Origin of the sequence: Roseovarius sp. SK2, assembly GCF_028807495.1 — a bacterium.
GTDB lineage: Bacteria > Pseudomonadota > Alphaproteobacteria > Rhodobacterales > Rhodobacteraceae > Roseovarius > Roseovarius confluentis.
Genome location: NZ_JARAMK010000003.1, coordinates 394,108 through 434,692, shown reverse-complemented (window position 1 = coordinate 434,692; position 40,585 = coordinate 394,108). Strand labels below are relative to the sequence as shown.

The following is a 40,585-nucleotide window of genomic DNA, read 5'->3' as shown; positions in this document are numbered from 1 at the left end:
AGACCGACAACGCCACCGCCATCGGCAACGAGGCCACAGCGAGCGGCATCGACTCGATAGCATTCGGTGACACCTCGCAGGCCACCGGCCCCTCCACCACCGCTGTCGGTGGCGAGTCCGTCGCCACCGGCCCAGGCGCGACCGCGATTGGCTGGCAAAGCCAGGCAACAGCGGAACGCGCGCAGGCCTTCGGTCATCTCGCGACCGCGCAGGGCGTCCGCAGCCTCGCAATTGGCGAGGCCGCCGACGCGCAGACCGACAACGCCACCGCCATCGGCAACGAGGCCACAGCGAGCGGCATCGACTCGATAGCATTCGGTGACACCTCGCAGGCCACCGGCCCCTCCACCACCGCAGTCGGCGGTGAAACTGTCGCCACCGGCCCCGGCGCCACCGCGATGGGTTGGCAGGCCATGGCGACGGCGGAGCGGGCCCAGGCCTTCGGCCATCTTGCCAGCGCGAGCGGTGTGCGGTCCACTGCGGTCGGCGAAGGTGCCGTCGCGTCCGGGGAGCGGTCTCTGTCGTTCGGTAATCTCGCAACGGCGACGGCCACCAACTCGGTCGCGATCGGTGACGGTGCACAGGCCACCAACGAGAACCAGTTCGTTCTCGGCAATGCGCAAAATACCTATACGGCGCCCGGCATCAACTCGGCGGACAGCACCGCGGCGCAGGGCGCCGTTGTCGGCTACCTGACGACGGACGCGGCGGGCAATCTTGCGGTCGACAACTCGGCGCTGCCGACGGCGGCGCTGACCAGCGCGGTACAGGCCAACGCAGGATCGATTGCGGCCAACTCCCAGGGAATTGCGTCGAACGCGCGTGGCATCTCAAGCAACCAGGAAGGTATTGCGATGGCGATGGCCCTCGATACGCCTTACGTGCCCAGCGACCGGACCTTCGCATTGTCGACGGGCGTCGGCGCCTTCGAGGGCAAGACCGCTTTCGCGCTCAACATGGGCTTCCGCGCAAGCGACACCGTGCAGTTCGACGCCGGTCTCGCCCACGGTTTCGACCGGAGCCAGACCGGTGGCCGTGTCGGGGTGACATGGTCCTGGTAACGGCAACACGTCTCGCCATGAAAAGAGCGTCGCAACGGATCGTTGCGGCGCTTTTCGCCGTCGTGCTCATGACCGGGCATGCGGCAGCTCAGGAAACGGTGGAGCGCAGCTTCGCCGTTGCGCTGATCCGGGACATCATGACGGCCGTGAACCACGGCAACTGGACAGGCAACTACACGGTGCTGAGAGACTACGCCGCGCCCGAGTTTTCCGCCGCAAACGATCCAACCCGACTTGCCGGGCTTTTCACGCCGGTGCGCGAGGCTGGTCTCGACATGCTGCCGGTCCTTGTGACCGAGCCCGAAATCCTAAAGGCCCAAGTCTCCGCCGGGGGTCAGCAGATGCGGCTCACCGGGTACTTCCCGACCCGACCACAGCATTTCAGCTTCGACATGGTGATGGTCAGCGAAGGTCGGCGTTGGGTCCTGCTCGATATCTCGGTGGGGGCTTTCGATCCTATCTCGGTCCCCGACTCTGCCCCGCAAGCGGATGAGGCAGAACCCGACCCGGCGCCGGATGCAGAGTAAGCCCTGCTTGCAGGGGTGACGCCGATTCGGCTAGAATCGTCGGACCCCCTGACAGGAACGCCCCGCACAATGACATCACAGGATAACCGCCCGCTCACGCTTCGTGACGTGTCCGAAGCTTCGGGCGTGTCCGAAATGACGGTCAGCCGCGTGTTGCGCAATCGCGGCGACGTCTCGGACACAACGCGCAAACGCGTGCTGGAAGCGGCGCGCGCCCTTGGCTACGTCCCCAACAAGATCGCCGGCGCACTGGCCAGCCAGCGGGTCAACCTCGTCGCGGTCGTCATCCCCTCGATGTCCAACATGGTTTTCCCCGATGTCATGACAGGCATCTCCGAGGCGCTCGACGAGACCGAGCTTCAGCCCGTCGTCGGCGTCACCGGCTACCGGCCGGAAAAAGAAGAAAAGGTCCTCTACGAAATGCTCTCCTGGCGCCCCTCGGGCGTGATCATCGCAGGGATGGAGCATTCCGACGCGGCGCTTGCCATGCTCCGCGCCTCTGGCATCCCGGTCGTCGAGATCATGGATGTAGACGGCACCGCGATCGACTCCGTGGTCGGAATATCGCACCGCCGCGCCGGGTCGCAGATGGCACAGGCGATCATCAAGGCCGGGTATCGGCGCATCGCCTTTCTAGGCACCAAGATGCCGCTGGATCACCGCGCCCGAAAACGCTTCGAAGGGTTCACCGAAACCCTCGCAAAGGCCGGGATCGAAATCGAGGACCGCGAGTTCTACTCCGGCGGCTCGGCGCTCAAGAAGGGCCGCGAGATGACCCGCGACGTGCTGGCCCGCAGCCCAGATCTCGACTTCATCTACTATTCCAACGACCTGATCGGTGCGGGCGGCCTGCTCTACCTGACCGAGCAGGGCATCGACATTCCCGGCCAGGTGGGCCTTGCCGGTTTCAACGGCGTCGACCTGATCAAGGGCCTGCCGCGCGAGCTGGCGACGATGGATTCCTGCCGCCAGGAGATCGGCCGCCGCGCCGCCGAACTGATCGTCGCCCGCGCCACCGGTGCCGACAGCGCGGCGGGCTCGTCCCGGATCGTGCTGGAGCCCACGCTCACCTACGGCGACACATTGCGCCGCCCTTAGGGCGCTTCCCGTCCCTGCCCTGTCGCGGACAGGCCAGACCCCGCCTTGTTCGCCCCGCACCATCCTGTCAAGCATCGGGGAGGCATTAACCATGCAGACCGGCTTCATCGGGCTCGGCAATGTCGGCGGCAAGCTCGCGGGCTCGCTCCTGCGCAACGGCATCGACCTTACGGTGCATGACCTCGACCCCGACCTCGTCGCCGGCTTCACCACGTGCGGCGCGCAGGCGGCCCAAAGCCCGGCGCAGATGATGCAGGACTGCGACGCCGTCATCACCTGCCTGCCCTCGCCCGCCGCCTCGGACGCGGTGCTGCGCCAGATGCTGCCCCATGTCGGCCCCGGCAAGATCTGGATGGAGATGTCCACCACCGACGAGGCCGAGGTCCAACGTCTGGGCAGTCAGGTCATCGCCGCGGGCGGCGCGGCCGTCGACTGCCCCGTCTCGGGCGGCTGCCACCGGGCCGACACGGGCAATATCTCGATCTTCGCGGGCTGTGACCGCGCCACGTTCGAGCGTATCCTGCCACTGCTGAAAACCATGGGTCGCCGCATTCTGCACACCGGCGAACTGGGCAGCGCGTCGGTGCTCAAGGTCATGACAAACTACCTGGCCACCGCCAACCTGCTCACCCTGTGCGAGGCGCTTGTGACCATGAAAGGCGCCGGCATGGATCTAGCCACCACCTATCAGGCAATTGCCATCAGCTCCGGCACCTCCTTCGTGCACGAAACCGAAAGCCAGGTCATCCTGAACGGGTCCCGCGACATCAACTTCACAATGGATCTGGTGAAAAAGGACATCGGCCTGTTCCAGTCGATTGCCGACCGTGCCGGTGTGCCGCTGGAAATCTCCCCCTTGATGATCTCTATCTTCGAGGACGGCATCCGGCGTTACGGGATGCGCGCGCAATCGGACGACATCATCCGCCGCCTGGAAGAGGCCACGGGCCTCGACATCACCGCGCCGGGCTTTCCCGGCGAAATGGTCGATGACGAACCCGAAGAACCCGGGTACGAAGTGCACGTCCCCAGCCGGATCAGCTAACGCAAAACACGTTTGGCAACCGGTAATTAGGCCGATCTTAACCTTTGTTTAACACCCCCGTGCCAAGGTATGTCACGGCGTCATGTTAACCAAGGCGCGCAGTTCGAATTGAAAAATCTCCTCCGCTGTGGCTCTGTCAAACGGGGTATTTCGTGGATATGGGTTATGCTTTTCCTGGCTGGTTTGATCGGTATGATGGCGGCAAGCACCGCGGCAATTTGGGGGTTCGAAGACGTCTCCACACAGAATGCCCGCGACGATGTCGATACGCCCGGCGACACCGATCAGCTTGATACGGGCGGTACCGCCACCTCGGTTCTCGATATCGCAACCGCGCCCGAAGCTGCGGCAGATGACGCCGAGGGCGACGACTATGGCGTCACGCGTGGAACCACGGTGGCCGACACTGTCTCGGGCACATCGATCAACGAATTTCTCGACGGACTCGACGGCGACGACACGGTCACGTCCGGCGACGGCAACGATATCGCGCGCGGCGGTGAAGGCGATGACGTCGTTGCGGACGACGGCGGCGACGACACCCTGCATGGCGAGGCCGGGAATGACGTGGTCTCGGGCGGCGCCGGAAATGACAGCGTCATGGGCCATGACGGCGATGACCTCCTTGACGGCGGGGATGGCGACGACAGTCTTCTGGGGGGCGAAGGCGACGACACCCTGTCAGGCGGCACCGGAAATGATGCGCTGCACGGCTATCTCGACGACGACACGCTCGACGGCGGCGCCGGCGCCGATACGCTCTTCGGCGGCGACGGCAACGATCAGCTCAGCGGCATCGCCCCCGACGGCACCGCGCCCGAAGACGATCAGGACTACCTGAACGGCGGAACGGGCGACGACCGGATCTCGCTTGGCGCGGGCGACATAGCCAACGGCGGCAACGGTGCCGACAGCTTTATCCTTCGTGACTGGCTCGATGCTCAACATCAGGGCCAGATCGTTGATTTCAATACCACAGAGGACAACCTCGTGCTGCTTTACGACGACACCGGCGATGCCGCGCCGGATGTCTCGATCGAAGGCGATACGGATGTGCCCGGCCTGCATCGCGTCCTCCTGGACGGAGAGGTGGCGGCCGAGGTGACCAGCGACGCCGCCCTGACGCTGGAGCATATCACCCTTATCCCAAAAACCTAGGGCTGATCCGCGCCCCCGGGGCCGCTTCCGCGAATCCCCCTTTCCAAACGCCCGAGAATCTCCTATATGCCCGCATCTGCCGCTGAAACGGCAGGTTTCTCCACAGGACCTTGCTGGACGACATCCCGGCTCGTGCCCTTCACCCTTCAACCAAAGGAGACCCCGATGTCGATCACTGTCGAAGAAAAAGCCAAGGTGCTGAAAGAATTCGCGACCAAGGAAGGCGACACCGGCTCGCCCGAAGTTCAGGTCGCGATCCTCACATCGCGCATCACAACCCTGACCGAGCACTTCAAGACCCACAAGAAGGACAACCACGGTCGCCGTGGCCTTCTGAAGATGGTCGCCCAGCGCCGCAAGCTGCTGGACTACCTCAAGGGCAAGGACGAAGGCCGCTACCAGGACCTGATCAAGCGTCTCGGCATCCGCCGCTAAAACGCACCGGTCACCCGGACTTCACGACGAATGCCCGCCCACCCGAGCGGGCATTTTTCGTCTGAGCCCTCCCGGCGCCTGTCAGGCCTCCATCCGGGGAGGCGCGGTCGGCAAGTCTGGCCTGTCACAAACCCGCAGCCGCGCCTTTTCGGCGTACATCCGCATATCCGCACAGGCCATCAACGCCTCAAAGCCGCCGCCATCCTCGGGGGCGATAGCCACCCCGACGGAAACGCCGACCGCCACCTGCTCCCCTTCGCCAAGGGGGAAACGCTCCGCGCAGGACCGCACCACCGCATCCGCGCAGACCGCCGCTTCGGCCCGTCCGCCCCCGGGCAGCCAGGCCGCAAACTCGTCCCCGCCGATGCGTCCACAGATCCCGTTCGCCTGAAACACGTCGCGCAACCGCAGCGCGGCCTGCTGCAACACGCAGTCCCCCGCGCGGTGGCCGAGCCGGTCGTTCACGGCCTTGAAATCATCCAGGTCGCAGAAAAGCAGTGCGCCGGATCCGCCGCGCAGACCGTTGCGCACCGCCTCTTCAAAGGCGCGCCGGTTCAGCAGCTCGGTCACCGGGTCGATCCGACCCAGCTCGCGCAGCCTTGCGCGCCTCGCGGCGCAGGTCCGCCTCCCGCCGCAAGCTGAGTTGCAGCGCACCATCCCGCGTCTTCACAAGCTCGCTCGCTTTCAGGATCTTGCCGACCATCACCGCGTTCTGATCCTCCAGCATAAGGATATGCCGAGGCTGTGCCGGATAAATGCCGTCCAGTCGTTTCAACTTGAACACGTTCGTCGCTTGTCCGTCGCGGCAGAGCCGCAGAAAAGACGTGCCCGTGGTTCGCACCACGCGCCTGAGTTCTGTCAGCACCTGTCCGCGCGACGCGGTGGCCAGATCGACAATCCCGCCGGGCCGCCCCGTCGCGTAACGCGCCCGAGCCGAACGGTTGTCGATCAGGATGGTCCCCTTCGCGTCGACGACCATCGCCGCCTGTGACAGCGCGTCCAGCGCGATGCCCACGCCTGCCAGCCTGGGGTCGGTCCTCATCTGAAGAACTCGACGCCATCACCTTCCCGGTCATCGACCAATCGGACCCGCACGCGACAGCGGTCATTCGCCATCGCCAGCGATTCCTCGATCTTCACGCTGGCATACCCATTGCGGTCCGCCACCACGCGGCCGAAAACCATGGTCGTCATCATGCAAAGCGAGCTGCGCCCGAAAACCTGCGTGCCGAACGGACACCGCCCGTTCACCAGAACGATCTCGCTGTCATCGTAGGACTCTATCTCGAATGTCCCACCCAGCCTTGCTTTCAAATCCACCAGGATCCGCGCCAGCGCCTCGGGGGCTTGCGACAGGTCACCGCCCTCCGCACGGGCGTATTGCCGGCTGATGTCCTCGCCCATCTGGTCCCCGACCACACCGACAAAGGCCGATGCATCCTCCAGCCCGATTGTATTTTCCAGCGTTCCGGCCAATGTCGCGCTGACCGTGTTGAAGAACCCGCAGGGTTCAAGGGCGACCTGGGGCGCAGGCCCGTCATCCACCACCACTCGCACCGGGCCATCCGCCGTTTCCACCTTCCTCAGGCCGTTTTCCAAACCATCTACTCCGTCCAAAACCTGCTCCTTAAGCCACGTTAATTCGCAGAAAAGAGGGTCTTTCTTAAGATCCGGTAAATCGAACTCAGGCCCATGAACAAAAATAAGACCCGGCACCTTTCGGCACCGGGTCCTTGTCATTTTCAGTTAATTGAAAGCGTCAGTGCAGCTTGGACTCAACCTCGCCAATCGACTGATCGATCAACTTGCTGTTGTCCTCCTCGGTCATGGTCTTGGCGACCACGTCCTTGGCGGCGGCCACGGCCACGGCAATCGCCTGGTCGCGCACGTCCTTCACGGCGCTGGCCTCGGCCGACGCGATCTGCTCTTCGGCGGCCTTGATCCGGCGCTTGATGGACACTTCGAGGTCTTTCTTCGCCTGCTCGGCGGCTTCGGCGGCTTCGGTCTTGGCATGGGCCACGATCCGGTCGGCCTGGTCCTGCACTTCCTTCTGCTTGCGCTCATAGCTTGCCAGCAGGGTCTGTGCCTCCTCGCGCAGCGCGCGCGCCTCGTCCAGCTCCGACTTGATGCCGTCGGCCCGCTTGTCCAGCATCTCGCCGATCTTGCCGGGCACCTTCAGGTAGACCAGCAGCGCGATAAACAGGATGAAGGCCAGCATCACCACGAAGTTGGTGTTGCCCAGCGACAAGAAAGGCCCGGTAGCGGCCAGCGCGGGGCTGGCAGCGACCATGGCAGTCAGGGTTGCGATCAACTGTTTCATGGCGCTCACCCTTTCAGCCGCGAATTGACGGCGGACGTGACTGTCCGCGCATCGGCCTTGACGCCCATGGCGGCCACCAATTCCTTGGCGGTGTCCTTGGCCACTTCCTTCACGCTCTCCATGGCGGAGGCGCGGATTTCCGCGATGGCCTTCTCGCCCTCGGCAGTCTTCGCCGCGATCTCGGCATCGGCCTTCTTGGTGGCCTCTTCCAGCTCCGCGTTCATTTCCGCCTTGGCCTCGGCAATGATCTCCTGCGCCTGTGCGCGGGCATCGGCCAAAGCCTTGTTATAGGCGTCTTCCGCGTCAGAGGCCTTTTCCTTCAGGTCTTCCGCCGCGGCCAGGTCGTTGGTGATCGTCCCCTGACGCTCGGCCAGCACCGCCGCGATCCGCGGCAGCGCGATGCGCGACAGGATGAAAAAGATCACGATCAGCGCGATGACCAGCCAGAAGATCTGGTTGCCCATCCAGTCCGGGCAAAGCTGGGGAAGGCCGATTGCTCCACCGCCTGCGTCGACGCAAGCGCTGGCAGCACCTTCTCCTAGGGTATCGGTCGCCATCTGCGTTCTCCTTGTTGCGCCTGCCCCTTGTATCAGGTTTGCCGGACAATGTCCGGCACCGGGACTGCGCAAGGCTCAATGTTCGTGTCGTGGTGCCAGGCCCGCAAGACGGACGCGGCATAAGGCCATTCGGATTTTCCTCACGGACGCCGGGGGACAGGCACAACGCCCCTCGCCCGGCCCGTAAGGATCACATCCGCCTGGCTTAGACGGCGAACATCAGCAGAAGCGCGACGAGGAACGAGAAGATCCCCAGTGCTTCCGCGAACGCGATACCGATGAACATGGTCGCGGTCTGGCCACCGGCGGCCGAGGGGTTGCGCAGGGCACCGGCCAGGTAGTTGCCGACCACGTTGCCCACACCGACGGCCGCGCCGCCCATGCCGACAGACGCCAGGCCCGCGCCGATGAATTGACCCATTTGTGCGATATCGCCTTCCATGTCTTTTCTCCTTACGATGGAATTCAGTGATCTGTTGTTGGTTGCTGGCGCCGGAAACCGCCGCCGTAGGGTGGGTGACAACCCACGCTATCTCCTAGTGATGCGGGTGCAGCGCGTCCTTCAGGTACACGCAGGTCAGGATGGTGAACACGTAGGCCTGGATGAACGACACCAGCACCTCCAGCCCGTAAACCGCCGTGATCGCCAGGATAGACAGCGGCGTGACCACAAGGCCCACACCGGTCGAGATCAGCACCAGCGGCGCGAAGGCAGCAAACACCTTCATCACGGCGTGGCCCGCCATCATGTTGCCGGCAAGACGGATAGAGTGGCTGACCGGACGCACGAAGTACGAGATCACCTCGATCAGCGCCAGGATCGGCCGCAGCACCAGCGGCGCCGAGCTGATCCAGAACAGGCTCAGAAAGCTCGCGCCGTTCTTGACGAAGCCCAGGACGGTCACGCCGATGAACACCATCATCGCCATCACCGCGGTCACGCCGATATGGCTGGTTGATGTGAACGATCCGGGGATCAGGCCAAGGAAGTTAGCGAAGACGATGAACATGAACAGCGTCATGATGTAGGGGAAGTACGGCAGCGCGTCCTTGCCCGCCACGTCCTCGACCATCTTGCGGATGAAGCCGTAGGCTAGTTCCGCAACCGACTGGATGCGGCCCGGAATGACCGACCGCGCCGAAGTGCCCAGAACCATCAGCGCGAACACGGCCAGGCACGTCAGCGCCATCCACAGCGTCACGTTGGTGATCGTGAACAGGCCCACCGGGCCGTCGCCGGCCAGCGGCTTGATGATGAACTGATCCATCGGGTGGAAAACCAGCCCTTCGCTTTCGCCATGCGCTTCAGTGGCCATCTGTCATCCTCTTCTCGTCACCCTCTCGGGCTCGCTCTGCGTCCAGCGTTTCCGCCGCATTCTTCAGCTGGATCTCGTTGGCGCTGCGCATCATCGTCTTGATGCCCGCCGCCAGGCCCAGCAATGTAAACAGCACGAGGAAGATCGGGATTGTCCCGAACAGGTAATCCAACCCGTACCCCATGCCAAAGCCGATCCCCAGACCGGCCACAAGCTCGATCACCATCCGCCAGGCCAGCTGCGCCTGGGAATAGTGGTTCTCCATGTGGGGCGTCGGCGCATCCACGCCTTTCAGCGCATTGATCCTGTCTTCAAGCCGCTTCAGCCGCTCCTGTCGGTCAGGATCGTCCACGTTTGCCCCTCCGGAACCGTTGCGCTGTTGCTATGCCGCACCCGCGCCCGAGTCAAGCACGGGACAACCCCTCTCAACCCCTTGATAAAACGAGCCTTTCATGGGCTGCGCCGCTCCGCCGCAGTCCGCTTCGGGCGTCATGAACCGGATTCCGCATATTCAACCAAGCGGTTGAGATTGCGCGCACCGCACCGTTTTCACTGTTCCTCAAATACTCAAATTCCGCCGCCGGCCCTAAAGCTCCAGCCAAGCCACCTCGGCGCCCCACCCTTCCAGTAGCGCAACCAGGTCGGCAGGCCGCATCGCCACCGTCCTGTCATTGACCAGCGGGTGCGCATGGACGAACTCCGCGTCCCGCACCGCCGCGTCCATCCACAGCTGCACGCCCGCCTCCGCCCCGTTGACCAAACCCAGCGGGCTGACCGCGCCGGGCCGCACGCCCAGGAACTCCATCAAACGCTCCGCCGAGCCGAACGACAGCCCCGCAACACCCATCTGCGCGCCCAGCGCCTTCAGGTCCACCTCCCGGTCCTGCTCCAGCACCACAAGGTGGTTCCGCTTCTTGCGGTCTCGCAGGTAGAAGTTCTTGATGTCGATCCGCCCTTCGCCTGCCGGAACGGCCCCGCCCTGCACCGTCTTGGCATCCTCGACCGTGCGCAGGGGAATATGCTCGTAAAGCTCGAAATCGACGCCCGCCGCGCGCATTTGCGCCAGCAGGTCATCCGAACTCACGGGCAAGCTGTCCTGAAAGGCGGAAGAGGCATCGACCATGTCCAAAGGCTCCTTGACCGGCTAAGGCGGCTATTCCGCCGGGTCGTCCTTCTCGAAGAACGACTTCAGCCTGTCAATGGCCCCGGGCTTTTCATACTCGGCTGTGTCGTCGGCCTCCGCCTCGACCGCCGTCTCGTCCTCACGCACGATCCCGCCTTTCATCACGCCAGCCAGCACCGTGTCCCAAAAGAGGTCGATGTCGCCTTCGCGTAGCCGGGCCATCTCCTCGGCATCCAGCTGCAACTGATAGCGAAACTCCGCGTTCCCGCCCTGCATCGCCACCAGCTTGCCCAGGCCTCCGGCCAGCATCCGCTCGGTCCGCGTCGCGCCTTCGGGCACGCTCACCGCCATGTCCCGTGCCGCCAGCCGCCAGTTCATGTCGACGAAGTCCTCCGACAGGCTCCAGCTGTCCTCGACCATCACAGTCGCCCGGCCCTCATCGATCCATGTCAGCGGCGCGCGCGGCACCAACCGCTTCAGCTGTGCCGCGTCCACGTCCTCGAAGGCCCAGCGCGTCTCGCGCCCCTGCTCGGTGATCTCGCGCGTCTCCACCAACAGCGGCTGCCCCGCCACCTCGGCGGTCAGGTTCGACCGGAACAGCAGGTCGAACAGCGCCAGCCCGCTGCGAAACGGCGCCACCTCGCCGGTCTCGATCGCCAGCGTGTAGGGGTCGGTCCCGCGCGGCCGGATCTCCACGTCGACACCCTCGACCGCCAGCCTGTCGGCCTCGAACGCCCGGCGCGGCTTGGGAAGGCCGCGTTGCTCGCCCGCCGTCTCTTCCTTGGGAAGCGGCGGAATGACATACCCTTCCACCCCCTCGACCTGCCCCAGCTCCAGCCGTGGCGTGTCGCCCAACAGGCTCCACAGGTCCACATCCGCCTCCGCCCGCGCCACAGCCAGGTCAAAGGCCAACCCGGTCTCGTGCGCTCGCGCCATCTGCAGCCCGTCCAGCACAACGTGCCCGCCCAGAAGCGATCCGCTGGCCCCGGCATACTCCACGCGCATTCCCGCATTCTCGCTGGCGGTCTCGATCACCGTTCGCAGGATCGGCCGGAAAAACACATAAGTCGCCACGACCCCCAGCACGCCCAACACCGCGCTGCCGCCGGCCACCCAATGCACCACCTTGCGCGGGATCAGCGGCTTGCGTGGCGGCGACGACTTGCCCCGGGCAGACGCGCGCCGCGCCCGCCGGGCCTGGACCCATTCCGCGAACACCCCGCCGAACAGCAGGAAAAAGCCCTCGATCACCGCCCCCACGATGGCGCCCAGAATGGCGATCACCGGCGCCATGCACGCCAGGATGATCTCCGCAAAGATAAGAACCAGCGCTTCCATCGCGAAATCTCCTGAAGCAATGGCCGCAGTCTATCCCTGCCCGACGCCCCCTGCCAACGCCTTCCACGTCCATGACGTCACCCGGCCCCGCGCGGTGGCGGTCCTGGATCCGCGCCAGTGGTGCCAAGTCCGGCCCGACGCGCTGCGCCATATTGACTCCCCCGCCGCAAAAGCCTATCAGCCGCGCAATATCACGGAAGACAGCGTTCTTCCGGTCCCTTGGGCGCAGCCCGGGATCGCCCCCCACCAGCGAGTTTCGCCCGTGGGGGCGTTTATCGTTTGAACCGTCATCCCTATGTTGGGACGACATGACAGAAACCGGCGAAGGAGGCCGAGGCATGTTTGAAAATCTTTCCGAACGTCTCTCCGGCGTCTTCGACCGGCTGACGAAACAGGGCGCCCTTTCCGAAGAGGACGTCAAGACCGCCCTGCGCGAGGTCCGCGTCGCCCTTCTGGAGGCCGACGTCTCGCTCCCCGTCGCCCGGGACTTCGTCAAGCGCGTGCAGGATCAGGCCACCGGCCAGGCCGTCACCCGCTCCGTCACCCCCGGGCAGCAGGTCGTCAAGATCGTCCACGACGCGCTGGTCGACACGCTCACCGGGTCCGAGGACCCCGGCGCGCTGAAAATCGACAACCCGCCTGCCCCGATCCTCATGGTCGGCCTGCAGGGCTCGGGCAAGACCACCACCACCGCCAAGCTCGCCAAGCGCCTCAAGGACCGCGACGGCAAGCGCGTGCTGATGGCCTCGCTCGACGTCAACCGCCCCGCGGCCATGGAACAGCTCGAAATCCTCGGCCGCCAGATCGGCGTCGACACGCTCCCCATCGTCAAGGGCGAGGACCCGGTCACCATCGCCAAGCGCGCCAAGACGCAGGCGGGCCTCGGTGGCTACGACGTCTACATGCTCGACACCGCCGGCCGCCTGCATATCGACCAGGAGCTGATCGCCCAGGCGGCGGCAGTCCGCGACGTCGCCAACCCGCGCGAAACGCTTCTGGTGGTCGACGGCCTGACGGGTCAGGACGCCGTCAACGTCGCCACCGAGTTCGACGACAAGATCGGCGTCTCCGGCGTGGTGCTCACCCGGATGGATGGCGACGGCCGCGGCGGTGCCGCCTTGTCGATGCGCGCCGTCACCGGCAAACCCATCCGCTTCGTCGGCCTGGGCGAAAAGATGGACGCCATCGAAACCTTCGAGCCCGAGCGCATCGCGGGCCGCATCCTCGGCATGGGCGACATCGTCTCCCTCGTCGAGAAAGCGCAGGAAACCATCGAGGCCGAACAGGCCGAAAAGATGATGCGCCGCTTCCAGAAGGGTCAGTTCAACATGAACGACCTCAAGATGCAGCTTGAACAGATGCAAAAGATGGGCGGCATGGAAGGCGTGATGGGCATGATGCCCGGCATGGGCAAGATGGCCAAGCAGATGGAAGGTGCTGGCATCGACGACAAGGTCATCGCCCACCAAATCGCGCTGGTCAATTCCATGACCAAGAAGGAACGCGCCAACCCCAAGCTCCTGCAGGCGTCGCGGAAGAAGCGCATCGCGCAGGGCGCGGGGCTGGAAGTCTCCGAGCTCAACAAGCTTCTGAAAATGCAACGCCAGATGGGCGACATGATGAAGAAGATGGGCAAGGGCGGCATGCTGAAACAGGCGATGAAAGGCATGTTCGGCAAAGGCGGTCCCTCGCCCGAGGACATGGCCCAGGGCATGGACCCCAAGGCGCTCGAACAGGCCGCCAAGCAGATGGGCAAGGGCATGCCCGGCGGCGGTTTTCCCGGCATGGGCGGCGGTGCGCAATTGCCCCCCGGTCTCTCCGGCTTCGGGAAAAAGAAATAATCCCATGGCTTTTTCTTGCCCCAAATACTCGATCCGGCCCCTGCCGTCCGCGCCCCGGCCCGCCCCGGCGCGTCACGGCGCAGCCCGTTGCACAAGAGCCGCGCGGCAGCGCGTCCTTTTGGCCAGACCCACGGCAGGTGCCGCATGACCCTCCGTCTCGACATCCCCCGGATCGAGACCGACCGCCTCGTCCTGCGTGGCCCCGAAGCCAGCGATTTCGAACCGCTGGCCGGGTTCCTGCTGGATCGCGAGCGTTCCTGGGGCTTCGGCACGGAAAAGAACATGTCCCGCGCCTGGCGCTGGTTCGCCATGTCCATCGGCCACTGGGCGCTGCACGGCTTCGGCTATTTCACCATGGAGTGGAAGGAAACGGGCCAGCCCTGCGGCATCACCGGCATCTGGGCGCCCGAGGGCTGGCCCGAGCCGGAACTCGGCTGGGTCGTCTATGACGGGTTCGAGGGCCGCGGCATCGCCTATGAAGGCGCCGAACGCGCCCGCCGCTGGGCCTACCAGGATCTGCGCCTCACGACGCTCACCTCCAACATCGTGCCCGGCAACACGCGCTCCATCGCGCTGGCCGAACGCCTCGGCGCGCAGTACGAGACGACCTACCAGAATGTCGAGATGGGCGAGGATTACCTCTACCGTCACCCCGGCCCGTCCGAACTGGGCCTCGACTGCGACGCCGACGGCTCCCCCGAGGCCTACGCATGAAGATCACCGTCGACATCCCTGTCATCGAGACCGTTGACCTGGTCCTGCGCGGCTACCGGGACTCCGATTTCGAGGCCTTCGCCGCCTTCGGCACGTCTCCCCGCGCGTCCTATGTCGGCGGTCCGCACACCCGTTGGGACAGCTGGCGCGCCTTCATGGCCGGGATCGGCCACTGGGCTCTGCGCGGCTACGGCATGTGGATGATCGAACACCGCGACTCCCGTCAGGTCGCAGGCCGCGTCGGCATGATCCTCAACGATGGCTGGGACGAACCCGAACTCGGCTGGCACATCTACGACGGGTTCGAAGGCAAGGGCCTGGCCTGTCAGGCCGCCCTGGCCGCGCGCGACCACGCGGCACGCCATTTCGGCCTCGACGGCGTGATCTCCTATATCGACGCCTCCAATACCCGCTCGCTCCGCCTCGCCGAACGCCTCGGCGCACAGTACGAACGCGATGGCACCGTCGTCGGCACCCCCTGCCAGGTCTGGCGCCACCCCCGCGTGGCCCAACCCACCGCACAACCGGCGGAGGCCTGACATGGGCCACCGCGACATCCCCGTGCTCGAGACCGGACGCCTCGTCCTGCGCGGTCCCGAGGCGACGGATTACCCGGATTTCAAAGCCACCTTCGCCTCCTACCGGTCACGCTTCATGGGCGGCCCGCTCAACCCTTACGAGGCGTGGATGCTCTACGCCGCCGAGATCGGCCACTGGGAAATCCGCGGCTATGGCATGTGGATGATCCACCTGCGCGACACCGGCGAGACCGTGGGCATGGCCGGCGGCTGGTTCCCCGCCAAGTGGCCGGAACGCGAAATCGCCTGGATCATCTGGCCCGACAAGGCCGGCAAGGGCTACGCGCTCGAAGCCACGCACAAGGTCAGGGATCACCTCTTCACCACCGCCGGCTGGGACAGCGCGGTCAGCTATATCGACCCCAAGAACCTCGATTCCATCCGCCTTGCCGAACGGCTGGGCTGCACCAAGGACCACGCGGCCCCCAGCATCGACGGCTCCGACGCGGTCTACCGTCACCCGTCGCCCGCCACCCTGAAATCCGGCCAGATCCGCGACGGGATCGAGCTGGAAATCGGCCATTACCGCGACCCGCTCTTCAAACCGAAGGGGATGCCCATTGACTGATGCAACGACCAACCGCGCCGCGGCCCTTCTGAAAGGGCACCGCGAAAGCATCGACCGTCTCGATGCCATCCTCGTCTACACCTTGGGCGAGCGGTTCAAGCACACCCAGGCCGTGGGTGCGCTCAAGGCCGAACACGACCTTCCCCCGTCCGATCCCGCCCGCGAGGCGGCCCAGATCGCGCGGCTCGAAGACCTGGCGCACCGCGCCGACCTCGACCCGGAATTCGCCAAGAAATTCCTCAACTTCATCATCGCTGAAGTCATTCAGCACCATAAGCAACACCAGACCTGACGCGGGGTCCTCCCGCCAGACCAACCGTAGGGTGGGGTTCCACCCCACCAAACAAACGCCATACTAAAGGAGAAACACCAATGGCCATGAAAATCCGCCTTGCCCGTGGTGGCAGCAAGAAACGCCCCCATTATTCGATCGTCGCCGCCGACAGCCGCATGCCGCGCGACGGCCGCTTCATCGAGAAGCTGGGCACCTACAACCCGCTTCTGCCCAAGGACAGCGAAGACCGCGTCAAGATGAACATGGAGCGCGTGCAGCACTGGCTGGACCACGGCGCACAACCCTCCGACCGCGTCTCGCGCTTCCTCGAAGCCGCCGGCGTGCTGGAAAAGAAAGAGCGCGCCAACATGAAGAAGGCCGAGCCGGGCCAGAAAGCCAAAGAGCGCGCCGAAGAGAAAGCCGCCAAGGCCGCCGAAGCGGCGGAAGCCGCCAACGCTCCGGCCGAGGAAGCCCCGGCTGAAGAGGCCGCCGCGGAAGAAACCAGCGAAAGCTGATCCGCCCGCCGCTTTCGGCGCAAAGAAAACCGTGCCGCCCCCGCGACCGTCGCCCGGGGCGGCACGCAACGCTTTCGCTTTCGGGACATCCCAAATGTTCGGCCTCATTCGCCTTGTCGTTCTCAGTTCGCTGACCTTCGTCGCGGGCGTCTTCTTTGAACGCCACAACGTGTCCGAGGCCTGCACGGCACGGGGTGGCCTGTCCATCGACGGGCTATGTCTGGTCACGGAGGGCCTGCAATGACCGACCGTATCTGCATAGGCGCCGTCGCCGGCGCATTCGGCGTCCGGGGCGATTTGCGGCTGAAATCCTTTACGGCCACGCCCGAGGATATCGCCACCTATGGCCCCGTCACCTCCGAGGATGGCGCACAAAGCTTCACCATCACCCTCACCGGCCAGACCACCAAGGGGGCCCTGATCGCCCGCCTCTCCGGCGTCGCCACCAAGGAACAGGCCGAAGCCCTGCGCGGCCTGCGCCTGTTCGTGGACCGCGACCGCCTGCCCAACCTGCCGGACGACGAATACTACCACGCCGACCTCATCGGGCTGGAAGTCTTCGACACCGGCGGCGCGTCGCTGGGCCGGGTCAAGTCGGTCCTGAACCACGGCGCGTCGGACATCCTCGAAATCCACGGGCCGGGGCTCAAGTCCACCGTCCTGCTGCCCTTCACGCTCGAGGCCGTGCCCACCGTCGATCTCGCCTCAGGCCGCATCATCGCCGACCCACCCGAGGGGCTCTTCTGAGCATGCCGCGCATCCTGCTGCATCCGGGCTTTCACAAGACAGGCACGTCCTCCCTGCAACGCGGCGCGGCGCAAGTGCAGCGCGCCCTGCGCCCCCACCTGCGGCTGATCTTCACCCATGACCTCATCGAGGCCACGCGCATGGCCAAACGCTTCTCGGCCTACCGGGAACAGTCCGACCTGCGCCGCTTTGCCGAAGCCTTCACCGCCACGATCCGTGACACCGACCCGGACGAGCCCCGTGCGCTGATGATCACCTCCGAGGATCTCTGCGGCTACATCCCCGGCAATCACGGCGTCACCAGCTACGCCGCCGCGGCCCCGCTCATGAATGTCGCCACCGCCGTGCTCGCCGCTCATTTCGGCCCCGAAGCCCCGATCGGCGTGCTGTTCACCACGCGCGCGCCCCGCGACTGGCAGCGCAGCGTCTGGTGGCAGAACTTGCGCGCCCTGCGCGTGACCGAGGATTTCGAGACCTACCGCACCCACCTCTCCAGCGCCGCCGACCTCGACACCATCGTCGACAGCGTCGACGAACGTGTCCGCCACCGCGCCACCGTGCTCGACGCGCCGATCGAAGAGTGCGGCACCGATCCGCTCGGCCCGCTCGGCGTGGCGCTCGACCATCTCGACGTGCCCCGCGACGGCCTCGCGCCCCTGCCCGCCCATAACGTCCAGCCCGACGGTGCCGCCGAGGAACTGCTGGCGCTCAATCGCTCCGCGCTGTCCGACGCCGAGCTGTCCGAGGCCAAGCGCGCCGTGCTCAAACGCTACCGCGCCGCCGGTGCCACGCGCCAGACGCGGACCACGCCCGCTTGACGCGGCCCGGGTTTGCACCGCACATAGCCCCATGTCCGACACCGCCTCGAAATCCCACGGCCGCAAGTCGATCACCGCGTCGCTCAAACCGCGCAGCCTGATGGACGGCCCCGAACGCCTCGCCCGCGCGTGGTCGGCACAGGTCATCACCCTGCTGCCCGACGCGTTCCCCGGCATCCTGGGGCACAGCCTCACCGGCAAGGCGCTGAAGGACGGCCTCTGGCAACTCGACGCCATCGACCTGCGCCAGTTCGGGATCGGCAAGCACCGCAATGTCGACGACACGCCTGCCGGCGGCGGCGCCGGCATGGTGCTGCGGGCCGACGTGATGGGCCGCGCCCTCGACCACGGCCTGCCCCGGGCGCCCAAAGGCGCGCCGCTGGTCTATCTCAGCCCGCGCGGCACGCCCTTCACGCAAGCGATGGCCCGCGACTGGGCCACCCGCCCAGGCGTGACCATGATCTGCGGCCGTTTCGAAGGGCTCGACCAGCGCGTCATCGACCACTACGAAATTCAAGAGGTCTCGCTCGGCGATTTCGTCCTCACCGGCGGCGACCTCGCCGCGCAGGCGATGATCGACGCCACCGTCCGTCTGCTGCCCGGCGTGCTGGGCAATGAAAGCTCGACCGAGGAAGAAAGCTTCTCCGACGGCCTGCTCGAACACCCCCAATATACCCGTCCCGCCGAATGGCAGGGCCGCAAGATCCCGGATGTGCTCATGTCCGGCCACCACGGCGAAATCGCCAAGTGGCGGCGCGCCATGTCCGAGGAAACGACGAAAGGACGACGCCCTGACCTTTGGGCCAACTTTCCCAAGCGCAACGACTGACCCTCGCGCCAGCGGAATTTGCGCAAATTCCGCGATAGAAAACGGTCCCGCCCTACGCGCAACACTACTCTTGATCGACGCTCCGTTTCCCCCTATACACCGCCCGTCCGGGGCTCTTTTGAGTCGTCCGGACCTGTTTGTTTGGCACAAGGGCCCGCTTTCTTCGGCTCCCACCCGCCCGGCACACAGCGCAGAGACAAAAGACATGACGACCTGACCTCCGGCGGGCACTTCCTAAGTGGACCCGATAGAAGACCAGGAGCTCTCAAGGCCGCGCATCACCTTTGCGGGACAACCGCAAGCAACATAGGAGTGGATCAGATGGACCTGATCGCTGAAATAGAGGCGGAACAAATCGCCGAACTGGGGAAAACCATCCCCGACTTCAAAGCCGGCGACACCGTGCGCGTCGGCTTCAAGGTGACCGAAGGCACCCGTAGCCGTGTGCAGAACTTCGAAGGCGTCTGCATCAGCCGCAAGAACGGCGAAGGCATCGCCGGCTCGTTCACCATTCGCAAGATTTCCTTCGGTGAAGGCGTGGAACGGGTGTTCCCGCTCTACTCGACCAACATCGACAGCATCGAAGTCGTGCGCCGTGGCCGCGTCCGCCGCGCCAAGCTCTATTACCTGCGCCAGCGCCGCGGCAAGTCGGCCCGGATCGCAGAAGACACCACCTACAAGCCCAAATCGGGCGCAAACGCGTAAGGAGCGGACCAGATGAAAAAAGATCTGCACCCCGATTATCACTTCATCGACGTGAAGATGACCGACGGCACCGTCGTCCAGATGCGCTCGACCTGGGGCAGCGAAGGCGACACCCTGTCGCTCGACGTCGACCCGTCCGTGCACCCCGCCTGGACCGGCGGCGGCACCCGCCTGATGGATTCCGGCGGCCGCGTGTCGAAGTTCAAGAACAAGTACGCCGGCCTCGGCTTCTAAGCCACCCGCGTCCGCGACATCGAAACGCCGCTCCACCCGGGGCGGCGTTTTTCGTTTGGGGCCCCGGCATGGCGCAAATGCAATATTTCGGCGCGATCGTCTCAAACCGGCTTCAACCGGCCGGCCATACACCATAAAGTAGCGTCCAAACCTGCAAGGCAGTTCGCCGGGTCAAAAAGCGGGGCAAAGGGGCACGGGCATGGCACATATAATCGTCGTCGGAAACGAAAAGGGCGGGGCGGGCAAATCAACCGTCTCGATGCACGTGGCCACGGCCCTCGCCCGGATGGGGTACAACGTCAGCGCGCTCGACCTTGACCTGCGGCAAAAGACCTTTGGGCGCTACGCTCACAACCGCACGGCCTATCTCGAAAAAGCCGGACTCGAGCTGCCCGGCCCGCATTACCACGACCTGCCCGAGGTTGACCCCGACAAGCTGAAACCCGGCGAGAACGTCTATGACCGCCGTCTCTCGGCGGCGGTGGCGCAACTCGAACCCGACAGCGACTTCATCATCATCGACTGCCCCGGCTCGCACACACGGCTCAGCCAGGTGGCACACTCGCTTGCCGATACCCTGATCACGCCGCTGAACGACAGCTTCGTCGATTTCGACCTGCTCGCCCATGTCGACACCGACGGGCTGAAGATCCTCGGCCCCTCGGTCTATTCCGAGATGGTCTGGAACGCGCGGCAGCTGCGCGCGCAGGCGGGTCTGAAACCGATCGACTGGATCGTCGTGCGCAACCGCCTCGGTGCGCAGCAGATGGTGAACAAGGAAAAGATGGGCGCGGCGCTGGAAAACCTCGCCAAGCGCATCGGATTTCGCACCGCCCCCGGCTTCAACGAACGCGTCATCTTCCGCGAGCTTTTCCCGCGCGGCCTGACCCTCCTGGACCTCAAGGATATCGGCGTGAAGGGCCTCAACATCTCCAACGTCGCCGCCCGTCAGGAACTGCGTGACCTGGTCAAGGCACTGAACCTGCCCGGAGTGACGGTCGATTTCTGACGGCGCCCGGCTCGGACGCCGGATTTAGAGTATTTACGGCAAGAAAAAGCAGCGCGACCTTCACAGCCAGCTTCGAGCCCAACGCATACGCTTGCACTCCCGGTTTCAATCAGGCGTTTTCACCGCGTTCAAGGCGTCGCCGTATCGCGTCGAGATGGCTTCGCGCCTGTTTGGGGGAGACGCCGTATCCATAGGGCTCCCCCTCCTCGACACCCCAAGGCACCAGCACGTCGAACGTCACATCCATCAGCAGCGAGAGGCTTGCGATATAGGCCGCGCGGTCGCTGTCGCCCAGCAGCACGGCCTTCCATTCACCGCCCTGCACCCAGATCGAATCTCCCGGGAACAGCAGACGTAGGTCGCCACTGTCCCAGAGAAATGCCGTGGTGCCGGGCGTGTGACCGGGGGTCGGAATGATTTCAAGATCGTCACCGAGCCTCTGCCGGTCGGAAAAGGTGCCTGCAAGTGGCATATCGGTCCGGCCTTCATCCTCTGCGTGGACATAGGCCGGGGCCTCCAGATCCGGCGCGCCGAACATCGCTTCGTGCTGGTGGTTCAGCAGCAACCGTTCGATCGGGCCAAGGGCGCGGATATCCGTCGCCGCCGCGTCGATGCCCGGTGAATTGTAAAGGATAACATTGCCTTGCGGTCGCTCCAGCACGAAGGATCGCACCACGACACCTTTCAGGAAGGGCAAAGGCGCGACGGGCGTTCCATGCAGGCCCCGGATTGTCGATTGCAGGCCAGTGTTGCCATTGAAGTGCAGATCGTCGGGCATACGCATGTCCTTCCATGGTGTTACAAGTCCAACACCGGAAGAAACTTTTTCGTTTCATGGGACGCGCGCCCGGACTTTTTCTTGCTCAAAATACTCGAATGCCCGGCACCGGCCACGGGAACCACGCTTGCAGCGGTCATTCACCCCGGCGCACATGCGACCCGTCGCCCAGGATCACCTCGTCCATCGGCACGTCCCAGGGCTGCGGAAAGATCGTCTGGACGGGGCAGAAATCATGTCCCACCCCGATCACCCTTGGCCGCGGCGTCAGCGCGGCCAGCGTCATGTCGTAATACCCGCCGCCATTGCCCAGCCGGTAACAGCCATCATCGATCCCCAGCAGCGGCACGATGACGATTTCGGGCGCGACCGGGCGCGCCTCGGCGGGAACCGGAATGTTCCAGATGCCGCGCGTCATCTTCGCGCCGGGCTGCCAAAGATGAAACTGAACCGCGCAGCCCTTTTCCACCACCACCGGCAGCGCCACCTGCGCCCCCGCCGCGCCTGCCCGGCCGAACCACGACCGCAGGTCCAACTCGCCACGGATCGGCCAGTACCCGGCAACCGCCTTGCCCGCCACATCCTCCAGAACGCGGTCAAGCGTCGCCATCACGGCCGCCGCCTGCCGGGCCAGCTCGTCCTGCGACAACTCCTTGCGCAGGGCATAAAGCCGGGCGCGATCGCTCTTGCGAAACTGCGCCACGTCGGCCCGCGTTTGCGCATCCACGACATGGCCGCCCACGACGTCCTGCGCGAAGCAGGGTGCCTCACCACCCGGGTCATCCTCCGCGCCGCTCATCGCCGCCGCCGCAGCGCCACCATGTTCGACACCAGCAGCGCCCCGATCACCACGGCGCCGCCGACGATGGCCCAGCGCCCCGGGTCCTCGCCCACCACGGCCCAGACCAGCAGCGGCGCCAGCACCGATTCCAGCAAGATCAGCAGCGACACCTCCGCCGAGCTGATATAGCGCGGCCCCAACGTGAGAAAGCACGTGGCGACCGCGATGAAGCCCCCGTGCAGCGCAAACAAATGCCATTGCGCCGCGACCGGCACCCACGGCGACACGAAGGGCAGCACCACCAGCCCCGCGCCGATATAGGCGATCGGGATGGCCGGGATCATCGAGACATCCTTCAACTGCCGCACCGCCGTCAGCGCCCCCGCGTAAGAGGCGCAGACGATGACGGCCCAGACGTCGCCCTTCCAGCTGGCAATCTCGTTCTCGCCCGAGCCATAGGCGATGATCGCCAGGCCCACGAAAACCCCCAGCATGGTCAGCACCATGCGCTTGCTGATCCCTTCACCCAGGAAAACCTTGCCGAAGATCGCCGCGAAAACCGGCATCGAGGCAAAGATGAACACCACGTTCGCCACGCTGGTCTGCGTCACCGCCAGCACGAATCCCGGCGCGGTCGAGCCCATCAGCACGATGTAGATGACGCCCGGCCAGCCGGTGCTGAGCGCGGCGCGGGTCGATCCGCGCGGCATGAAAGCCAGCACGCCCACCAGGATGAAAACCCCCGCGGTGATCCCGCGCCAGAAGGCCACGACCAGCGGCTCCGCGTCGATCAGCCGCACGAAAAGAGAGTCGGGCACTACGAACAACACGCCCAGCGTGGTCAGCAGCAGCCCCTTGAGATGCGCATTCATGCGCCTAGCTGCCCGGAATTTGATCAGAATGTAAAGACCGGCGGCGCGGATTTCGCGCCGTCCGGATCGTTGGAGAACAGCAGGACAAGATAATACCGGCTCGCGAAGTTGCCCCCTCCCTTCGCCGTCACCAGCCAAGGCTGCAGGTAGGTGCCGCGATCCGCTCCCCGGTTGACGCGGGCGGGGCTTATATGTCAGGCGCACGCCTTCATAGAGACATTCCGGTGCATTCGCGCCGAGACCAGCCGAAGGAAGGACCCATGACACTCACACTGCGTCGCAACCACGACCGAGATTTGGCCCCGTTGGCAGATATGCTGCCGAATGCGGATATCCCCCTGCTCAACCCCAATGCAAAAGTGCCCTTCGACGAGATGGAATGGCATCGCAATTGGCTGGGAGAGTCCACGGATGTGTCCTTTTACCTTCAGGATACTTCAGGACGGGACATCGGATTCTTCGCGTTGCGCGAAGGGATCGGACCGGAAGTGCGGCACCTGACCTACGTCTACCTCTCCGAAGAGGTGCGCGGCGGGTCCGGCGCGGAATTGGCCAAGCTCGTCGAGCAGGCGGCCGAGGACCTCGGCGCATTGGTTCTGACCTTGAAAGTGGAAACCGACAACGCTCCGGCGTTCAACGCCTATCTCTCGGCCGGCTACGAGGAACTGTCCCGCCGGCACGGCATGGCAACCATGCGCCTGGATCTGGAAGCGCGCGCCGCCGCGTAGCTGGAGCTGCCAGGACAGGTCGCCTCGAAGGTCGGCAAGGCACGTCGGGCTGATCCGCGTTCGGTGCAAGCCCGACCCTTGGACACCCGCCCTCCGAGGCCAACCTGGCGCGTTACATCGCCAAGGTGCATTGCATTTTGAACGACGCGGCCGACCTGCAGCGAGTGCGCGTTTCCCTAAACACCGCCTTAACCTCAAGCGCACTTTCCGCGCCCTATCCAAAGGCGGCGCCGTCACTCGTAGCTGCGCAAATCCTCGATCACCTTGCCATCGTTGGGCAGGCTGCCCCGGGCCACGACCTCGATCTTGCCCTTCAGCTTCAGCACGTCGCTCACCGTCGCCGCATAGGCCTCGGGCGCGCCGCCATCGGCCTCGATCTGCACGGTCATCACGTCCATCTCGCCTTCGCGGCTGGCCACCACCCGGGCGCGCGCAATCTCTGAATGCTTGGCCACCAGCGCGGCCACCTGTTCGGGCCGCACGAACATGCCCTTGATCTTGGTGGTCTGGTCGGCGCGCCCCATCCAGCCCTTGATCCGCATGTTGGTCCGCCCACAGTGGCTTTCCCCCTCCAGCACCGCGCTCAGGTCGCCGGTGGCAAAGCGGATCAGCGGATAGTCCGGGTTCAGCGTGGTCACCACGACCTCTCCCACTTCGCCGGGCTTCACCGGATCGCCCGTGCCGGGCGTCACGATCTCCACGATAACGCCCTCGTCCACGATCATCCCCTCCTGCGCCGGGCTTTCATAGGCGATGTTGCCCAGATCGGCGGTGGCATAGCATTGCAGGCACTGAATGCCCCGATCCGCATATTCCTTCCGCAGCGACGGAAACAGCGCCCCGCCCCCCACGGCGGCCTTGGTGATGCGCAGGTTCAGCCCCATCTCGTCCGCCTTGTCCAGGATCACCTTCAGGTAATCCGGCGTCCCGGCATAGGCGGTCGTCCCGATGTCATGCGCCGCCTGCACCTGCAGCTCGGTCTGCCCGGTCCCGGCGGGCAGCACCGTCGCCCCGACGGCCCGTGCCCCGTTCTCGAACATCATGCCGGCGGGCGTCAGGTGATAGCCGAAACAGTTCTGTACGATATCCCCCGCGCCGATGCCGCAGGCATGAAGAAACCGCCCCATCCGCCACCAGTCATTCCCCGCGCCGCCCGGCTCGTAAATCGGCCCGGGGCTCTGGAACACATGCGCAAAACCCGAGGCCGTGCCCACCGTCAGCCCGCCAAACGGCGGCGCAGCCTTCTGCGCCTGCCCCAGGTCCGCCTTGCGCAGCACCGGCAAGCCGGCAAGGTCAGCCACGCTCTTGATATCCCCCGGCGCGACCCCCGCCAGCGTATCGCCATAGCCCGCAAGCCCCTGCGCCCGTTCGATCTGCTCGCCCAATGCGCGAGCAATGGCCGATGCGCGGTCCGCGGACTTGCGCGCTTCAAGATCATCGAAATACTGGCTCATGTGCTGGCCCTCCATCGGCCGTTGACCTCGCGACAGCCTGCCCGATGGTCGGACATGCACCGTCGTGTTACCCATTGCATACTATTGTATACGAAATTTTTGCCTGACAGATACCAGAGATTGCTACCATGACCGACACCGATACCGCGCCCGTTCTCGACCGCGCCGCGCTGGATGCGCGCATCACTTTCCATGAAGAGCTGCAGATCATGGAAGTCGATTTCAACGACGTCCACTTCCCCGACAGCGCCACCGTCAACGCCTTCTACGACCGGCTCGAGGCGCGCATCGCCGCCACCGGCGAGGAAAAGTGGTTCTTCCTCGTGAACCTCAATGGCACCCGTATCGACCCGGCGGCCTGGACGGCCTATTCCCGCCGGGGCCGCGCGCTCAACCTGGCGCATTCCATGGGCTCGGTCCGCTTCGACGCGTCCGAGGAAACCAAGCGCCAGATTCTCCGCGCCGCCAACACCGAGGCGTTCGATCCCAACCTCTTCTCCGACCGCGACGCCGCCATCGCCCGCATCGCCGAGATGCCCAGCACGCGGCGCACCCGCGTCACGCACGACCCGACCTACACCAATGCCGATTTCGTACGCCGCATCCGGTTCGATCCCGAGACCGTCATCATGGACGTGGACTTCTCGCATTTCACATTCCACCACAGCCGCGACGTCAACGATTTCTACGACCACATCGAGGAGCGCATCCGCGCCACCGACCGCCGCTGGTTCTTCCTCGTCAATCTCAACGGCTGCGAGATCCTGCCCGCCGCCTGGGTGCAATACGCCCATCGCGGCAAGCGACTGAACGAGGCCGCCTCGCTCGGCTCGGCCCGCTACGCCGCCGGGTCGGAAACCGAGGAAGACATCCGCCTGCGCGCCGAATCCCAGGGCTTCCGCCCCAACATCCGCAACACCCGCACCGAGGCTCTGGCCCTGATCGAAGAGATGCGGGCGGAACTGACGAAAGACACCTGAACCGGACCAATCATGGCCCTGCGCCCAATTCGGCATGCGCCCCACCGCGCTCATATCCGGTAGCCGTCCGCGGAAAGGCCGGGCCGCCCGACCGTCCGCTCCAGGCTGTCCCTGACCGCCTCCATCAACGGCGTGCCATAGGGCCAGTTCCACAAGCCCACGCCGAACCCGGCAATGATAAAGCCCCCCTCGGACGCCCAATCATTCACCGATGTCTCGGCCCCGCAGGTTATGCACGTGACAGCCGTGTCCGAAAAATCGGCATCGGCCACCGCATCTCCGATCTCGTTAATCTGATCGTCAAAGGCCTCGGGGTCCTCGTTCGAGATCGACACCTTGCACCGACGACATTCAAGCGTGTCCGTGTTCAACGGACCGAAGTTGAAGATCAGCGACGGGCAGAACTCCGCACCGTTGGTCAGCAGTTCAGAAAACGATCCGAAACGCCCCGCAAGGGCAACGCCCGCCGGCGCCGGTCGATGCACCGGCCCTCTCGGCGCACCAAGAATGGCCTCCGGGTCCCGGTCCTGTCGTATGATACCCTGCCCAACCAAGTCGGCAATCGTGCCGTCAAGCAAGGCGCCAGCGTTCGGCGGCGTCGGTTCCGGGTAGGCGAAGAACCAGACACTGTCGCTCATGAAAGCCACCGCTTGCGGCGGCGATAGCTGCGCACGTCGCGAAAAGACTTGCGCCCCTCGTCCGACATCCCGAGGTAGAATTCCTTCACATCCGGGTTCTCGCGAAGCTCCTTCGCTGGCCCGTCCATCACCACGCGCCCACTTTCCAGGATGTATCCATACTGCGCGAACCGCAGCGCCACGTTGGTGTTCTGCTCCGCCAGCAGGAAGGTATAGCCCTCCTCCTCGTTCAGCGACTTCACGATCCCGAAAATCTGCTCCACCAGCTGCGGCGCCAGCCCCATGCTGGGCTCGTCCAGCAGGATCGTCTCGGGCCGCGACATCAGCGCGCGCCCGATCGCGCACATCTGCTGCTCGCCGCCGGACGTGTATCCCGCCTGGCTCCGTCGCCGCTCCTTCAGGCGCGGAAAATATTCGTACACAAGGTCCAGATCCTTCTCGATCTCCCCCTTGCTCGACCCGCGTGTATAGGCCCCGGTCAGCAGGTTCTCCTCCACCGTCAGGTGCTCGAAGCAATGCCGCCCCTCCATCACCTGGATCACGCCCTTCTTCACCAGCTCCGACGGCACAAGGTCCTGCACCCGCTCGCCACGGTACCGGATGTTGCCCTTGGTGACTTCACCCCGCTCGGACTTCAATAGGTTGGAAATCGCCTTCAGCGTCGTGGTCTTGCCAGCCCCGTTGCCGCCCAGAAGCGCCGTGATCCCGCCCTTCGGCACGCTCAGGCTCACACCCTTCAGCACGAGGATCACGTGATTGTAGATCACCTCGATATTGTTCACCTCAAGCAGGTTTTCCTGCGTCTCGACGGCGGCCTCGGCCATGGCTCAACTCTCCCGCGCTCATCCCGGGGCACAGGCGCGCCCCCGGCTTTCACTGTTCTTCAAATACTCGAAATCCCCCGGCCGCCACCCTGTGCAGCGGCCGGGGAAATAGCGTCAGATCAGCACCCCGGCTCGATGCCGTTCTCCTCGGCAAAGGCGGCCGAGTCCTCTTCCACCAGCGGTTGGATGATCTCCTGGTCCGACTGGTAGTACTCGGTGATCAGGTCGAACTCGCCGGCCTCCGCGTTCCACTGCGACACGGCGCCAAAGCCGTTGCCGCCATGGTTCTCGCACGACACCTTGAACTCGGGGCCAAAGTTCGGAAGGCCAAGCGCGGCCATCTTCTCTTCGGTCATTTCCAGGTTCTCCATGCCGTCGCGCATCTGGGCAGCATTGATCGCGGCGGTGCCATGCATCTCCTGCGCGGTCTTGATCGCCTCGGCGGCCAGCATCGCGGCATACATGCCCCGGTTATAAAGAACCGAGCCGATCTGGTCGCCCGCACCGGCGGCGTTGCCGGTATCCACGACATGCGTCTGGATATCGTCGTAGATCGGGTAATCGGACCCGAGGTTGTGGAAGGTCAGCGCCTTGTATCCATCGGCCCCGGCCCCGGCGGATTTCACGTCGTTCTCCGAGCCGGACCACCAGATACCGATGAAGTTCTCCATCGGGAACCGGATGTTCACGGCTTCCTGAATCGCGACCTGGTTCATCACGCCCCAGCCCCACATGATCACGTAGTCCGGGCGCTGCTGGCGCACCTGCAACCACTGCGACTTCTGCTCCTGGCCCGGATGATCCACCGGCAGCAGCATCAGCTCGTAACCATGCTTCTCCGCCAGCTTCTCCAGCGTCCGGATCGGCTCCTTGCCATAGGCGGAGTTGTGATAGACCAGCGCCACTTTCTTGCCGCTCAGGTCGCCGTCATTCTGCTCCGACAGGTGCGTGATCGCCAGCGATGCGCCGTCCCAGTAGTTGGCGGGATAGTTGAACACCCACTTGAACACCTCCCCGGCCTTGGCGCTGGTGCGGCCATAGCCCATCGTGTGAAGCGGGATACCGTCGGCGGTCGCCTTCGGGATCAGCTGATAGGTGATGCCGGTGGACAGCGGTTGATACACCAGCGCGCCTTCGCCCTTGGTCGCCTCGTAGCACTCCACACCCTTCTCGGTGTTGTACCCGGTCTCGCATTCGATCAGGTTGATCATCTCGCCGCCGATGCCGCCGTCACGCTCGTTCAGCAGGGTGAAATAATCCTGGTAGCCATCCGAGAACGGTATGCCGTTCGCAGCATAAGGCCCGGTGCGATAGCTGGTATCGACGATGGTCAGCTCCGCAAGCGCGGGGCTGGCCACCATCGCCACAGCCGCAATCGCTGTCAGCAGTTTCTGTTTCATCGGTTTGATCCTCCCTTGGTATGTCCGATGTCTCGTCATGGGCGTTTTCCTCGCCCAACTCGTAGGGCGGGATTTCATCCCGCCATGCCGCCCCCTAATGCGGGAAGGGCCATAGTCTCAATTTCTCCTTGGCCACCCGCCACAGCTGCGCCAGCCCGTGCGGCTCGGCCACCAGGAATATCACGATCAGCCCGCCCACGATGATGAACTCGAAATGCGCCGCCAGGTCCGTGGGCCAGCCCAGGCCGCCCACCAGCACGTTCTTCAACAGCACCGGCAACAGCACCAGGAACGCCGCCCCGGCGAAGGAGCCGAAGATCGAGCCCAGCCCGCCGATGATGACCATGAACAGCACGAGGAACGACTTGTTGATGCCAAAGACCTCACCCACTTCCACGGCGCCAAGGTAGACGGCAAAGAACAGCGCTCCCGCAATCCCGACGAAAAAGCCCGACACGGCAAAAGCGCTCAGCTTGGCCTTCAGCGGATTGACCCCGATGATCTCGGCAGCGATGTCCATGTCCCGGATCGCCATCCACTGCCGCCCCTGCATACCCCGCGTCAGGTTCCGCGCCACGAGCGCACAAACCACGGTGAACACCAGGCAGAACAGGTACGCGGCCCAGGGCGCGGTCTCGGCCCCCGTGATGGGCACGCCCAGCACCGTCCGCTCCGGCGCGTTGATCTGCCCCGACGCCGAGTAATTGTAGAACCACCCCACCCGGTTGAAGAGCCACACGAGGAAGAACTGCGCCGCCAGCGTCGCCACCGCCAGGTAGAACCCCTTGATCCGCAGGCTCGGCAGGCCAAAGAGCACGCAGACCCCCGCCGTGATTCCGCCCGAGATGATCACGTGGACAAAAATGCTCACCTCGGGAAACCCAGTCATCAGCTTGTAACAGGCATAGGCCCCCACGGCCATGAACCCCCCGGTCCCCAGGCTCACCTGCCCGCAATAGCCCACAAGTATGTTCAGCCCGATCGCGGCGATCGAATAGATCAGGAACGGCAGGAAGACCGCGTTCACCCAATAGTCGTTGATCACGAAGGGCACGACGGCAAACGCCACCAGCAAGACCGCGTAATAGCGGAACCTGTCGAACTTGATCGGAAAGGTCTGGCTGTCCGCCACGTAGGACGTCTTGAAGTCGCCCGCCTCACGATAAAACATCAGATCTCTCCTCCAGGTACGTCACATGCCCAGGTCCGCTCAAACCGGTTCCGCATCGTCATCCTCCCGCTTCGCCACGCGGTTCGCGGGCCGGGCATAGCCCGTCTCCTCGGCGTGCCGCACCAGCCAGAAATACGCCAGCATCCCCGTGCCGCCGCCCAGCGCCGCCAGGATCGCGGCCACCACCATTTGGCCGCTCTGATCCACGCCCGAGGTCAGCGCCAGGTACCCGAAGGCCCAGAACCCCGACCATGCGACCACGTTCAAGATCGCGATCACCTGTCTCATGTCTTGCCCTCCCCGGCCTTCAGCATATCCGCCTTCAGCGCCGCGAACTTCGCCTGCGCCGCGCCCCAGCTTTCCCCGGCACGTCCCGCCATCGAAATCTCCGCGCCGCAATTGCCACAGGCAAACGACGCCCCTTCCATCAGCGCCCGCGTCTCTATCGCGATGGGCGTGCCGCAATCCGGGCAGTCTATGCTCTGTTCAAGGCCCATGGCTCACACCCTCTCGATGATCTTCTCGCCGAACAGGCCCTGCGGCCGGAACACCAGGAAGATCAGCGCCAGCACATAGGCAAACCAGATCTCCGTCGCCCCGCCCAGGTAGGGCGCGCCAATGGCGAATTCGAACAGCTTCTCTCCGACGCCGATCAGCAAACCGCCCACGATGGCCCCGGGGATCGAGGTGAAGCCGCCCAGCATCAGCACCGGCAACGCCTTCAGCGCGATCAGCGACAACGAGAACTGCACGCCCGACTTGGTGCCCCACATGATCCCCGCGACCAGCGCGACGAACCCGGCCAGTGACCACACCATCACCCAGATGAAGTTCAACGAAATGCCCACCGACAGCGCCGCCTGGTGGTCATCCGCCACCGCCCGCATCGCGCGGCCCTGCTTGGTGTATTGCGCGAACACGATCAGCGTGAACACCAGCGCGGCCGCGATCACCGTCGCCACGATGTCCAGGTTGTCGATGAAAAAGCCGTATCCGAACCATCCCGCCGTGGTCTCGTCGATCACCTCGTTGATCCCCTGCGGCAGGCCCACATCCATCGTCTTGATATCCGATCCCCACATCATGTCCCCGAACCCTTCGAGGAAATAGGCAAGGCCGATCGTCGCCATGAACAGGATGATCGGCTCCTGGTTCACCAGGTGCTTGAAGATGAAGGTGTTGACCGCCCAGGCCAGCGCAACCATCACCACCATGGTCAGCAAGATCGCGGCCAGCGCCGGCACGTGCCAGCCGAAATGGTGGATCTCCGTGCCGAAGATCGCGTTGATCAAGTGCGAAAACGGCACCTGCCCTTCCATGATGCCCACCAGCGTCAGCGCCGCGAACAGCGCCATCACGCCTTGCGCATAGTTGAAGATCCCCGACGCCTTGTAGATCAGCACGAAACCCAGCGCGACCAGCGCATAGAGAACCCCGGCCATCAGGCCATTCAGGAACACTTCCATTCCGAAAATCAACTGATCAGGCATTTATCTTTTTCCTCTGATTAGGCGGGTGATGCGAAGCCCACGCTGCCGAGGTTGAGTTTCAATGAGAACGAGATCATTCGGAAAATCGGCGACCGAGTAGAATTCAAACTCTCCAGCGTAACCCCCACTAGAGTCTACCAGCCGCGCTTCCGTGTCTTGGACGAATGCCTCAATGAACTCCGAGGGCAGCACGTCTTTGAAAACCATTGAGCAGTGTTGGGTTTTACCGTCTGGGTCAGCACTGGTACCGAAAAATGCCGCGACAGGCAGCGGTGGCTCATCTGGAGTCAAAAGCGCGTATCCGAAATAGTCGAGAAACTCAGCCTCTACGTCGGGAACAAATATTTCTAACTCCGGCGCTTCGATTTTCTTCCAATCGAGACGCTCTGCTAGTTCCTCAACCCTAGATAGTTCGAAACCTGTATTCAGACATACGCCAAAAAACGCACCCAGAGCAGCGTTGGTTTGATGCTCCACAAGTTCTTCCGCGCTTACTCTATTCGCAGAAACGGCCAACCCAGACCAGAGCAGCATACTAACTGCGAAAGCTTGTGAAAACGCGCGCCCCACCTCAATCATGCGCCACCCCCAGGTAAGCGTCGATCACCGCCTGGTTGCTGCGCACCTCGTCGGGCGTGCCGTCACCGATTTTCTTGCCGTAATCCATCACCACGACACGGTCGCTGAGGTCCATCACCACGCCCATGTCATGCTCGATCAGCACGATGGTCGTCCCGAACTCGTCATTCACGTCTAGGACAAAGCGGCTCATGTCCTCCTTCTCCTCGACGTTCATCCCCGCCATCGGCTCGTCCAGCAGCAGGATCGACGGCTCCGCCGCCAGCGCCCGCGCCAGCTCCACCCGCTTCTTCAACCCATAGGGCAGCCGCCCCACCGGCGTCTTGCGAATGTGCTGGATCTCCAGAAAGTCGATGATCCGCTCCACGAAAGCCCGGTTCTCCACCTCCTCGCGCTCGGCCTTGCCCTTCCAAAACGACTGCGAAAACAGCCCTGATTTCATCTGCCGAATGCGCCCCGTCATCACGTTGTCCAGCACGCTCATCCCCTCGAACAGGGCGATGTTCTGGAACGTCCGTGCAATCCCCTGCTGCGCCACTTGGTAAGGCTTCATCTGCGGGCGCTTTTCGCCCTTGTACCAGACCTCGCCCTCCTGCGGATTGTAGAAGCCCGAGATCACGTTCAGCATCGAGGATTTGCCCGCGCCATTGGGCCCGATGATCGCCCGGATCTCGCCCTCCCGCACGTCAAACGAAATGTCCTGGATCGCCACCACCCCGCCAAACCGCAGCGTGATGTTCTTCATCTCCATCACCACGCCGCCAATCTTGCGGCCATCCTCGGTGGTGTAACCTTCGGTCTGATCAAGCATCAAAACTCTCCCAACGCGAGACGGGATGGCGGGCGGGGCGAAAGCGCAGCTGAGCGTCGTCCCGTCATTCCGCCGCCACCTTCTCCTGCGCCACCGGCACCACCTCGGCATCCACGATCTTCAGCGTGGCCGAAATGCTGCCCTTGCGCCCATCCTCATAGGTGACTTCCGTCGTGGTGAACTTCTCCGTCGAGCCGTCATAAAGCGCCGCCAGCAACTCCTCGAACTTCTCCGAGATCACGCCCCGCCGCACCTTCCGCGTCCGGGTCATCTCGCCATCGTCGGCATCCAGCTCCTTGTGCAGCACCAGGAAGCGATGCACCTGGCAATGCGCCAGCATCGGATCCTCGGCCAAGCTCCGGTTCACCTCTTCCACATGCTCCTTAACCGTCTCCAGCACTCGCGGATGCCCCGCCAGCTCCTGGTAGGAGGCATAGCCGATATTGTTCCGCTCGGCCCAGTTGCCCACCGCATTGAGGTCGATGTTGATGAAGGCCGTGCACTGCTCCCGCCCATTGCCGAACACCACGGCCTCGAGGATGTTGGGATAGAATTTCAGCTTGTTTTCCACGTATTTGGGGGCAAACAGGCTGCCATCGGCCATCTTGCCAACATCCTTGGCCCGGTCGATGATCTTCAGATGCCCGGTCTTGTCGTCGATGAACCCGGCATCGCCCGTCGCGACCCAGCCCTCGGCATCCTTGGTGCTCGCCGTGCTCTCGGCATTCTTGTAGTATTCCTCGAACACCCCGTCGCCGCGATAGAAAACCTCGCCGCTCTCGGCGATCTTCAACTCCACCCCGGGCGCGGCCACGCCCACCGTGTCGCTGTAGACCTCGCCATCGGGCTGCAGCGTGATGAAAACCGACGCCTCGGTCTGGCCGTAAAGCTGCTTCAGGTTGATCCCCAGCGAGCGGTAGAAATCGAAGATCTCCGGCCCGATCGCCTCGCCGGCAGTATAGCCCACGCGCACCCGGCCAAAGCCCAGCGTATCCTTCAACGGCCCGTACACCAGCAGCCCGCCGAGGCGGTATTTCAGTCGGTCCCATCCACTGACGCTCTTCCCGTCCAGGATCGCCGGCCCCACCTTCCGCGCGTGCTCCATGAAGGTATGGAACAGCCATTGCTTCATCCGGCTGGCATCCTCCATCCGGATCATCACGTTCGTGAGCTGCGTCTCGAACACCCGCGGCGGCGCGAAGTAATATGTCGGCCCGATCTCGCGCAGGTCCACCTGCATCGTGTCCGGGCTCTCCGGGCAGTTCACGCAGAATCCGCACCAATAGGCCTGCCCGATGGAAAAGATGAAATCCCCCACCCACGCCATCGGCAGATAGGCCAGCACCTCCTCGTTCCGCGTCAGGTGATCGAACTCCGAAGACGATTTCGACGCCTCGATGATGTTGCGGTTGGACAGCACCACGCCCTTCGGCTTTCCGGTGGTCCCCGAGGTATACAGCATCACGCAGGTGCTGTCGTAATCCAGGGCATCCCGCCGCGCCTTCAGATCGCCAATGAATTCCTCACGCGCCGCGCGTCCCTGCTCTTGCACGTGGCTATACTGGTGCAGCTTGTGATGATCGTATTTCCGCAGACCGCGGGGATCGACATAAATGATATGTTCGAACAGGTGCAGCTCATCCTGGATATCGATGATCTTGTCGACCTGCTCCTGGTCCTCGACGATGGCGAACCGCGCGCCGCAATGGTCCAGAACATAGGCCATCTCGTCGCTGGCACTGTCCTGGTAGACTGGCACCGGGATCGCGCCCACCGATTGCGCGGCGACCATCGACCAGTAGAAATAGGGCCGGTTGCGCCCGATAACGGCAACGAAATCGCCCTTGTTCACGCCAAGCGTCAACAGCCCCAGCGCCAGCGCCTCGATCTCCTGCTCCGCCTCGGCCCAGGTCCAGCTTTGCCAGATCCCGTATTCCTTCTCCCGGTAGGCAGGCTTGGCTCCGAACTGCGCGGCGTTGCGCTGCAAAAGGGCCGGAATGGACGAAAGCCCATCCGCGCCTCTCGACGACTGTGCCAAATTTTGTCCTCCCTTTGTCCGCTCTCTCCCGCGAACAGACCGCGCCCCACGGCGGCGAGTCTTGATCCACCATAGAGTGCGCAGCCGACGCTGAGCGTCAACTTTTTCCTGATCTTTGCGCAATCCTTACGAATTGTAACAGACGCCACGTAAGCCGCGCCGGTCTTTACCATCCGCCATCCCGGACCTGATCCGGGATCTCTTGCCCCGACGCAGCCCCACTCTTGACATACCCGCCATTTCCCCGTCGATTGCCCCTCTCGCAAGAGGACCGCAACGATGACCCGACCACAGATGGATTTCTGGTTCGAATTCGCCTCGACCTACTCCTATCTCAGCGTCATGCGCCTGCCCGCCCGCGCGGCCGAGGCCGGGGTCGCCGTCCGCTGGCGCCCCTTCCTGCTCGGCCCGATCTTCGCCGCGCAGGGCTGGGACACTTCGCCGTTCAGGATCTATGCCGCCAAGGGCAATTACATGTGGCGTGACATGGAACGTCGCTGCGCCGCCCGCGGCCTCACCTTCAAGCGGTCCGACACCATGCCCCAGCACAGCGTGCTCGCCGCCCGCACCGCGCAACTGGCGCTCGAACACGCCCAGGGCATCGCCTTTTGCCAGAACGTCTACCTCATGCAGTTCGCCGAAGGCCTGAACATCGCCGACACCGACGTCATCGCCGCCTGCCTTTCGGCGGCCAACCTTCCCCCCGACCTGATCGACAAGGCCCAGGCCGACGCCAACAAGCACCGCTTGCACGACACCACCCAAGAGGCCATGCGCCGCGGCATCTTCGGCGCTCCCAGCTTCACCGTGGGCAACGAGCTTTTCTGGGGCGACGACCAGCTCGACACCGCCCTCGCCTGGGCGACGGAGCATCCCGCATGAGCCCGCGCGACACCACGCAGATGACCACGGCAGGCCTCAACCTCATCCAGCAGGCCCTGACGATCTACGATGCCGATCTCGACCTCGCCGTCTGCAACCGCCGCTTCCAGGAAATGTTCGACCTGCCCGACCGGCTGGTCACCCCCGGCGCGCACTTCGAGGACACCATCCGCTTTCTGGCCGAACGCGGCGACTACGGCGAAGTGTCCGATGTCGACCGCTTCGTCGCCGACCGGGTCGAAACCGCCCGCGCGTTCAAACCGCACTACATGGAACGCACCCGCGCCAATGGCCGCACCATCAGCGTCGAGGGCTCTCCCTTGCCTCAGGGCGGCTGGGTCACCGTCTACACCGACATCTCCCGCGCCAAACAGCAGGAGGCGCTTCTCGCCGCCCGGTCCGAAGAACTGTCGGACCGCCTCGTCACCTATTCCGACGACCTGGCGGCGGCCAACCGACAGCTTGAATCCACCATCACCGCGCTGGAAGAGGCCCAGCGCCAGGCCTCCGAGGCCGAGGCCCGCATGCGCCTGACGACCGAGATGGTGCCCGCCCATATCGCCCATCTCGGCCCCGACCGGCGCTATACCTATTCCAACCGCCGCCTGTCGCTCATCATGCCGGGCAGCACCGCCGACCCCGTTGGCCTCGCCCCCGCCGACGCGCTGGGGGACGAGGCCTTCGCCAATATCGCCCCGCATCTCGACCGCGCCTATGCCGGCGCGCCGTCGGTGTTCGAATTCACCCACGCCCCCAGTTCCCGCCGCATCCGCGTGGCACTCACGCCCGATCCGGCCACCGGCGGCGTCTATATCCTGTCCATGGACATCACCGAAGAGGCGCAGACCCGCGCCGCATTGGGCCAGCACCGCCGCCGCGAGATGGCTGCGCAACTGACCTCCGGCCTCGCGCATGATTTCTCGAACCTGCTGACCATCATCCTCGGCATGCAATCCCGCCTGCAATCCATGTCCCTCCCCGAAGAGGCCACGGACCTCATCGCCGCCACCCTTGGGGCGGCGCGGCGCGGCGGCACACTGCTCGACCGCATTGCCGACATGACCGGCCCGCGCGAACATACCCCCGTGGCCACCGACCTGCCCGCCTTCCTGCACGATCTCGAACCGCTCGCCCGCTCCGTCCTGCCCGAAACGATCACGCTGAGCATCGCCGCCGAGAATGCGCCCCGCACCTGCCTGCTCGATCCCGGCATGCTGCAGGACTCGCTCATCAACCTTCTGCTCAACGCCCGCGATGCCATCGGCGAAGCGGACGCCGCGCCGGGCCGCATCACCCTTGCCGTCACCACCGTTCAGGACACCTGGCTCGACGTCGCCGTCTCCGACACCGGCCTCGGGTTTTCCGATCACGTCCGCAGCCACGCCTTCGATCCGTTCTTCACCACCAAGGGGGGCGAAGGCTCGGGGCTGGGCCTCACCATGGTCTACAACATGACCAAGCTCGCCGGCGGGCGGGTGATGATCGACAACACCGACACCGGCGGCCAGGTCACCCTGCGCCTGCCCCTGCGCGAGGTCAGCGCCGAGGACACCCCCGGCTTCGTCCTTCTGGTCGAGGACAGCGCCGACCTGCGCGAAAGCATCCGCGCCATGCTCCGCGCCGACGGCCACCAGGTCATCGAGGCCACAAGCGCGACCGAGGCGCAGGCGCTTCTGAACGGCCTGCCCGAGATCACCGCCATCCTCAGCGACATCACCCTCGAAGGCGAGGCCACCGGGCTCGACCTCATCGACGCCCTTCCGGCGCGGCACCCGCCCGCGGTGCTCATGACCTCGCTACCGCTCTCCGATCCGCTTCACGCCGCGGCCCTTGAACGCGCGCCCGTGCTGCGCAAACCGTTCCAACCCGGCGCCTTGCGCGCCGCGCTATCGGGCGGGGCGACACCATGACCGACACCGCCCCCCTCGTCACCATCCTCGATGACGAGCCGGCCATTCGCACCATGCTGGCCCAAACGCTGGAAGAGGCCGGCTTTCGCACCCTCACCTTCGCCCGCGCGACCGAGTTCGAGGCCGCGCTGCGCTCCACCTCGCCCGATATCTGCCTCGTCGACCTGTCCCTGCCCGACCGCGACGGGCTGACCCTGGTGCATCGCCTGGCACTGGAACAGGGCGCGCGGGTCATCATCATATCGGGCCGGGCCGAGGTGCAGGACCGCGTGACGGGGCTTGAACTGGGCGCGGACGACTACATCATCAAGCCCTTCGACCCGGCCGAGGTCGTGGCCCGCATCCGCGCCCGCCTGCGCCGCGACGCGCCCAATTCGCAAACCGGCGACACCGCCCGCTTCGGCCCCTGGACCGCGCATTTCGACCGCTACGTTCTGGAAGACGACAGCGGGCAGGAAACCCCCTTTTCCCACGCCGAAGGCGAAGTCCTCCGTCTTTTCCTCGACCGTCCCAAGCGCCTGATCTCGCGGCAGGCCATGCAAGAGGCCCTGGGCGGCGCAGCGGGCGAAAGCTTCGACCGCGCCATGGACGTCCGCATCTCGCGCCTGCGCACCAAGCTGCGCGAGGACCCCAAGAACCCCCGCCTGATCAAGACGATCTACGGCGCGGGTTACATCTTTCTGGGGGATGTCAGCTGGGGCTCGGCGTAACGCACGGACCCACCGCGTAGGGTGGGTGAAAACCCACGCGCCCTACCCCCATGCGCTCATCAAAATATTCCGCGCCACGGCCTTCACCCTCCCGCGCCCCGGCGCTAGGTTGCCCCCAACCGAAACGACGAAAGCATCCACCTTGGCGGAACTCATCCTTGTGCGGCACGGGCAGGCCAACAGCCACGCCACCGACGAAGCGGGCTACGACCAACTTTCCGACCTCGGCGCCGATCAGGCCCGCTGGCTGGGCGAGCATATCGCCGCCACCAACCCGCATTTTGACCGCGTCCTCACCGGCACGCTGCAACGCCAGGTCGACACCGCCCACCACATGGGCGTCACCGTCACCACCCAGGATCCGCGCCTGAACGAGCTCAGCTATTTCGCCCTCGCCCAGGCCGCCTTCGACGCCCACGCCATCCCGGTGCCCACCGACCCGTCGCAATTCGCCACGCATCTGCCTCGTGTCATCACCCTCTGGACCACCGGCGACCTGCCCGGCGTCCCCGAAAGCTTCGATGACTTCGCCGCCCGCATCACCGAAGTGCTGACCGAGCAATGCGCCGACGCGGGCCGTACCCTGCTGGTCACCTCCGGCGGCGTCATCGGCATGGCCCTGCGCCACGTGCTCGACCTCGACAACACCGCCATGGCCCGCGTCATGCTCCAGATCAACAACGCCTCGATGCATCGCCTCAGCTACGTGCACGACACGCTCATGGTCGCGGGCTTCAATGCCATCCCGCATCTCGACCGTCCCGACCGGGCCCATGCCCGCACCTATGTCTGAAGGACCCCGCGCATGAAATTCTACTACGCCCCCGGAACCATCTCCGTCGCCACCGGCCTGCTTCTGCAAGAGGCCGGGCTGGACCATACCCCCGTCGCCCTCAACTTCGCCGACGGCGACCAGACCAAGCCTGACTACCTCGCGCTCAACCCCAAGGGCCGCGTCCCGGCTCTGGTCACCGATCAAGGCATCCTGACGGAAACCGGCGCCATTGCCGAATTCATCGCCGCCCAGGTGCCCGACAAAGGCCTCGTGCCCGCCGACCCGTGGCAGGCCGCGCAGATGCGCTCTGTCTGCTATTACCTCGCCGCGACAATGCACGTGAACCACGCCCACGGCCCCCGCGGCATCCGCTGGGCCGACAGCGACGCGGCGCTCGCTGACATGAAGGCCAAGATGCCCCGGACCATGGCCGACAGTTGCACGTTCATCGAGGAAAACTGCGCCCTCGCCCCCTTCGTCATGGGCGAGCAGATGACCATCGCCGACCCCTGGCTTTTCGCCATCTGCTGCTGGCTGGAAATGGACAAGGTCGACGTAGACCGCTTCCCCAGGATCAAGGCCCACCGCGCCATGATGGCCGCCCGCCCCTCGGCGGCTGCCATCCGCGACTACGGCCTGCTGACGAAAGACTTCGCATGACCCATCTCTGGCTCCGCGCCGAACAGCGCGACAACGAAGACCGCACGGGCCTCACGCCCGACGGCGTCGCCATCCTCATCGCGCAGGGCATCGAGGTCAGCGTCGAGGACAGCCCCGACCGCATCATCCCCACCGACCGCTATGCCGACGCGGGCGCCACCATCGTGCCGCAAAACTCATGGCCCGACGCGCCCCGCGACGCCATCATCTTCGGCCTCAAGGAACTGCCCGATGACGGCACACCCCTGCCGCACCGCCACATCATGTTCGGCCACGCCTTCAAGGGCCAGCATT

At 64.7% G+C, this 40,585-nt stretch carries 51 protein-coding genes (1 of these 51 cut by a window edge); 27 read left to right on the top strand and 24 right to left on the bottom strand.

Features of this window, described 5'->3' with window-relative positions; genetic code table 11:
* The 6 genes from PVV74_RS09155 to rpsO all read left to right on the top strand — a co-directional run.
* Positions 1–1,061, top strand: a 1,061-nt coding sequence (locus tag PVV74_RS09155; RefSeq protein ID WP_274592955.1) for a YadA-like family protein, incomplete at its 5' end; no start/stop codon positions are given.
* 17 nt (positions 1,062–1,078) lie between these two features.
* The gene (locus tag PVV74_RS09150) at positions 1,079–1,588 is read left to right on the top strand and encodes a hypothetical protein (RefSeq protein ID WP_274592954.1); all 510 of its coding nucleotides are present in this window, start codon (positions 1,079–1,081) and stop codon (positions 1,586–1,588) included.
* 69 nt (positions 1,589–1,657) lie between these two features.
* Complete coding sequence (locus tag PVV74_RS09145; RefSeq protein WP_103762907.1) at positions 1,658–2,686, top strand: LacI family DNA-binding transcriptional regulator; 1,029 nt, start codon at positions 1,658–1,660, stop codon at positions 2,684–2,686.
* A 91-nt stretch (positions 2,687–2,777) separates the two neighbouring features.
* On the top strand, positions 2,778–3,731 hold the full coding sequence (locus PVV74_RS09140) for an NAD(P)-dependent oxidoreductase (RefSeq protein WP_274592953.1): 954 nt from the start codon (positions 2,778–2,780) through the stop codon (positions 3,729–3,731).
* Positions 3,732–3,896: 165 nt separating this feature from the next.
* Positions 3,897–4,889: a calcium-binding protein gene (locus tag PVV74_RS09135; protein WP_274592952.1), complete on the top strand. Its 993-nt coding sequence runs from the start codon at positions 3,897–3,899 to the stop codon at positions 4,887–4,889.
* Between the two features lie 165 nt (positions 4,890–5,054).
* On the top strand, positions 5,055–5,324 hold the full coding sequence (gene rpsO / locus PVV74_RS09130; RefSeq protein ID WP_103762904.1) for a 30S ribosomal protein S15: 270 nt from the start codon (positions 5,055–5,057) through the stop codon (positions 5,322–5,324).
* An 81-nt stretch (positions 5,325–5,405) separates the two neighbouring features.
* On the opposite strand, the gene PVV74_RS09125 is transcribed toward rpsO, so the two are convergent.
* The 10 genes from PVV74_RS09125 to PVV74_RS09080 all read right to left on the bottom strand — a co-directional run bounded on the left by PVV74_RS09125 (position 5,406) and on the right by PVV74_RS09080 (position 11,978).
* On the bottom strand, positions 5,406–5,894 hold the full coding sequence (locus tag PVV74_RS09125; RefSeq protein WP_274592951.1) for a GGDEF domain-containing protein: 489 nt from the start codon (positions 5,892–5,894) through the stop codon (positions 5,406–5,408).
* Positions 5,863–6,366, bottom strand: coding sequence for a hypothetical protein (locus PVV74_RS09120; RefSeq protein ID WP_274592950.1), 504 nt, complete (start codon positions 6,364–6,366; stop codon positions 5,863–5,865). The genes PVV74_RS09125 and PVV74_RS09120 overlap by 32 nt, the downstream gene beginning before the upstream one ends.
* The gene (locus tag PVV74_RS09115; protein ID WP_274592949.1) at positions 6,363–6,941 is read right to left on the bottom strand and encodes a methanogen output domain 1-containing protein; all 579 of its coding nucleotides are present in this window, start codon (positions 6,939–6,941) and stop codon (positions 6,363–6,365) included. The genes PVV74_RS09120 and PVV74_RS09115 overlap by 4 nt, the downstream gene beginning before the upstream one ends.
* 142 nt (positions 6,942–7,083) lie before the next feature.
* Positions 7,084–7,644 carry a F0F1 ATP synthase subunit B gene (locus tag PVV74_RS09110; RefSeq protein ID WP_103762903.1) on the bottom strand — a complete coding sequence of 187 codons (561 nt, stop codon included), beginning with the start codon at positions 7,642–7,644 and terminating at the stop codon, positions 7,084–7,086.
* Positions 7,645–7,649: 5 nt separating this feature from the next.
* On the bottom strand, positions 7,650–8,201 hold the full coding sequence (locus tag PVV74_RS09105; protein ID WP_152476339.1) for a F0F1 ATP synthase subunit B': 552 nt from the start codon (positions 8,199–8,201) through the stop codon (positions 7,650–7,652).
* Between the two features lie 205 nt (positions 8,202–8,406).
* Positions 8,407–8,643, bottom strand: coding sequence for a F0F1 ATP synthase subunit C (locus PVV74_RS09100; protein ID WP_057790696.1), 237 nt, complete (start codon positions 8,641–8,643; stop codon positions 8,407–8,409).
* A 94-nt stretch (positions 8,644–8,737) separates the two neighbouring features.
* The gene (locus PVV74_RS09095; RefSeq protein WP_103762901.1) at positions 8,738–9,517 is read right to left on the bottom strand and encodes a F0F1 ATP synthase subunit A; all 780 of its coding nucleotides are present in this window, start codon (positions 9,515–9,517) and stop codon (positions 8,738–8,740) included.
* On the bottom strand, positions 9,507–9,869 hold the full coding sequence (locus PVV74_RS09090; RefSeq protein ID WP_103762900.1) for an AtpZ/AtpI family protein: 363 nt from the start codon (positions 9,867–9,869) through the stop codon (positions 9,507–9,509). Before PVV74_RS09090 ends, PVV74_RS09095 begins: the two co-directional genes overlap by 11 nt.
* 234 nt (positions 9,870–10,103) lie before the next feature.
* Complete coding sequence (locus PVV74_RS09085; RefSeq protein ID WP_103762899.1) at positions 10,104–10,640, bottom strand: prolyl-tRNA synthetase associated domain-containing protein; 537 nt, start codon at positions 10,638–10,640, stop codon at positions 10,104–10,106.
* A 30-nt stretch (positions 10,641–10,670) separates the two neighbouring features.
* On the bottom strand, positions 10,671–11,978 hold the full coding sequence (locus tag PVV74_RS09080; protein WP_274592948.1) for a hypothetical protein: 1,308 nt from the start codon (positions 11,976–11,978) through the stop codon (positions 10,671–10,673).
* Between the two features lie 338 nt (positions 11,979–12,316).
* On the opposite strand from PVV74_RS09080, the gene ffh reads away from it, so the two are divergent.
* The 13 genes from ffh (at position 12,317) to PVV74_RS09015 (ending at position 20,810) form a co-directional block, all read left to right on the top strand.
* Positions 12,317–13,819 carry a signal recognition particle protein gene (gene ffh, locus PVV74_RS09075; protein WP_103763010.1) on the top strand — a complete coding sequence of 501 codons (1,503 nt, stop codon included), beginning with the start codon at positions 12,317–12,319 and terminating at the stop codon, positions 13,817–13,819.
* A gap of 144 nt (positions 13,820–13,963) precedes the next feature.
* Complete coding sequence (locus tag PVV74_RS09070) at positions 13,964–14,533, top strand: GNAT family N-acetyltransferase (protein WP_274592947.1); 570 nt, start codon at positions 13,964–13,966, stop codon at positions 14,531–14,533.
* Complete coding sequence (locus PVV74_RS09065) at positions 14,530–15,072, top strand: GNAT family N-acetyltransferase (protein WP_274592946.1); 543 nt, start codon at positions 14,530–14,532, stop codon at positions 15,070–15,072. The genes PVV74_RS09070 and PVV74_RS09065 overlap by 4 nt, the downstream gene beginning before the upstream one ends.
* A gap of 1 nt (position 15,073) precedes the next feature.
* On the top strand, positions 15,074–15,679 hold the full coding sequence (locus tag PVV74_RS09060) for a GNAT family N-acetyltransferase (protein ID WP_103762895.1): 606 nt from the start codon (positions 15,074–15,076) through the stop codon (positions 15,677–15,679).
* Positions 15,672–15,971 (top strand): chorismate mutase, encoded by a 300-nt coding sequence (locus tag PVV74_RS09055; RefSeq protein WP_103762894.1) that lies wholly within the window; start codon positions 15,672–15,674, stop codon positions 15,969–15,971. The genes PVV74_RS09060 and PVV74_RS09055 overlap by 8 nt, the downstream gene beginning before the upstream one ends.
* An 80-nt stretch (positions 15,972–16,051) precedes the next feature.
* Positions 16,052–16,468: a 30S ribosomal protein S16 gene (gene rpsP, locus PVV74_RS09050; RefSeq protein WP_103762893.1), complete on the top strand. Its 417-nt coding sequence runs from the start codon at positions 16,052–16,054 to the stop codon at positions 16,466–16,468.
* Between the two features lie 94 nt (positions 16,469–16,562).
* Positions 16,563–16,712, top strand: coding sequence for a hypothetical protein (locus PVV74_RS09045; protein WP_170067172.1), 150 nt, complete (start codon positions 16,563–16,565; stop codon positions 16,710–16,712).
* Positions 16,709–17,215: a ribosome maturation factor RimM gene (gene rimM / locus PVV74_RS09040; protein ID WP_274592945.1), complete on the top strand. Its 507-nt coding sequence runs from the start codon at positions 16,709–16,711 to the stop codon at positions 17,213–17,215. The genes PVV74_RS09045 and rimM overlap by 4 nt, the downstream gene beginning before the upstream one ends.
* 2 nt (positions 17,216–17,217) lie before the next feature.
* Positions 17,218–18,033, top strand: a complete 816-nt coding sequence (locus PVV74_RS09035) for a hypothetical protein (protein WP_274592944.1) — start codon at positions 17,218–17,220, stop codon at positions 18,031–18,033.
* A 31-nt stretch (positions 18,034–18,064) separates the two neighbouring features.
* On the top strand, positions 18,065–18,862 hold the full coding sequence (gene trmD, locus PVV74_RS09030) for a tRNA (guanosine(37)-N1)-methyltransferase TrmD (RefSeq protein ID WP_274592943.1): 798 nt from the start codon (positions 18,065–18,067) through the stop codon (positions 18,860–18,862).
* Between the two features lie 321 nt (positions 18,863–19,183).
* On the top strand, positions 19,184–19,567 hold the full coding sequence (gene rplS / locus PVV74_RS09025; RefSeq protein ID WP_103762889.1) for a 50S ribosomal protein L19: 384 nt from the start codon (positions 19,184–19,186) through the stop codon (positions 19,565–19,567).
* Between the two features lie 12 nt (positions 19,568–19,579).
* Positions 19,580–19,801: a 50S ribosomal protein L31 gene (gene rpmE / locus PVV74_RS09020; protein WP_103762888.1), complete on the top strand. Its 222-nt coding sequence runs from the start codon at positions 19,580–19,582 to the stop codon at positions 19,799–19,801.
* 199 nt (positions 19,802–20,000) lie between these two features.
* On the top strand, positions 20,001–20,810 hold the full coding sequence (locus PVV74_RS09015) for a division plane positioning ATPase MipZ (protein WP_274592942.1): 810 nt from the start codon (positions 20,001–20,003) through the stop codon (positions 20,808–20,810).
* Between the two features lie 109 nt (positions 20,811–20,919).
* On the opposite strand, the gene PVV74_RS09010 is transcribed toward PVV74_RS09015, so the two are convergent.
* From PVV74_RS09010 to PVV74_RS09000, 3 genes are all read right to left on the bottom strand, one after another.
* Complete coding sequence (locus PVV74_RS09010) at positions 20,920–21,588, bottom strand: MBL fold metallo-hydrolase (RefSeq protein WP_274592941.1); 669 nt, start codon at positions 21,586–21,588, stop codon at positions 20,920–20,922.
* A gap of 136 nt (positions 21,589–21,724) precedes the next feature.
* Positions 21,725–22,387 (bottom strand): 5-formyltetrahydrofolate cyclo-ligase, encoded by a 663-nt coding sequence (locus PVV74_RS09005; protein ID WP_274592940.1) that lies wholly within the window; start codon positions 22,385–22,387, stop codon positions 21,725–21,727.
* The gene (locus tag PVV74_RS09000; protein ID WP_274592939.1) at positions 22,384–23,241 is read right to left on the bottom strand and encodes a DMT family transporter; all 858 of its coding nucleotides are present in this window, start codon (positions 23,239–23,241) and stop codon (positions 22,384–22,386) included. Before PVV74_RS09000 ends, PVV74_RS09005 begins: the two co-directional genes overlap by 4 nt.
* A gap of 260 nt (positions 23,242–23,501) precedes the next feature.
* Between PVV74_RS09000 and PVV74_RS08995 the strand changes: the two genes are divergently transcribed.
* Positions 23,502–23,969, top strand: a complete 468-nt coding sequence (locus PVV74_RS08995; RefSeq protein ID WP_274592938.1) for a GNAT family N-acetyltransferase — start codon at positions 23,502–23,504, stop codon at positions 23,967–23,969.
* A gap of 233 nt (positions 23,970–24,202) precedes the next feature.
* On the opposite strand, the gene PVV74_RS08990 is transcribed toward PVV74_RS08995, so the two are convergent.
* Complete coding sequence (locus tag PVV74_RS08990; protein ID WP_274592937.1) at positions 24,203–25,423, bottom strand: phenylacetate--CoA ligase family protein; 1,221 nt, start codon at positions 25,421–25,423, stop codon at positions 24,203–24,205.
* Positions 25,424–25,551: 128 nt separating this feature from the next.
* Between PVV74_RS08990 and PVV74_RS08985 the strand changes: the two genes are divergently transcribed.
* The gene (locus tag PVV74_RS08985; RefSeq protein ID WP_274592936.1) at positions 25,552–26,403 is read left to right on the top strand and encodes a hypothetical protein; all 852 of its coding nucleotides are present in this window, start codon (positions 25,552–25,554) and stop codon (positions 26,401–26,403) included.
* 50 nt (positions 26,404–26,453) lie between these two features.
* On the opposite strand, the gene PVV74_RS08980 is transcribed toward PVV74_RS08985, so the two are convergent.
* From PVV74_RS08980 to PVV74_RS08935, 10 genes are all read right to left on the bottom strand, one after another.
* Positions 26,454–27,041: a hypothetical protein gene (locus tag PVV74_RS08980; protein ID WP_274592935.1), complete on the bottom strand. Its 588-nt coding sequence runs from the start codon at positions 27,039–27,041 to the stop codon at positions 26,454–26,456.
* Entirely contained in the window at positions 27,038–27,865 is an 828-nt protein-coding gene (locus tag PVV74_RS08975) for an ABC transporter ATP-binding protein (protein ID WP_103762880.1), read from the bottom strand. Before PVV74_RS08975 ends, PVV74_RS08980 begins: the two co-directional genes overlap by 4 nt.
* Before the next feature lie 119 nt (positions 27,866–27,984).
* Positions 27,985–29,265 (bottom strand): ABC transporter substrate-binding protein, encoded by a 1,281-nt coding sequence (locus tag PVV74_RS08970; protein ID WP_103762879.1) that lies wholly within the window; start codon positions 29,263–29,265, stop codon positions 27,985–27,987.
* Positions 29,266–29,359: 94 nt separating this feature from the next.
* Positions 29,360–30,436 carry a branched-chain amino acid ABC transporter permease gene (locus PVV74_RS08965; RefSeq protein WP_103762878.1) on the bottom strand — a complete coding sequence of 359 codons (1,077 nt, stop codon included), beginning with the start codon at positions 30,434–30,436 and terminating at the stop codon, positions 29,360–29,362.
* 39 nt (positions 30,437–30,475) lie between these two features.
* Positions 30,476–30,724 carry a hypothetical protein gene (locus PVV74_RS08960; protein ID WP_103762877.1) on the bottom strand — a complete coding sequence of 83 codons (249 nt, stop codon included), beginning with the start codon at positions 30,722–30,724 and terminating at the stop codon, positions 30,476–30,478.
* The gene (locus PVV74_RS08955; protein ID WP_103762876.1) at positions 30,721–30,933 is read right to left on the bottom strand and encodes a hypothetical protein; all 213 of its coding nucleotides are present in this window, start codon (positions 30,931–30,933) and stop codon (positions 30,721–30,723) included. The genes PVV74_RS08960 and PVV74_RS08955 overlap by 4 nt, the downstream gene beginning before the upstream one ends.
* Positions 30,934–30,936: 3 nt before the next feature.
* Positions 30,937–31,926, bottom strand: coding sequence for a branched-chain amino acid ABC transporter permease (locus PVV74_RS08950; RefSeq protein ID WP_103762875.1), 990 nt, complete (start codon positions 31,924–31,926; stop codon positions 30,937–30,939).
* Complete coding sequence (locus tag PVV74_RS08945) at positions 31,927–32,505, bottom strand: hypothetical protein (RefSeq protein ID WP_274592934.1); 579 nt, start codon at positions 32,503–32,505, stop codon at positions 31,927–31,929.
* Entirely contained in the window at positions 32,498–33,316 is an 819-nt protein-coding gene (locus PVV74_RS08940) for an ABC transporter ATP-binding protein (protein ID WP_103762874.1), read from the bottom strand. Before PVV74_RS08940 ends, PVV74_RS08945 begins: the two co-directional genes overlap by 8 nt.
* A 64-nt stretch (positions 33,317–33,380) precedes the next feature.
* A complete protein-coding gene (locus tag PVV74_RS08935; RefSeq protein ID WP_103762873.1) occupies positions 33,381–35,354 on the bottom strand; it encodes an AMP-binding protein in 1,974 nt (657 codons plus the stop codon).
* A gap of 279 nt (positions 35,355–35,633) precedes the next feature.
* Here PVV74_RS08935 and PVV74_RS08930 point away from each other — a divergent pair, with 279 nt between their 5' ends.
* The 6 genes from PVV74_RS08930 to PVV74_RS08905 form a co-directional block, all read left to right on the top strand.
* Positions 35,634–36,236: a 2-hydroxychromene-2-carboxylate isomerase gene (locus tag PVV74_RS08930; RefSeq protein WP_103762872.1), complete on the top strand. Its 603-nt coding sequence runs from the start codon at positions 35,634–35,636 to the stop codon at positions 36,234–36,236.
* A complete protein-coding gene (locus PVV74_RS08925; RefSeq protein WP_274592933.1) occupies positions 36,233–38,146 on the top strand; it encodes a PAS-domain containing protein in 1,914 nt (637 codons plus the stop codon). The genes PVV74_RS08930 and PVV74_RS08925 overlap by 4 nt, the downstream gene beginning before the upstream one ends.
* Entirely contained in the window at positions 38,143–38,856 is a 714-nt protein-coding gene (locus tag PVV74_RS08920) for a response regulator transcription factor (protein ID WP_274592932.1), read from the top strand. The genes PVV74_RS08925 and PVV74_RS08920 overlap by 4 nt, the downstream gene beginning before the upstream one ends.
* Positions 38,857–38,998: 142 nt before the next feature.
* On the top strand, positions 38,999–39,649 hold the full coding sequence (locus PVV74_RS08915; protein ID WP_274592931.1) for a histidine phosphatase family protein: 651 nt from the start codon (positions 38,999–39,001) through the stop codon (positions 39,647–39,649).
* A gap of 12 nt (positions 39,650–39,661) precedes the next feature.
* A complete protein-coding gene (locus tag PVV74_RS08910) occupies positions 39,662–40,291 on the top strand; it encodes a glutathione S-transferase family protein (RefSeq protein WP_103762869.1) in 630 nt (209 codons plus the stop codon).
* Positions 40,288–40,585: the 5' end (the start) of a saccharopine dehydrogenase gene (locus PVV74_RS08905; protein ID WP_274592930.1), read on the top strand. 749 nt of this gene lie beyond the right edge of the window; 298 of the gene's 1,047 nt are visible here — the first part of the coding sequence; the start codon lies at positions 40,288–40,290; its stop codon lies beyond the right edge, outside the window. Before PVV74_RS08910 ends, PVV74_RS08905 begins: the two co-directional genes overlap by 4 nt.

Bases quoted from the DNA above. Each gene is read 5' to 3' on its own strand.
- PVV74_RS09150 (WP_274592954.1), top strand. From the start codon at position 1,079: ATGAAAAGAGCGTCGCAACGGATCGTTGCGGCGCTTTTCGCCGTCGTG.
- PVV74_RS09145 (WP_103762907.1), top strand. From the start codon at position 1,658: ATGACATCACAGGATAACCGCCCGCTCACGCTTCGTGACGTGTCCGAA.
- PVV74_RS09140 (WP_274592953.1), top strand. From the start codon at position 2,778: ATGCAGACCGGCTTCATCGGGCTCGGCAATGTCGGCGGCAAGCTCGCG.
- PVV74_RS09135 (WP_274592952.1), top strand. From the start codon at position 3,897: ATGCTTTTCCTGGCTGGTTTGATCGGTATGATGGCGGCAAGCACCGCG.
- rpsO (WP_103762904.1), top strand. From the start codon at position 5,055: ATGTCGATCACTGTCGAAGAAAAAGCCAAGGTGCTGAAAGAATTCGCG.
- PVV74_RS09120 (WP_274592950.1), bottom strand. From the start codon at position 6,366: ATGAGGACCGACCCCAGGCTGGCAGGCGTGGGCATCGCGCTGGACGCG.
- PVV74_RS09110 (WP_103762903.1), bottom strand. From the start codon at position 7,644: ATGAAACAGTTGATCGCAACCCTGACTGCCATGGTCGCTGCCAGCCCC.
- PVV74_RS09105 (WP_152476339.1), bottom strand. From the start codon at position 8,201: ATGGCGACCGATACCCTAGGAGAAGGTGCTGCCAGCGCTTGCGTCGAC.
- PVV74_RS09100 (WP_057790696.1), bottom strand. From the start codon at position 8,643: ATGGAAGGCGATATCGCACAAATGGGTCAATTCATCGGCGCGGGCCTG.
- PVV74_RS09095 (WP_103762901.1), bottom strand. From the start codon at position 9,517: ATGGCCACTGAAGCGCATGGCGAAAGCGAAGGGCTGGTTTTCCACCCG.
- PVV74_RS09085 (WP_103762899.1), bottom strand. From the start codon at position 10,640: ATGGTCGATGCCTCTTCCGCCTTTCAGGACAGCTTGCCCGTGAGTTCG.
- PVV74_RS09080 (WP_274592948.1), bottom strand. From the start codon at position 11,978: ATGGAAGCGCTGGTTCTTATCTTTGCGGAGATCATCCTGGCGTGCATG.
- ffh (WP_103763010.1), top strand. From the start codon at position 12,317: ATGTTTGAAAATCTTTCCGAACGTCTCTCCGGCGTCTTCGACCGGCTG.
- PVV74_RS09070 (WP_274592947.1), top strand. From the start codon at position 13,964: ATGACCCTCCGTCTCGACATCCCCCGGATCGAGACCGACCGCCTCGTC.
- PVV74_RS09065 (WP_274592946.1), top strand. From the start codon at position 14,530: ATGAAGATCACCGTCGACATCCCTGTCATCGAGACCGTTGACCTGGTC.
- PVV74_RS09060 (WP_103762895.1), top strand. From the start codon at position 15,074: ATGGGCCACCGCGACATCCCCGTGCTCGAGACCGGACGCCTCGTCCTG.
- rpsP (WP_103762893.1), top strand. From the start codon at position 16,052: ATGGCCATGAAAATCCGCCTTGCCCGTGGTGGCAGCAAGAAACGCCCC.
- PVV74_RS09045 (WP_170067172.1), top strand. From the start codon at position 16,563: ATGTTCGGCCTCATTCGCCTTGTCGTTCTCAGTTCGCTGACCTTCGTC.
- rimM (WP_274592945.1), top strand. From the start codon at position 16,709: ATGACCGACCGTATCTGCATAGGCGCCGTCGCCGGCGCATTCGGCGTC.
- PVV74_RS09035 (WP_274592944.1), top strand. From the start codon at position 17,218: ATGCCGCGCATCCTGCTGCATCCGGGCTTTCACAAGACAGGCACGTCC.
- trmD (WP_274592943.1), top strand. From the start codon at position 18,065: ATGTCCGACACCGCCTCGAAATCCCACGGCCGCAAGTCGATCACCGCG.
- rplS (WP_103762889.1), top strand. From the start codon at position 19,184: ATGGACCTGATCGCTGAAATAGAGGCGGAACAAATCGCCGAACTGGGG.
- rpmE (WP_103762888.1), top strand. From the start codon at position 19,580: ATGAAAAAAGATCTGCACCCCGATTATCACTTCATCGACGTGAAGATG.
- PVV74_RS09015 (WP_274592942.1), top strand. From the start codon at position 20,001: ATGGCACATATAATCGTCGTCGGAAACGAAAAGGGCGGGGCGGGCAAA.
- PVV74_RS09010 (WP_274592941.1), bottom strand. From the start codon at position 21,588: ATGCCCGACGATCTGCACTTCAATGGCAACACTGGCCTGCAATCGACA.
- PVV74_RS09005 (WP_274592940.1), bottom strand. From the start codon at position 22,387: ATGAGCGGCGCGGAGGATGACCCGGGTGGTGAGGCACCCTGCTTCGCG.
- PVV74_RS09000 (WP_274592939.1), bottom strand. From the start codon at position 23,241: ATGAATGCGCATCTCAAGGGGCTGCTGCTGACCACGCTGGGCGTGTTG.
- PVV74_RS08995 (WP_274592938.1), top strand. From the start codon at position 23,502: ATGACACTCACACTGCGTCGCAACCACGACCGAGATTTGGCCCCGTTG.
- PVV74_RS08990 (WP_274592937.1), bottom strand. From the start codon at position 25,423: ATGAGCCAGTATTTCGATGATCTTGAAGCGCGCAAGTCCGCGGACCGC.
- PVV74_RS08985 (WP_274592936.1), top strand. From the start codon at position 25,552: ATGACCGACACCGATACCGCGCCCGTTCTCGACCGCGCCGCGCTGGAT.
- PVV74_RS08980 (WP_274592935.1), bottom strand. From the start codon at position 27,041: ATGAGCGACAGTGTCTGGTTCTTCGCCTACCCGGAACCGACGCCGCCG.
- PVV74_RS08975 (WP_103762880.1), bottom strand. From the start codon at position 27,865: ATGGCCGAGGCCGCCGTCGAGACGCAGGAAAACCTGCTTGAGGTGAAC.
- PVV74_RS08970 (WP_103762879.1), bottom strand. From the start codon at position 29,265: ATGAAACAGAAACTGCTGACAGCGATTGCGGCTGTGGCGATGGTGGCC.
- PVV74_RS08965 (WP_103762878.1), bottom strand. From the start codon at position 30,436: ATGTTTTATCGTGAGGCGGGCGACTTCAAGACGTCCTACGTGGCGGAC.
- PVV74_RS08960 (WP_103762877.1), bottom strand. From the start codon at position 30,724: ATGAGACAGGTGATCGCGATCTTGAACGTGGTCGCATGGTCGGGGTTC.
- PVV74_RS08955 (WP_103762876.1), bottom strand. From the start codon at position 30,933: ATGGGCCTTGAACAGAGCATAGACTGCCCGGATTGCGGCACGCCCATC.
- PVV74_RS08950 (WP_103762875.1), bottom strand. From the start codon at position 31,926: ATGCCTGATCAGTTGATTTTCGGAATGGAAGTGTTCCTGAATGGCCTG.
- PVV74_RS08945 (WP_274592934.1), bottom strand. From the start codon at position 32,505: ATGATTGAGGTGGGGCGCGCGTTTTCACAAGCTTTCGCAGTTAGTATG.
- PVV74_RS08940 (WP_103762874.1), bottom strand. From the start codon at position 33,316: ATGCTTGATCAGACCGAAGGTTACACCACCGAGGATGGCCGCAAGATT.
- PVV74_RS08930 (WP_103762872.1), top strand. From the start codon at position 35,634: ATGACCCGACCACAGATGGATTTCTGGTTCGAATTCGCCTCGACCTAC.
- PVV74_RS08925 (WP_274592933.1), top strand. From the start codon at position 36,233: ATGAGCCCGCGCGACACCACGCAGATGACCACGGCAGGCCTCAACCTC.
- PVV74_RS08920 (WP_274592932.1), top strand. From the start codon at position 38,143: ATGACCGACACCGCCCCCCTCGTCACCATCCTCGATGACGAGCCGGCC.
- PVV74_RS08910 (WP_103762869.1), top strand. From the start codon at position 39,662: ATGAAATTCTACTACGCCCCCGGAACCATCTCCGTCGCCACCGGCCTG.